This is a genomic window from Rariglobus hedericola (assembly GCF_007559335.1).
GTDB lineage: Bacteria > Verrucomicrobiota > Verrucomicrobiia > Opitutales > Opitutaceae > Rariglobus > Rariglobus hedericola.
In genome coordinates, this window is record NZ_VMBG01000001.1 from 1,024,886 (window position 1) to 1,082,556 (window position 57,671).

Consider the following 57,671-nt stretch of genomic DNA (forward strand, 5'->3'; position numbering starts at 1 on the left):
TAGTGCCTCCAGAGATACAACAGGCCCTCGTCATTCTAGTTCCTGCCGACGACTCCAACGCGCCTTACCGCAAGGTCCTCCCCAACAGCCAGGGCCTGGTGAGCAAGGAGGCGGCGCTGCTCTACGACTGCGTTGTCCTCGACAACTCTCCGGCCGCCCACCCCGTTGGCACTATCGAGTTCCGCAATTTTTCAAGACTCCCCATTGCCATCAATATCGCCGACCGACAATTGACCCTGCCGCCGCGGGACAAGACCCAGGTTCCGATCACCGAGGGAGCCAAACGAATGGCCTTCCGTGCGGCCGCCCAGCTCGAAAACGGAGACTGGAAACTGCTTTCCAGCAGTCCGCTTCCTATAAGCGGTGCCGGTCGCGTCCTGGTGATTCTCCGGGACCGTCCTGAAAAATCGAGCCGCCCCGACGAGCCGAACATCGCCATCGTTCCGCTGTTCGACTGGACGCCTCCGCCTTCTCCGGAACCCGTCGCCCCGCAACAAGTATCGTATCGGCGCTAGGCGGCGATCTTCAGGATTTTTAACCGCGACCGCCGGCGGCCGAAATCGTGCCCTCCCGATCCGCCTTCAGACTGGTTTCTTTTTCATTCGCCTCGTAGGGCAAATAACCACCTTCGGCGCGAAGGCGCGCACGCAACGCATCTGTGTCCACGGCGTGCACGTCACCCGCGTTGTCCGCCGCGGCCAGCGCGGCGGCGATGCCTGCCGCCTCGCCCATCGCGAGACACACCGGCATCACCCGAATGCTGCCTTGCACGATACGTTCGCACGAGATTGAGCGCCCGGCCACGAGCACATTTCTCAAACCGCGCGGCGTAAGACAGCGATACGGCACGCCGTGCGACTCGCCTTTGCCGTAGTGGACGAACTTCGAGACCCAGTCCTCGCCCTTGGCCGCCAGCTCCTTCTTGGTTTCGTGAAGATCGATGAAATACGAATTGCGGCAGATCTCGTCGGCGAACGTCCGACGCTCCAGGTAATCCTGCAACGTGAGCACGTAGTCGCCAGTCACCCGGCGTGTCTCGCGAATGCCAACAACCGATCCCGTCGCCGCCAAAAACGCGTTGCCGAACGCCGACGGAAAAAATTCCGCCAGCGCGTCGCGATAGGCCGCCGCCATGCGCCGGCCTGCGACCAACGCGCGGGACATCCCCTGCGGATCGGTGTTGTCCACCTGGAAAAGGTGCCCCGCGTTGAAGCCCACCGCACCGGGGCCCACAGGATTGTTGCAAATGTGGTGGTCGGGAATTTCCGGATATTTGCCCGAGGCGAGGATCGCGTGAATCGGGCTCTCGGTGTTCGTAAAATAGAGCGGCTGCCCGTGACGATACGCATAGTCATCCACGTTCGTGAGGATGAAACAATGCGTCCCCGGCTGCATCTGGCCCTTGTCGTCGCCTTTCAACGTGTCGGCGCCCGCCCACGTCGCGAGATCCGCGTCACCCGTGCAATCCACATAAACTTTCGCACGCAACGCGGTCAGTCCCGCCTTGTTGCTCACCAGAATCGCCGTGACGCCGCCTTCGTCGTCTTTTTCGACGGACGAAAGCACAGTATGAAAAAGAATGGACGCGCCCGCCTCGGTAACCAAGCGGTCATATACCCGCTTGAGCCGCTCCGCGTCGATCGGCACCCAGTCGAGGTCCTTCTCTTTGACATGGCTGACACCGTCCTTCGCCGCGGCGAAAACTTTTTCGGCCAGGCCGCGATAAATGATCTTCTCCTTGTCCGAAAACGGACACCACGCGGGCACGAGCGCGGAGGTTCCCGAGCCGCCCAGGCAACCCGAGGACTCGATGAGCAGCGTCCGTGCGCCCTCGCGTGCCGCCGCGGCCGCCGCCGTGCAACCCGACGGACCGCCTCCTGCGACAATCACATCCCAAGAGTCGTCGAGCGGGAGCGCGCGGGCAGGCAGGGAGAAGAACTTCATAAATTAACTCGCTCAGCGATTCCCGCGGCGACGAAGCGTGGCCAAACCCAAAACCGCGATTCCCGCCAGAGCGGCATACGTCGAAGGTTCGGGGACGGCACTGGTTGCAATGTTGAGATTGTCCATGCCCACAATGCCGGAGGCCGTGCTCGACATGCGGAAACCGACTTCGACGTCAGTGAACGCGGTGCCGGAAAGTGTGATCGAACTCGTTTGTGAACCGGCCGTCATCGTCAGCACGGGGGCGTTCGATCCGTTGATGCTGTAAGTCAGGGAAATATTGTTGAATGCGCCGAGGAGACCAATGCCGGTATCGGCGTTGTTGGCAAAGCTTCCGTTGTTAAGAGGACTGCCGGCTCCTGCAGTCGTCGGCACGGCGTTGTTCGAAAAACGAATCTGGTCGCTGGTGCTGCTGAAGTTGACATTGAAGATCGCTAGATATCCCTGCGATTCGTCCGCGGCATTGATGATGTAGATTCCGAACGAATTGTTCGACACGGTGAAACTGACGTCAGCCGAAATCGTGAGCGACGTCGATTGGCTGACCGTAAAAGACGAGATGCCCGCGGAGGCACCATTGGCGTCGTAAACATACGATGATCCGCTGCCATTGGCGGATTGCATATAATCATTGGCGCCACCGTTGGACGTCTGAGTGAGTGTCGCACCACCGGCGCTCAGCACGCGAAAGCTGTTCGTGAACTGGTTGGCGGTTTCAAAATCGAGGGGAACGGAATCCGCGTGCAGAGCGGACGCTCCAAACAGGAGGCCCGCGCAAATGGGGAGTAGGATTTTCATAGGATGTGGAAGGTGGGTAACGCCGGCATACTTCCCCTCCGCGGCGGACGTCTCAATTATTTCGTTGATTAACTGTTATTCTTGCCGTGAACCTCCGCCGCATGGGATCCACTATCCGTGAGCTTGCCACCGCCACGGGCCTGAGTGTCGCCACCGTTTCGATGGCCCTGCGCGGCACCGGCCGCATGTCCGCCGAGACCCGCGCCCGCGTCCAGGCGGCCGCCAAAAAAGCCGGCTACCAGCCGTCCCTGCTTCTCTCCAAGGCGCTCTCCATGGTGCGGCAGCCCGAAGGCAAGCGGCACTATCGAGAGACTCTCGGTTTCATCGCCGAATTCGCCGTGAAAGGCGGCCCCTCCTTCCAGCGCAATATTTACGAGGGCGCCGTCGAACGCGCCCACAAGGTGGGATTCAACATCGAGCCTTTTGTCCTCGCTGAAAAACCCGCCGAGCACCGCCAGCTTGGCCGCATGCTGCGCGCGCGCGGCATCCGCGGGCTCGTCATCATGCCGCGTCTCCTGCACCGCATGCCCCGCATGTTTATGCCGTGGGAGCATTTCGCCGCGGTGGAAATCGGCAAAACCATCTGGACGCCGCGCAACCTCCACCGCGTGGAGCGCCCTCTTTATTATGAACTCATCGAGGCCTTCCACGTGTTGAAGCGCGTAGGCTACAAACGCATCGGCCTGGCCGTGGAACCGATGGAGGACAAGAACCGCCGTGGCGTTTACACTGCGGCTTATTTGCTCTGGCAGCGACGTATTCGGCAGCCGCTCGCGCCTTTTTCGACCGAGGCCTGGACAATCGAAAAATTCCGCGTGTGGTTCGAGGAACAACGTCCCGATGTCATCGTCGTGCATGACACCCGCAGCATCCCCGTCTGGTTGAAAACCATGGGGGTAAAAGTCCCGGACGAGGTGTCCGTCTTCAGCTCCAATGTCGGCGAGACGAACATCTCCGGCCTGCGAGCGGATCTACCCGGATTGGGAAGCGGTGCGGTCGAAATGCTTTCACTCCTGCTCGATCACAACGAACTCGGCCTCTCCCCGCGGCCTCGCTGCTGGGAGGTCGAAGACTACTGGCAGCCGGGCGACACGCTGAGCCGGCCCATCGCCGATTACATCTCGGCCGACGGCACCGTCGTGCTCGGCCGCTTCGCAGGCAGTCCGTCCATCAGCGGCTGAATACGCGGTATTTCCCTCGTATTTCCCACGGGAGGGACCGCAGGCGCTGGTTAACAATTAATCGCGCGCTTTATTGAGATTTTATTGCAGGCGCGGCTAACGCTGAAGGTGCAGTCGTTTGTCTCAACCCCCAACCCCTCCCCTGCATGAACCGCCCCCATATGGCGTGCGCTTCCGGAATTCCCGGCAAGCTCGCGCAATTCGCCCGCCCCAGCAATCCCTCCGGGAAATCGCTTTTTTTCCTGCTTCGCAAATCACTTCTCCCCGCCGCCCTGTTCACCGCGTTTTTCGCCGCCGACGCTTCGGCGACCAACTACTACGTGGACTCCCAATCAGGCAACAACGCCAATAATGGCACCAGCACGAGCACGCCGTGGCAGACGCTGACCAATGTCAACGCCACCATGTTCGCCGCCGGCGACAACGTCTACTTCAAGCGCGGCGGCGTCTGGAACGGCACGCTCTACCCGAAGATTGATGTCACCAATATCAACGCCGGCATCGGCACCAGCCCCACCAACCGCATCACCTTCGATGCCTACGGCCCCCTCACCGACCCCAAACCGCAGATCAACGGCAACGGTGCCAAGTGGGCGGTGCAGATCGTCAACAAGCAATACTTCACCTTCCAGAATTTCCACATCACCAACACGGCGGCCGCCGATGGGGTCCGCATGGGCATCCGCGTCGCCTTCGGAGGCGATGGCACTCCGCTCGGCTCCGTTTACCAGTTCAACGACGTGAAGATACTGAACAACGATATCTCCGACGTGCGGGGCATCACCGTGCGCGCCCAAGGCATCTACGATCAGTCCGGCGGCATCTACGTCGAGCTGATGGACTACAAGGGGTCCCAGACCCGAGTGGACAGTCTCCTCATTGAGGGAAACTACTTTTATAACAACCGCTGCATCGGCCTGCATGTGAAAGCGCCGGGCAACTACAACGGCCGCGAGGATCTCTGGGCCACCAACCTCAAGATCCGCTGCAACATCTTCGATGGCACGGGGGCCGATCACATCGTGCTCAACGGCGCCACCGGCGCGTTCGTCGAGTATAACGCCGGTTATGACGCCGGCATCAGCACGCTCGCGACTCCCGATCCCGACTGCTGGATCGCCGGCATGTGGTCCGCATATCACACCCGTGACATCACGTTTCAATACAACGAGGTGGCCCGCACCCGTAACAACATCCTCAACGGTATCAAGGGCGACTCCCAAGCCTTCGACGCGGATCTCGGAACTCGGGGGAATCAGGTATTCCAATACAACTACACGCACGAAAACGAGGGTGGCGTGTTTCTTCTCATGCCCGATGACGGCGTCTCGAAGGTCGCCTTCTACCGCTACAACCTGAGCGTCAACGACGGCCGCAAGACCTTCACCGGCTGCCAATTCGCGATGAACCCCAATCCGGGGGAAAGCGCCGCCTACGTTTACAACAACGTCTTCTACTCCACCCGGCCAGAGGGCTTCCGGATGCGCGACTACGCGGGTGCCTACTACTACAACAATGTCTTCCACGTGACCTCGGCGATCTATCCGACCGCCCCGGTTTTCTCGAACAACGCCTACTACGGCCACATGCCCGACGTGAACGACCCCTACAAAGTCGTCGCTGATCCCAAGTTTGCCGGCCCGCTCCCCGGCGCCACCGCCAACGACGGCTACACGTCCGCCAACACGCAGCTCTTCAAAATCCAATCCAACTCGCCCCTCATCAACGCCGGCATGGCGATCCCGTCTCTCGGCATCGGCACGCTGCTCGACAACGGCAGCCGTGACTTCTGGGGCAACCCGCTCTACGCCGGCGGCCACGCCGACATCGGCGCGCACGAGTATGTCGGTGGTTCCGCCGCCGCCCCCGCAGCCGTCGCCCGCGTGGACAACACTGCAGGCGCCTCCGTGGCCTACACCGGGCCGTGGACCCACGTGACAAACGACGAAAACGCCTACCTCACGACCAAGTCGACCGCGGGCGTGGGCGCCTACGTCCAGCACACCTTCACAGGCACCAACGTCGGCGTTTACGGAGCCAAGGGCCCCAACATGGGCAAGGTCTCCCTCAACGTGGACAACGGCACCTCCGTGCTCGTCGATTGCTACTGGCCCGTGCCGCTCCACCGCGTGCTGCTCCATCACTTCACCGGCCTCGCCAACACCGCGCACACGCTCCGCGGCACAGTCATGGCCAAGAACCCCGCCTCCTCCAGCAATCTGGTCGTGATCGATTACTTCCAACAAAACCCCGTCGCCCCGCCGACCGCGCCCGTCGTCACCACGATCGACGCCGCCCCCGGCGCCGGCGTGGTTTACAACGGCTCATGGACCCACTTCACAGCTGACGCCGCGCCCGACCAAGCCTACTACGGCAAGACCCGCTCCGTCTCTTCGACCGTCGGCGCCTACGTGGACTTCACCTTCACCGGCACCGGCGTCCGCCTGATCGGCACCAAGGGAGGCGATTTCGGCAAGATCAACGTCTCGGTCAACGGCGGCGCTGCCACCTCGGTCAACTGTTACCAAGGCCTGATCACCGAATTCCAGCGGCACCTCTTCGAGGTCAACAACCTCACGCCGGGCACCCATACCCTGCGCGTCACCGTCGCCGCCAAGGATCCGGCCTCCACCGCCAACACCATCGCGCTCGATCTCATCCAGGCCATCGGCACTGCCACCGTCGGCGGGGCGGACATCATCAAGGACAATACCGACGCCGGCGGCATCACCATCTCCGGCGCGTGGTCGTCGTCCGTCTCCGTGCCCGGCTTCCTGGGCACCGATTACGTCAGCAGCCCCGCCGGTTCCTCCAACACCCTGCGCTACACCCCGACGATTCCCACCACCGGCACCTATGAGGTATTCGCCCGCTGGACCCAGCTCGCCAACCGCGCCTCCGCCGTTCCCTACGAAATCACCTCCGCCTCTGGCACCGTGACCGTGTCCAAGGACCAGCGCGCCCAAGGCAGCCAATGGGTTTCACTCGGCCTGTATCCGTTCAACGCCGGCACCACCGGCAACGTGCTGATCCGCTCCACCGCGACCGATGGCTACACCATCGCCGACGGCGTGCGCTTTACCCAGCAATCCCAGGGCGTCGAGATCGTCGTGGACGCCTCCGACCCCACCGGCGTCACCAAAGTCGGCGCGTGGACCGGCTCCACCACGACCGCCGGCTACCATGGCGCCGACGCCCTCAACGACGGCAACACCAAGAGCGGCACCCAGTCCGTGCAGTTCACGCCAACCCTCCCCTCCGCCGGAACCTACGAGGTGTTCGCCTGGTGGCCCGCTGCGACCAACCGCTCCCCGAGCGTGCCGTTCAAGGTCACCCACGCCGGCGGCAACCAGACGGTCAACGTGGATCAACGGATCAACGGCAGCCAGTGGTATTCACTCGGCACCTACACGTTCAACGCCGGCACCACCGGCAATGTTCTTGTCACCAACGCCTATACCGGGCCGCTGCCGGTTCCGTCGCAATGTTACGTCATAACCGACGCCGTGCGCTTCGTCCGCCAGTAAGCGCGTCCGCATAACCCCGACCCAAGACGCCCCCTCTCATCCAGGGGGCGTCTTGCTTCCCTCACTCCCATGACTTCTTCGCCCTGCTTTTTTCTGACCCTGCTTTTCGCGCAGGCCGTCGCCCTTTTCGGACAACCCGTCATTCCCGCAGACGATACGGCCGTCGCCGTCATCAACGGCGAAACGGTATCCGCGGCCGAATACACGTTGGTCATGCACCGGCAAACCGCGCCCGTTTACAGCCACTTCAAGCAGACCCGCGACCTCGACGATCACCGCGGCTACTGGAGCCCCGCCTCCGGCCCCGACGGCCCGCTCGCCAAGTTGCGCGAACTCACCCTTGCCGAACTCGTCCGCATCAAAGTTTACCAATCCGAAGCCCGGACACGCGGGCTGATGAAGAATATCGACTTCGCGTCCTTCCGCACCGCCCACGAAAAGGAAAACGCCCGGCGCCTCGCCGCCAAGGCCCGCAACGAGGTCATCTACGGCCCGCCCCAATACCGGCTGGACGTTTACTACTATATTTTGTTCGGCGACATCGCCTACAAGGTCGAGCAAGCCATGGCCAAGGAACTCGAACCCGCCGTGACCGGCGCCGAAATCGACGCCTTCCTCGCCGCGCACAAAGAGGACTTCAATCCACTCTCAACCGAAGACGCCCGCCGACGTGCCACCGAAGTCCTGGGCCTGCGCGCCGCGCACAAAAAACTGGCCGATCTCCGCGCCGCCGCCGTCACCGAGGTGCGCACCGAATCTCTCGCGCGCATTTCACCGCGCAACGACAACACCACTCCGTAATACCTTTCATGACCCTTCGCCCGCTCTCCACCGTTCTCCTCGCACTTTCTCTGGTCGCGTTGTCGTCCGCCTCCGTCCGGCTTTCGACCGACGGCAACAACACCTCCGCGCAATACCGCACCGCCACCGGCTGGGCTTTGCCCGAGGGCGACTGGACCGTCGGCATCTGGGACAACAATTTCCAAGGCAACGGCGGCTGGCTCGTCGGTCACTCCGCACCGGGCACAGGCGGTTCACTCAATTTGTTCTACGATCATGTCGCCGGCCGCTACTTCGTTGGCGGACAAGACGCTGCGGGCAATCTCTTCGGCGGCGCCAAGTTCAACGGCATCGCCGGCTCGCTCTCCGCCGGTTACCCGGGCCGTCCCTCCGGCCTGTTCATGCCGCGCCTGCACATCATCCGCCGCCGCGCCGGTTACAGCGAATACCTGGTCGCCGAGGCCGGCCACGCCCCCGTGCTCGTCGCCAGCGAGCAACGCCCGTTCGGCGCCACCACGCCGGGCAACTGGTGTCTCGGCTCTAAACAAGGCGCCGGTCCGTTTTACGACGCCGATCTCGAAGGATTTTTCTTTGCGACATCCGCCATCACCGACGCCGATCTCTGCCGCCTGTCCGCCGGTTTCAAACCCGCCGATGTGGCCAGCATCCACCCCACTCTCGCCGTTTACTTCCCGCTCGAATCCGCCGCTGGCGATGAAACCGTGTTCAAACGCTTCGGTCCGCCCGACGCCTCCGCCGACGGCCCGATGCTGCGCGGCGCGCTTTCGCCCAACCAACGTCCCGCCGACGTCGCCGTTCCCTCCCAAGTGGTCAGCCTCGCGAGCTTCCAGCCCTTTCAAATCATCCGTCATCACAAGGGCTCCGCCGACATCGCCTTCAACGGCTTCGATCACGGCACCGCTCCCGCCGACATCGAACTGCGCTTCATCGACGAGGAACACCAGCTCACCTCCGACTGGCAGACGTTGCTGCAAAACTCTCCCGGTGGCGGCGCTGTCGTGCAGGCGACGTTGTCCGTGCCCAAGGGTTATTGGAAAACCATGGAGGTCCGCCGCGTCCGTTCCGCCGGCGGCAAGGCCGACAGCAACCGCCCTGTGCGCACGTGGGCCCGCTGGGCCGTAGGCGAAGTCGTCGTCGTCTGGGGCGACAGCATTCAAGGCCAGGTGGACGGCCCCTCGCGCGTGAACAAAGTCCCTCTCAACGGCTTCACCGCCAAATACCCGACCGCCAGCACGCCCACGCTTCCCGGCGACACCAACCCGCTCGTCAAAGGCACCTGGAATCTCCTGCACGGCCCCGGCATGGGCGGCGGTTCCCAAGGTGAAAACCTCATCGCCAACAACCTCTCCGAAGCCTCCGGCTGCTGCGTGGGTATCTCCGTGTTTTGGCGGGGCGCCAGCCAGCTCGACCACTGGAACGGCCGCACCAGTTCAAACGCCTACAACCTCGCCAAGGTCACGCTGCTCGCCAACGACGGCCTCAACAAACCCAACGTCATCACGTGGGTCGGCAACTGCGCCAACGCCCGACTCGATGCGAACGCCTCCGCCTACTACTCCGACTTCGATCTCTTCAAAACCGTCCTCGATGCCGATCTCGGCGCGGACACCTGGCAGTTGCTCATCATGCCGTTTCCGATCACCTACGCGCCCGACACCACACCCGCCCTCGGCGCGCACAAAGTCCGCGACGCTTGCTGGCGCTGGGCGCGCGATCACGGTGCCTACGCCGGCGTCTCCCTCGATCACACCACGAAGGACGGCGTGCACCCCACCGACGCCGCGTGGGATCTGATGGGCCCGCGCTGGGGCAATGCCGCGGGCTTTCTCCGCGACCCCAAGAAATTCGCCGATCCCCGCGCCGGTGAGATCGTCGGTTTTCAACGCTCCGGCTCGGACCTCATCGTGCAACTGCGCCTCTTCGCCGGGACCAAACTCACGTTAAAAAATCCGGCCGATTCCATCAGCGGCTTCACGCTCTCCGCCGACAACTTCACGACCACCATTCCGATCACGTCGGCCACACTGCTGGGCGACAACCAGGTTCGCATCACGCCCGCCACGATGCCCGCTAGCCCGCTGAAACTGCGTTATCTCTACGGCAGTCCCGGCGCAGGCGTGGACCGCAAGTGCCCCGTCGATCCAAAGGCGGCGGGCGTGGACAACCTACTTTACGTCAACGCCGGCCCCGCCCACACGCTCGCCATCCAGCCCATCTGGAGCGACGCGGCCAACGATTGGTCACTCAAAGAAAGCGGCCGGCCCTGAAGGTAACTCGGCTTTGGGAATTACGCCGCTTATCGAAAGCGGCAGAGCCCGCGTCAATCTGTATCCAAAAATATGTTACACTTTTATTATTTTGGTGAACAGTTAGCCGGCAAGGGGTTTGCATCCAGCGAATTCCTTTCCGGCAGTTATCCTCATCTTTTAAATCCTGCGATCCGCTTCCATAAACTTCGTGAAAACCAATTCCTTCCCAGCAATCCGGATCGGTGTGCTCCTGTCCCTCCTTTGCGGAGCGACAAATTCCCAAGCGGCGACATTTCCCATCGCGGAAAATTTCAACAGCGGCACCGCCCCTGGCTTTGTCACAGCGGGAACGGCTGCCGCAGCCTATACGTTTAATGGCTCCAGCGGCGCCTATTCGCCGGCAGCTATATCGCTGGCGGAACACCACGTTTATCCATCCCGGTCAACTCCTCGAAAAATATCTTGCTGGGTCAGCGTATTTACAAAGTCAGCTATGATAACGACGGAAGGGCTAACAGCATTCTTACTTACACGGTCGTGGAATTAAAGGTCTTCCCTGACGGGAAGCGCACGGTGGCGCTTGCTCGTGAAGACTGCGTTGCTCAAGTGGAATACATGGATAATCCTCGTTGGGTCATAGACAATTACTGGCCGAAAATAGGCGATCCCGAAACTCTACACAGGGAGGCTCTGCGAGATGCTATGTGGCTCCAATAAATCGAATGAACAACTACTTCCCTAAATTTCAAGAGTCGATCAAGACTCAACGAGTGCTCAAGGCGTCTAATTATGCGAGGTTCGTAAGGCAAGCACCCCAAGGAATTATGCGGGACCAATCCTATAATTTACCGGTTATTTTATATGAAGATGAAGGCACCACCATCTTCCGCACGTCTAGTTATGCACGCAGCCCTGGTGGAGATACTGTGGCCCAAATAGAGGCTCTCCTCCAGAATCGTTTACCCGATGACTTCCGTGCTTTTTATGCCAGCTACGCGGAGGCGTTGGCTGTCACTAGGAGTTATCCCATACATTTTTGGGACATAGAAAAAATTAAAGAATGGTTTGCAGACATGCGTTATAGTAAACCCTACCCATTGCGCTTCATAAGATTTGGTGAGTATTGGGATTTGGGCTCCACGCAATTCGCTCTATGGCAAAAAAACCCAGATAAGCCCGATTGGATGGTGGTAACTACTTCTGTCGGGCAGCATGATGATCAATATGACGACCCAAACTTCACCGATTATTATAAATTGGGCGACTCCTTTAGTGGTTGGCTGGAAGATTGGATCGCGCGCGACGGACTTCCCGATCCCTTCATGAAGCTTGGGCCGGAGGGTGGATTTCTTGATCCTGTGGATGCATCGAGGAAACCCTAGCCTCTCATGCCGAAACGAATATCAAGCCTCAAGAGGAGCTATGTGGCTTCAGTAATTTAATGAACAGCTGCTTCCCGAAATTTCGTCGATCCGATGGGGTCAGCAACGGTCTTTCAGGCGAGCGTAAATTCAGGTTTTTTGAGGAGTTGATTGAGGAGGACGACGAGCTTCCGCATGACGGCGGTGAGCGCGACCTTCTTGGGTTTTCCGGCGGCGACGCGGCGTTGGTAAAACGCCTTTAATATAGGATTAAACCGCGCCGCGACCGTGGCGGCCACGTAGAGCACCCGGCGGACTTTGATCCGTCCGCCGCGGATCGTTCCGATGCATCCCGCTATCTCGGTTATTGTTTGTAGAACTCCACCGAATCGATGCGGAGTGCCGCGCCGCTCACAGGGGAGGTTGAGCGAAACCCGATCGTGCAGCTGCCATTCGTGACGTTGATGTTGGTGAGCGTTATCTGCGTCCATGTCGTGTTGCCGACCGGGATGGCGATCGCCTGCGTCGCTCCTCCACCCGGCGTGGCTTCCATTTGGGCGACATATCCGGCTGTGCTGCGCTGCGTCCAGGCCTTCAGGGTATAAAGGCCGTTGGGCAGGCTGGACATGGTTTGGGAGGTGAACGAACTCGGAGTGCCTTCCCAGACACCCAGGTATTTCGAGCCGTTTTGCGCGGACACGCTGGATGACACGCTGCTCGCGGTCACCGCCCCAGACTCCGTCCAACCGTTGATCGTTTGCGAGCCGGACGCGTCGGTTTCGAAGCTGGGGTTGACCAGCGGCGGAGCGATGAGGGTGAACTTGATCGCGTCCACGATTACGCTGCCATCGGCGCCGGTGTTGCTGATGAGGACGCTGCCCGAGGTTCCGGCGTTGAAGTGATACACGCCGAGCGACTGCCACGGACTCCCCGGTAGGGTTTGGTTGAGGCTCACATATTCGGGCGCTCCGCTGGTGATGATGTCGATGGGCACATTGGTAGCTCGGCCGCCGGACGTGCCGCCCGAGGTCCACCAGGCGAATACTTCGTAGTTGCCCGTTGCCGGCAGGGTCGGGGTGAACCGGACGCTCTTCCCGCCGCCCGTGTTTCCATCATGGATGTAGTTAGTCCCGTAGTAACCCGCGACGGTCGTCGAGGCTGGCCAGCCCCCTGCGGGCAGGATGGTCACACCCGTCGGCGACGTGTTGTCGAGGATCACCTCTTGGGTGGCGGCGGCGCCCGTGCCCTGCACGGAGAAGTTGTAGGGGTTCTCATCGGCGTCGTTGTTGCCAAAACTCACGGTGGCCGTCCGGGTTCCCGCCACGCTGGGGTCGAACCGCACGCTAAAGGTCGTCGATCCTCCCGCCGCAACCGAGGCCGCGGGTTGGGTGATGATCGCAAAGTCCGCCGCATGCGTTCCGCCGAGGGTGACGGAGTTGATGGTCAACGCCGCGGTGCCCTGATTCTGAATCGTGTAGGTGGTGGTCACGGAACCGCTCGCCACATTTACGGACCCGAAATCGGTTTTATCCGCGATGCTCGGAGTCGTGTCGCCATCCGCTATGCCCACCGCATTTCCCGTCACAGTGACTTCAGGGCTCGGGGTAGAGGCGCCGTCTATCGCCAGCGCCCCATCCGTTCCGTAGATGGGCTGAACCGCCAGGGTGTTGGTCGGGCCGGCGTTCACATAGAGGATGTTGTCCGTGCCCATTTGGGCCAGCGTGGTGGCGTTGGTCGCGGTGCCGGGCCGGCCATAGAGGTAACGCAGTTTAAGCGTGCCCGCCGGCAACGTCGTCCCCGCGGGCGGAGTGATGCGGAACGTCGTGGCATTCACCATCGTCGTCGAGGCGATGGGGATGAGGGAGGTGAAATTGTCCGCCGAGAGGGACAACCCGGAAATCTTGGCCGCGGGATTTTTCAGGCTCAGCGCGGTGCCGGCGTAGAGTTGCACCTCGACCAACAGCGTGTTGCCGTCGCGGGAGAACTTCTTGATTTCGCCGGCGCGCGGGTCGGCATAGTTCACCTGATCGCGGAGGTAGCCGGCCGCATTGCCCCAGCGGGGCCCCATGATGTTCCAAGCGTCGGGGGTGGGATGCACATAGTCGGGAGGCGTGGAGCCAGTCTGGGTCAGGTGATCTACGGAGATACCCGCGTAGGCACCGACGTCGGCGTTGTCGCGCACCCAGCGGTAGCAGTCGTTCCGCAAGGACTGCATGCCGGGGATCGAGGTCCCATCAAACATGATCGGCACCGGGGCCAGGATCAGCCGCCACGTATTCTCGCCGAGATCGACATTCAGCTTGTCCCTGAAGGCATTCAGGTCGGCGTAAAAATCATCTACACCGCAGCTGGCCTTGTTCCCGACCCACGTGATGACGCTGGGCTTGTTCAAGCCTCCGTTGGCCAGCCAAAAGGACTTGGCGTTGTCGTAAGGCGCCGAGCTCAGGCGACCGTTCCACAGGGCGAGTCGCGTGGCCCCGGCCCAATTCACCATCACGCCGACACAGCACTGGGAAGCAGCGGACAAATTATTGGCCAATTCGTTTTCGCCTTGGGTGCCCCCGCCCATGCCGGAGCCTTTCAGGAGATTCCACATGCCTTTCGAGAGGGGATTCGTGTCGCTGGGAATCGTGTTCGGGTAATCGCTCAGATACTTTGTGGTGAAGCCATTCGGCACAACACGGTTGGCCGTCGCGGTCGATTGCACCTGACCTTGGATGCTATCGCCCATCGCCACGATGATTTCGCCCACCGCCCACCGCGACCAGGTCCGGTTGGGACGACTGCTGTCTCCTGTGCCGCCCGCCGAATTGGTCCGCCGGACTTCGATGGTTTGCCAATAACCCTTCGCCACGGGAATGGTCGCCTGGATCGCGGCTCCTCCGCCGGGGGAACTGGCGACGAGGGTTTGCCACGCGGTCGATGTGGAGTGCTCCACATCCAGGAAGCGGATTTCGATCTTCGCCGAACCCGTGCCGTAGTCGAAGCCGGTAAACTGAACATTGGCCGACCCGTTCAAGTGGCGGATGATCTGGAAGGGCTCAAAGCTGCTAAGCGCCACCACATTGGTGGGCTCCGTGACTTCCCCGGGCGCGGTGTTCTCACCGACGGAACCGCGCAACAGGGGGCCGTCTTGAAACCGGGTGGATGTGCCCACGCGCCTGAGCACCACGGCGGAGTCGCTTCCCTGATTAACCAAGGGCAGCGGATCCTGTGTTTGGGCGGTCATCGCCGTTTCCAGCGGGAAATACACCTTCAAATTTCCCGAGAGGCTCGCGGCGCTGGAGGGCTTGTGGCCGGCCGCCATCAGGGCGATGTCCTTGTTGCTCACCGACGCCGTGGCGAAGAAAAACCCCTCGAGATCGGAGTCATACAGTTCGGCCCAGCCATCGATACATGCCAGGCTCCAGTTCGTGGTCGCGGTCGCGCCGAAAGCGCGTGTCTCGCTGCACACAAGGACGGGCCCATGCCCCGCTTCGGCCACCAGGTATTCGCTCTTACCCGCGTTGCGACGAATGATATGAAGGCGCGGGCTGAACTTGCCCGTGCTGCGCCCCGGATAACCCAGGGGCAGCGTTCCATCGATGGCGTTTTGCAGCGCCTTGCCGCCGCTGCCGAAAAGATTCCCGGCGGCATCCTGACCGCCGACCAGGAACCGCCCCTCCTTCTCAAGGTTTCGGCCCGGTGAGACATAGACCAGATCGATGGGGCCGCTGATGAGCGCGCCGCCATTCCCCTGAATATTATTGTCCCAGATACCGATCGTCCAATCCCCTGCGGGCAACGCCCAGCCCGAAGACGTGACATAGGTGGCGCGGTTTTCGGTTGTATTCAGATTGGACGACATCCGAACGGATGCGGACAGGGGCAAAGCGGCGGCCACGAGGAGCGACGCGACCAAGAGACAAAACGGTTTTCTTTTCATGTTGGGGTAAGGGCGGCGGGGTAGTTTGAACGGAACGGGGAGCGAGGGACGTCCCCGGCGGAAAGCGGTGCGTGACCGCGCGAATCGGGGGTCCGCCCCCCACGGCCGACGGCGCCCGAGGGGAACGTCCATTAAGCGAACGCCTCGTCGCCGGGCCATCGAATCCATGGTTATCTGTTAATCGCCCGGACAAATGAGTCGCGACGCCACCGCCAAAGGATTAACTGATAACTGACGCGGATCTCGCAAATCTCCCTATGGCGAGCGGAGTCCCCCCATGAAAGTTACCCTGCTTTGTTTTTCCCTCTTGGCTCTTGCTTCGCTTGCCCACTCCCAGCCGGCGTCCGCCACGTCGCTCAAATTTCAAGTCGATCGTTACGGACAAAGCGCGCGCAGCGATTATCCGGGCAAGGTAAAGAGCGACGACGAGCTCCGAGCCGACATCGAGCTCCAGCGCCAAGCGCTCCCCGTGCCCGGGGGACCGGAGAAGGACGCCTATGGCGGGGTTGCCGGCAGCGGGGCCGCCTACGGGCTGAAAAAAACGGGATTCTTCCACGTGGGAACCGCCGGTGACCGCCAGGTCTTGGTCACGCCCGAGGGGAACGTGTTTTTCCATATCGCGGTGTGCGGACTGCACAACATCGACGACTACACGGTCGTCCAGGGACGCGAGCACACCTACGAATGGCTCCCCGACGCGAAGGGCGAGTTCGCGACCGCCTGGAGGAGCGGCGGCTCCGGAGTGCTCTCCTTCCAAATCACCAACTGGATTCGCAAATTTAAAAAACCTTACGACCAGAACGAGTGGCTCGCTCAATCGATCACGCGTCTGCGCGCGTGGGGGTTCAACAGCACCGGCGCCTTTTCGATCGCCAACGCCACCACCCGTGGACTCCGAGTTCCCTACACCGCCGCCCTGCCGATCGAAAGCGCCCCGGGCGCGAAGCTCCTCCCCGATCAGATCGGCGCGGCCAAGCTCATCGATCCGTTCGCGCCCGAGACGGTGGCCGCGCTCGACAAGGCCTTCGCCTCCTCCCTGCCGGCCCAGGCAAAGGACCCGCTGCTCATCGGCTACTTCCTCGGCAACGAGCAGCATTTCGAACTCCTTCCCCGGCTCATCCCCGGCTACAAGGGGGACGTCGCCGCCAAGATCCGGCTCGTGGATATGCTTCGTGAAAAATACCGCGATATCGCGGCGTTTAACGACGCGTGGAAGCCCGCGCAGCCCTTCGCCGACTTCGAGTCCGCGAAAGACGCCGCCCTGTCCGTGCGCTCCGAGGCTGGCGCAGCCGACATGCACGCCTTCCTGAAGTTGTATCTGGCAACCTATTACGCGCTCGTCCGTGACACGTTCAAGAAATACGACGCCAACCACCTGCTCATCGGCAGCCGCTGGACTCCGGGCACTTCCGGCTACGAGGACATCGTGCGCATCGGCGGAAAATACGTCGATGTCGTCAGCATCAACTACTACACCCACGGCATCGACAAGGGCTTCCTCACCCGCGCCCATGAGTGGAGCGGCGGACGCCCGATCATTCTCAGCGAGTGGCACTACGGATCCACCGCCAGTGGGCTCGGAGGCGGCGCCATCGAGGTGAAGACCCTCGCCGATCGCGGACACGCCTACCGCAACTACCTCGAGCAGTCCGCGTCGCTGCCCTTCATCGTGGGCTCCGAGTGGTTCATCTACGCCGACCAGTCGATCACGGGTCGCTGGTTCTCCGGCTTCCACGGCGAAGGCGGCAACACCGGCCTCGTGGACGTGACCGACCGCCCCTACGCCGATCTGGTCGCCGCAGCGAAGCTCACGAACGACCGGATCTACGACGTGATGCTAGGCAAGAAGAAGCCTTACGCGTTTCAGGATCCGAAGTTCACGGGCGGGAAATCCGCCGCCGCCGCGAATCGCGTGGTGCGCGTGCATCGCGCACCGCCGGGCATCGCTCTCGACGGCACCACCAACAACTGGCCCGGCGTTCCCACCGAGCCAGTGGATGCCTTACGACTCGTCAACGGCCTTCCCAACCCCGCGCTGCGCGGCGACTTCCGCCTGTGCTGGGACGAGCGGTTCCTCTACCTTCACATCTTGGTCAAGGATCCGACGCCCCTTCAAAACAAGCGGGCGCATGGCGGTCTGTGGAGCGGAGACGGCGTCGAGTTGTTCGTCGGAGGAAAAGATCTCAAGACGACCACCGGCATCGTTTTCGACGACCGCCAGGTGATTTTCGGCGCTGCCGAAACCGCGCCGCTTTTCGTGGCCCATGCAGGCGGCGAGGCCGAAGGACGCCGCCTCGCCAAGGAGTGTCGCGCGATCGTGGTCAAAGATGTATCGGGATCCGGATACGTGATCGCGGCGGCGTTGCCCTGGTCGATGTTCGGCGTCACGCCGGAGAACGGAGTCGAGTTCCTCTTCGATGTGGCGGTCAACAACAGCGACGACGGCCACCTGCGCATCCAGCAGCTCATGTGGAACGGCAACCACGATAACTCCACGCACCGCGGCGCCTGGGGCCGCGCGCGTCTGGTTACGAATTAGGGTGCGTCAACGGGGAGGCCGGGTGCGAAACGCGAGCTCCATCGTGCCCCCGCCTCCGATTCCGGCTTAGCGTTGCAAGCACGCTCCGTTGCTGCGGATGACCTCCGTATACCATCGTGCGGAATCCTTCGGCGTGCGTTTCTGCGTCGGGTAGTCGACGTGGATCAACCCGAAGCGCTGCTTGTAGCCGTCGGCCCACTCGTAGTTGTCCATGATGCTCCAGTGAAAATAGCCGCGCACATCCACGCCTTCGGCCATGGCGCGATGCAGCTGCAGCAGATAACGGTGCAACAGATCGATGCGTTGCGGGTCGTGCACCTGTCCGTCCAAGCTCACCCAGTCGGCGTTGGACATGCCGTTTTCGGTCACGACGATCGGCAGCTTGTAGCGCTCGTGCAGAAGCTTCGGCCCCCAATAAAGACTCTCCGGGGTCACCTCCCAATAGGAGTGGGTCTGCGGAAACCCTTCATGATAGGTCTGCTCAACATAGCCGCCATCGGGCGTAGCCTTGATGAGCGGGCTACCGTAGATATTCGCCCCGTAAAAATCCAAGGGCTGCTTGATCGTGCGCATCTCCGCCTCGGTGAATTTCGGCACATCATTGCCAAAGGTGCGCAGGCCGATCTCCGGATAATGCCCGAGCACCACCGGGTCTCCCCACCATGCGTTGTTCCAGAGAAAACCTTTGCCCACCCGGAACACGTGCTGATGCAACGCGGCGAGATCTTCCGGGCTGTCGCTCGCGGGCACGCCCGCCATGCCGACCGGCGCCCACCCCACACGCGCCGGCCGCGACGCGTGTGCACGGATGACCTGCACGGAGAGACCGTGGGCCAACATTACATGGTGCGCCGCCAGCAGACTCTCCGCGCGGTTGAGTTTGAGTCCGGGCGCATGACACCCCTGGTCGTGACCGAGGCCGATGAAGCACTGGGGCTCGTTGAGTGTCATCCAGTTGGTTACCCGGTCGGAGAGTTTTTTCACGATGACCTCCGAGTAGTCGGCAAACCAACGCGGGCTCTCGGGATTCAGCCAGCCGCCGCGCAAGTAAAGGTCATGCGGATAATCCCAGTGAAACAACGTGACCCAAGGCTCGATGCCGGCGGCCAGCAATTCGTCGGTCAACCGGTCATAGAAATCCAAACCCTGCGCGCTGACCGCGCCGGTCCCGGCAGGCATCACGCGCGGCCAGGAGACGGAGAAACGATACGCCTGCAGGCCGATGCCCTTCATCAGCGTCACGTCCTCCTTGTAGCGGTGATAGTGATCACACGCGACCGCACCGGTCTCGCCCTGCCAGGTTTTTCCTGGTTCGCGACTGAAAGTGTCCCAGACGGAAAGCCCCTTGTCGCCCTCCTGCGCGGCGCCTTCGACCTGATAGGCGGCCGAGGCCGCTCCCCATACAAAGTCCTTTGGAAAATGCATGGCGCGGACAACAGCAAAGGTCCCCGCGACCGACAAATGAATTGGCCGCTCACACGCCCCTTCCGAGCATCAGTTTACAGAGGGAAAATGTGATTTAAAGTAACTGTTAATCATTCAGCCACCTTTCAACCCCCTGCACAATTTTACGGCAGGAACTCCACAACTAGGCCGCTCCGGAGGATGCCAAGGCTAGCACCTGCGATGGGACGGCCTTAAAAAGGTTTGTCCTAACATGGGCCGCGCGGCGCGATTCGCCGCTCCCCCGCGCCATCGTTGCGGCGCACGAAGCCCAAATCCCGTGCGTGACTTATCCCGTGATCCGGTTCCTCAACCCGGCGACGTTATCAACCAGCCCGGCCACTCGTTCGACGGATTCGTGGTCGTTTCCGTTTACCCCCGTGCGCAGGCCATCGCCGACGGCGTCATTTTTGACGCGACCGGCGGTGATCTAGCCGCAATCTCCGCCCAGCACTTCCCCGGCGTGCATGTCGCCATGACGGCGGCGATGTCGGCACTCATTCAAAAGTCCGTTGACCACCCCGACCACGGCAACGACTGGAAAGGCGTCTGGCACGACGTTCTGTGGATGTCCCGTGTTGCCCGGTGAAATCCTTTTCGGGCGGGCGCCTGTTCAAGGTGGTCATCACCGGCACCGGTCGGAAACGCCTGCACACGCTCAAACTCCAGATTCATCCCGGCGACAAAGGCGAACCTGCGCAACGATCATGCTACCGGAGGATGATTGACCCAACACGAGGTCCGGCGCATATCTTCATGCACTGGGCTTGTCGTGTTTTTCGGATACAGATTAGGTTGCCCAAAGGTTGTCCAAACCTCTGTTTTTTGCTTCACTTTTCTGCATTTTACTGCATCTTACTTCTTGTTCTAAATTATTAACCATAAACTAAGTCCGCGTTATTAGGCGACTTAGCTTTATCCATCAGAAGAGGTTCGAATCCCCCCCTCTCCGCCAGTTTTGAAACTGGTTTTAGGCTTAAATGGATAGGTCACAGTGAATGCGTTTCGCTGACTTATAAGGCCCATTATTTCGATTAGGTTTTCTCCACATGGGCTGATATTCACCCCACGATTTCCTACTGGGAAAATTATGCCTGCATCATCGCCGCCCATGCACAGATGTTTTAAATCTGATAACTATATTATTTTTAAAAATATGATAATAAAATAGTTACAAACCCAATAAACGTCGTGGCGCAATGCCTGCTTTTTGCAGGCAATGATCGCGCCATCCGCTACTTCCATCCTTGATTCAGCCCCTGCCCCGCAACTTGGCCGTCGCCCCGCGAACTCGGCCCGCGATCACGATACGCTCACTTGCGCAATCACGCGACTGACGTCTCTGCTGTCGGCGCCGGTAAATGTCGCTGACTGCGCTCAATTTACAGTCCTCCGCCAAGCCAGTCGCGACGTCGCTAGCGCGTTGGCCCAACTTAATCCCCCCCCGGTCCGCGGTCCTTTGACCGATAAGCTGCTCGTTGCGGCCGAAGCTCTCCTGACGCACCCCGTCGCCACGCTGGTTGCGGATGACGAACTCCCTGCGATCCATGCGAACGCTGCCGTTCCCGTCTGGCTGGGGAGTTTGATCCAGGTATTCACCGCGCCCGCCTGGCAACTGACTCAGTTGCGTCCACTCGCCGATCAGCCGACGTGGTTGTGGCCCGTTTATGCGCGCTATCTGTTCACATCGCCCGCCTTCCTGCACAACGCCCGACACGAAACCCAATGGGCGGGCCACGTCCTCAACCAACTGGAGCCGTTGGTGCGCATGCTGGAGAGCAACCGCGGTTCTTCCGGCGTCAAAGCGGTCGCCTCACTTGCCGCGACTGCCGCGAATAATTGGCCGGCGGTGGGTGGCGACGACCGTTTACGTCTCCGTCAACATCACCTCGGACGGCTGTTGACGGTCCTCGCTCCACGCCTGCCTGCGTTCGTGGCTTCGCTTGGGTCACCCGCGCAGAGTTCGTTACGCGTCGGCCTGATCTGCGATGGCGAGGTAAATACGGCCGTCGTGTATGCATCATCCCAACTCAAAACATTGCTCGATAACGATCGCTTCGAGCTCACCGTTTATCAGCAGGCCGATCTGCCCGAAGATATCGCCGAGCAAGTCGAAACGCTACGCTCCGCACAGCTCGATGCGGTGATTTTTGCCGGTGACCTCACTCGCACGACCAGTGCGCTCACAGCATTGGCCCTGCATCGCGTCGCTCCGCGGCAATTCGCCACCGCACTGTGCCCGCACACCACCGGACTGCCGGAGATCGACGTAGTCCTGACTGACAATCGCGTCCCGTCCTCCGCCTACACTGAGCGTGTCGCCGTGCTCCCCAGCGCCTTGGCCTTCTCGCCCACGCTGATCTCAACGGATAACTCGCCGACGCGCGCCGATCTTGGATTGCCTGAAAATGGCCACCTCACCGTCGCGATCGCCCACCCGCGCCTCATGTGTGCCGACACCCTCGCACAATGGCAGGCCGTGACCACGAAGGATCCGTCCGCCCGCCTGATTCTACTCCCCGGCACAGAAGGCATTGGCCTCGACCTGTTGCTAGCCGATATCGAACCGCAGTTTCGCGATCAGCTGATCATCGCTGGAAATACTCCGCTCGACTCCAGCGCCGTCGCCACGCTGCTCCACGTGAGCGATGCCTGCCTCCCCGGCAGCTCCGCCGCTGATCGGTCCACTAGCGACGCGGCCCAGAGCTTCGGCCTAGCCGTGCCCAATGTCCCGCCGCGTATCGATTGCCTCGCTTTTGCCGACGCCCTTTCAGGCATCTTGGAAACCGCGTGCCGCACCTTCGACGCCTCGCTGGTTGCGTCTCCGGTGCCGGATGACCTCGCCACCCGTCACGCCCAAGGCAAAGACCTGATGGCCGCCGGTCGTCCCGAACGCGCCGCACTCTACCTGCTCGCCGCCATCGAGGATCCGCAAGCCGGCGCTGAAGTCTGGCAGGATCTTGCACTCGCCCTTCACGGCAGCGGCCAGACCAACGAAGCGATCCAAGCCCTTGAAACCTGCGTGCGCCTGAATCCCGAACGGCTAGACTCCTGGCTGCAACTCGCCGAATGGGCCGGCGACTACGGGCACACCGAGCTCGTCGCCGAAATTTCCGGCGTCGTGCAAACACTCGCGCCTTCCGATCCACGCGTCAGTGCCTTGGCTGAACGTATCGCCGTCTGATTCCCCCACCTGTCGCGCGCATGTTTTCGCTCGTCACCACCTGCATGAATCGGGAGTCGCACCTCCGGCAATCCCTGCCGCACTGGCTTGCGTTGCCTGGGCTGGCCGAGGTCGTGATTGTCGATTGGTCCACACATGAATCCATCGCCGACTTGGTCGATCTGGATCCGCGCATTCGCATCTGTCGCGTCGAGGGCGAAGCCAAATGGCGCCAGCCCTATCCGACAAACTTCGGCATCTCGCAAACCACCCAGGAAATCATCCTCAAGTGCGACGCCGATTGCATCCCGTCGTCACGAATCGGCCAATACATTCCCACCGCCGATACTTTCTACGCAGGAAACTGGCGCAGCGGCCGCCCGCTCGGCAAAGCCTGCGTCAACGGCCAGTGTCTTTTCACCCGCACTGCATTCGAAAAGGTCAACGGATACTCCGAGCTTTTCCGCGTGTATGCGCGCGACGACGAAGATCTTTACGAGCGTCTCTCATCCGCCGGTATCGCCCGCCGCGACATCAATCCGGCTGATCTTAACTTTATCGAACACACGCAGGAAGCGCGCGTCGCAAACCAAGGTCTTCCCACCACCGAAGCCGATCCCATCGAGGCATTCCTGCACCGGCAGACCACGTTCCACGAGATGACCAACGTCGTCATCAGCCACTACCTTCCCTGGGGGCCGTGGTTTCCGCGCGCCGTCTATAATCCGATCTCCACGCAAGACCGCTTCGCATCGTTCAAACGCGATATCTCCCGCGAGATTCCGCTCTCCGCGCCATTGCTTCAACAGGCTCACTCCCACGCCTTGGTCGCCGTCGTCACACAACTCTTCTCGTTGTCACCAGCCGACGCCGCGCGCCTGGACCGCACTCGTTGCAACCAACTCATCCGCCAGCATCTCGCCAAAAAAACCGCCCCGCAGGCCCAAGCCGCCGTATGACCCCCCTCCCCGACGCCCCTCGTATTCTGCTCTACACTGACGACCCCGAACGCGGCGGTGTCGCCCAATACAACCACTCCGTGCTCATGGAGCTCGTTGCCCGCCGTCATATGGCGCTGTGCGTGCAAACCCTTTCTAAAAGTCCGCTCGTGATCGCTCAGCACGCCGCCGGCGTCATTCACGAATGGCTGCCTTACGACACCGCCGCCGAATTCGGCCGCACTGTCGTGGACATGGAAGCACCTCGCGCGATTTTCCAGCGACACCGTCCCGACTTGATCATCTTCAGCGACTGCTGCCCGGTCTCCAACATCGGCGCCCGCCAGGCCGCACTCGCGCTGCATATTCCCTTCGTGATCGTGGTCGGCTTCGCCGCCGCCTACCTTGCCCGCCAGTTCGCGCCCTGCCTGCCGATCCTCGCCCGCCACTACGCAGCCGCCCGCGAGGTCGTCGCCGTATCAGAAGAAAATCTACAACTCCTTCGCAGCCATTTCGGCCTCTCCACGGAGCGCGGCAGGGTCGTTCACTACGGGCGCCCGGATGTTTTTTTCACACCAACGGATGCCGTCCTGCGCAAAAAACTGCGCATGCAGCTCGCGGTCTCTGAAAAAACCGTGATCGCGCTTACGACCGCCCGCCTCGCGCGTCTCAAGGGACACCACCACCAGCTCGCCGCTCTTCATAAACTCCTGAAAACGGGCCGCGGCGAAAACTTGCATCTGCTTTGGGTAGGCGATGGCGATCAGCGCCACGCTCTCGAAGCCTCCATCCGCCAGCTGGGGCTTCATTCACGTGTCACGTTGCTTGGTCACCGCTGGGACACGGCCGACTGGTATGACACCGCAGATTTTTTTGTCCTGCCAACCGACTACGAAGGCATGCCCCTCGCCATCATGGAAGCCATGGCCAAGTCCCTCCCCGTCGCTGCCAGCGCCGTGAGCGGAATTCCCGAGGAGCTAGGCCCCACCGGCCGTCTGCTCCCTGATCCGGCCTTGGATGCCAACGCCACCGTGACTGCACTCGCCGCGATTTTTGCCGAGTGGAGCGAAGACTCCGCATTGCGCCAACACCTGGGCAAAGCCGCTCAGGAACGCGCCAATGAACTATTCCGCGAATCCCTCATGCTTGAGCGCACCCTCGCACTCGTCGAAGCCCACCTGCCCATCCCGACCCATCCATGAACTACCAAGCAGAATACACCGACTATTGGTCCCGGCAGGATCGCTGGGGCAGCCATTCATTCGACGACGCCGATGCCCTGTTCAAACGCGTCACCCTCATCAGCGGACGCGGCTCCGTGCTCGATGTCGGCTGCGGCATGGGGCTGCTCGTGCGCACTTTGCTCGAACACGATGTGCAGGCCCACGGCATAGATATCGCTCCACGTCCGATCGAGGCCAACAACGCGATCAATCCCGGTCATTTTCAACTGGGCTCCATTCTCGATCTGCCGTTTGCCGACAATTCATGGAATACGATCGTCAGCACCGATTGCCTTGAACACATCGCCGAGGCCGACGTGCCCAAGGCCTTGAGTGAGTTGTATCGCGTCGCTGAAAGCAGTGTTTTCATCTGCCTCGCCACCACGCGCGACCGCGACGGCCGCTGGCATTTGACGGTGCGCAACCGCGAATGGTGGGAGGCGCGTTTTTTCGCCGCCGGTTTTCGCCGTCATCCTCTCGACCAGTTGATCACGAGTTACGAGGCACGCGAATCCGACGAGTGGCAGATCACGTTGACCTTTGAAAAAATCCCGGTCGCCGCGCTTCAGCGTTATCCACTCGAAGCCCTCAAGGCCGAGCGCGACTTGCACATGGACATGACTCGTGAATCCGGGCGCCGCGCCGATGCGCACATCGCCCGCTACATCATGGCTCGTCGCTATCTACCATCCGAAGGCCTCGTCCTCGATGCCGCGTGCGGTCTCGGCTACGGGAGCGCCGTGCTGGGTTGCGATCATCGTGGTGTTCAGATCATCGGTCTCGACAACAGTGACTACGCCGTCGCTTACGGACGCGCCTGCTTTCAGCCGAGTCATCCCAATCTGCGTTTTGAAGCAGGGGATGTGTGCGACCTGAGCCGCTTTGCCGACGCCTCAGTCGATCTCGTGGTTTCATTCGAAACCGTGGAGCACCTGCGCGAGCCGGAACACTTTCTCGGTGAAATCAACCGCGTCCTGAAACCCGGCGGACGCTTCGTATGTTCCGTGCCGAACATGTGGGTGGACGAAGACGGCAAAGATCCGAATCCCTGGCATTTTCATGTCTTCGATTTTTCGAAGCTCGCGCAGCTGTGCACGAAATTCTTTCCGCTTGAGCACGTCTATCGACAGACCGCCGGCGGAGGCATGACGCTCACCCAATCCCAGCGTCGACTCCAACGCGTCAATCTCCCGGTCACCACATCGTCAGGCGAAGCCGAATGGTGGCTTGTCGCGGCCACCAAGCCCGGAGCGTTCCGACCGCTCACTGCATTGAGCACGCAGCGTATCGTCGTTCTCACCCACGCCGCGGAACATCCGCTGTTCACCAGCTGGCTCGCCGATTTTCCATTCCCGGTTTCGTATGTGACCGACGCCACAACGGATTTCGTTTTTCCCGACGACACCGCGCTGGTGGTGACCTTTGACTGCTACCGGGAACCCCTCGTCACCTTGCTGCGTCGCGCGATGGAGATCAACATTCCCACGCTGCTGCTCGCCGATGGCATTCTCGAATATCGGAACACGTGGGACCACCCGCAACTCGTCCCCGGTTCGCTCTACCAACCGGTCCTCGCACACAAACTCGCCTGCCTAGGCCGCTCGCAAGCGCGCACGGTGGAGTCCTGGGATAATCCGGGCCGCTGCGAGATAATCGGCTCACCCCGCTTCGACCTCTATGCCGCACGCCAGCGCCGTTCGCGTTTGCCCGGGGATCATTTTCGCGTGCTGGTCATGACGGCAATCACGCCCTACTTCACTGAAGAACAACACGCGCGCGTTCTCCAGTCGCTCATCGACCTAAAGACCACCTTCGAGTCCTCCGCCATCGACGTGTGCTGGCGCTTGACCAAAGGACTCGACGCCGAGATCGGCGTGGACTCAATCGTCACCGATCTCACCGGCCTTGAACTGGCCGAAGTCCTCCAAAGCGTCGACGCCGTCATTACCACGCCGTCGACCTCCATGCTCGAAGCCATGCTGCTCGGGCTACCGGTGGCGGTGCTCGATTACAACAACTGCCCGCATTACGTGCAGGCCGCGTGGCGGATCACTGCCGCCTCTCACATCGCCGAAACCCTCGTCGAACTCGCCAACCCGCCGGCGGCCAAACTGCTCTTTCAAAACGCCACGCTGCACGACGCATTGGAATGCGACACACCGGCCGCTCCGCGGCTGCGCCAGCTCGCCGAAAAAATGATCCTCGCAGGCGCCGAGGCGCGTGCGCACGGCCGGCCGCTCACCTTGCCCGCCCGCCTGATCGATGCCGGCCTAGGGGCACCCGCCGCGCTCGCCGAATCGATTTCGTCAGCAGATCTTTTTCCCGGGCACGCACCATTTCAGCAAAACGATCTGCGCGCACTCCAAGTCGAAGTCGGGCATTTGCGATCCCATGTCGCTCATCTGGAAAACAACCTCATCGCCCCTTCAGCGTCGGAGCCCGATCCTGCGCTGATCGCGCTGATCCAAGAGCGCGCACAACTCACGATTCTGTGGCGCTCCAAACTCGAAGCCGGCGTCGCCCTCGCTTCGCTCAAGCAAAACACCGCGGCCTCCCGGCTTATGATCGAGGCCGTCAAAGCAGTCGAAGCCTGCGCCGTTCCCGAGGTCATCATCGAAGCCTTGATCGAGGTCTCCGGACAACTCGCATCGCTCGACTTGGGTCGTGCCCGCTACCTGCTCGATCTCGGCCGCCAGCTGGCGACCGACATGGGTAACCAGCCCGCGTGCGATCGCGCCGCCGTCGTGCTCGCATCCTTCCCTCCGATTTCACCGGTTGCGAGCGCACGTCCCCCCGCCCCGCAACCCGTCAGCGTTTGACATCATGCCAACCGTTACGCCCAAAGTTCTCTTCGTTTCCCACGAGGCCACGCGCACGGGAGCACCGATGTTTCTGCTGCACCTCACGCGCTGGCTGCGACGCCACACTTCGCTGGACTTTGAGGTGCTCCTCGCGAAAGGCGGCCCGCTCGAAGAGGAATTCGCCAAAGTCGCAGCCGTGCGCACGCAGGAACACTTCAAAAAAAATCCCGAAGTCCTGGCCGCGTTCTCGCTCATTTATTCCAATACGATCTGCAACGGCCGGCTCGTCGATGAACTCCCGCGCGGCTTGATTCCCGTCGTCACCCACGTGCACGAGCTCGACTACGGTTACGATTCCATCGGTGCGCACAACATGGCTGCCGTCATTCGTCAGTCGTCCCGATTCATCGCCTGCGCCGATGCCGTCGCGATACGCTTTCGCGCGATTTTCAATGTGCCGGCGGACCGCATCAGCGTGCACCACGAGCTGATCGATGTCACCGAGGTCCACGTCAAGGCCGCCTCGATGGATGCCGCCGTCATTCGCGCCACCTACGATTTACCGGCCGACGCCGCGATCATCACCGGTTGCGGCACATTCGATCTGCGCAAGGCGCCCGATTTATTCGTGCAACTCGCCGCGCGTATCCGCGCCCTGTGGACGAGCGCGCGTCCGCTTCGCTTCGTCTGGATCGGGCGCATGACGGTGCCCGAATTGGGGAAGATTCTCCGTCACGACATCCGCCGTCTCGGCCTGCAAAACGAAATCAAACTCATCGGCGAACTGCCCGCGCCGCACGCGCTCCTCGCGCTCTCCGATGTCTTCTGCCTCACCTCGCGCGAAGACCCGTTTCCGCTCGCGATGCTGGAAGCGGCCGCACTCGGAAAACCGGTTGTCTGCTTCGATGGCGCCGGCGGTGGCCGCGAGTTCTGTGACGCGGGCGGCGGGGTCGCCGTGCCCTTGCTGGACATTGACGCGATGGCCCGCGCCTGTCTCGTCTGGTTGGAAGATCAGGACAAACAACACATCGACGGCGACCGTGCCGCCGCCGTCGTCAAGGAACGCTTCACAGTCGAGGCCGGCATGCCCGCGCTTTGGGTTACGTTGAACGGTTTCATACAGACGCCCGAGCTCGCGCCCTTGCTCGCACCGACGGCGACCTTGGTCGAAGTCTATGCCGGCTGGAATCTCTCCGAGGCTCCGCAGTCGGCCTCGATGTCCGCCCTGTTCGAACGCACAGAAACGCTCAAGCAGGCCGACCTGTTGGCGAGCACGGGGCGCCGGGCGGAAGCGATCAAATTAATGCTGCACGCCGTTAACGTGGACCTCGCCCGCAAGGATGCGCAGATCCTCCTGGATAGCCTCACCGAAGTGGCCGCCCGCCTCGCGCCACTGGAACCGCGCCAGGCCGCCTTCCTGCGCGAACAAGCCGAAGCGCTCATTCGCCAGTCCCGCCAACCCGCCGCCGCCTGATTTCTTCCCCGCCCGCAGGGCAACTCCAGAACCCCGCCCAAGCCAGTTTGTAACTTAATACGTTACAAACTGACTTGGGCGTTGTCTCCAAAAAAACGGCTAAGTGCGCACCGGAAATCCTTCGCTGGCTTACTTCTCGGATCGGCGCGGGTGCGCCCGCTAGGCCAGGGCTTCACGGTAACTGACCGCGAGGGTTGCGCTGGCACCGTCGCGTTTGCCTCCGGAAATATCCTGCGCTAGGCGCAGCAGTTTTACGCCGATGTCCTTGCGTCCGAGATCGGCCCAGTGATTCGCGAGGAAAAGCACGGCTTTAAATTTCAGCGGGGTGAGCGACTCGGGGGGTAGATAAGCAACATCGGGCGCGGAGAGCACCGACTCCTGCCATTTGACGGCGTCGATCGAACAGCCGTCGTGCACCGCGATTTCAGCCTTCAAGTGCGCAGCGAGCGGGTGCAAGCCGGGTTCGATATGGTCGGGTAGCAAGGCGCGAGCTTTGTCGTATTTTCCCGCGAAGAACCAGGCCTGCGCCGCCTTGAGCGTCGCCGCGCGTTCGAGACGTTTGCGGCTGGCGCGGGAGCGGCGGGCACATTCTTCATATTCGCGGGCGGCTTGGGAAAACTGCTGCGTATCGAAAAAAGTGGAGGCGTAAAAATAACGCAGGTTCGGATCGCCGTCCGGGTCACGGTGCAGTGCATCTTCGATGATGCGGCGGTTACGCTCGGTCTTGCCAGCCAGCACGGCGGACGACGCATAACCAGAATGATTAAACACAATATTCGTATCGATGATCGGGATACCGGCGCGCTCCAGGCTCGTGTTGACCTGTTCGTGAATGGGCCGCTCGAAACGCACGCGCGCATCGCGGGGAAACAGCCGCACGATGTGCACCGAGACATGCGCACCGGTGGCGGCAAGTTCGTTTTTTTGAACCAGGTTATAGGCGGAGCGCGCAGGGCTCGAAATCATTTCGTGGATGCGGATGCGGCTGGCCACGGGGAGAACTTCGTCGGCATCGAGCACCAGGATCCACTCCCCGCGCGCCTCGGCGAGGGCGAGGTTGCGGGCGGAGGAAAAATCTCCGGTCCATTCCGCATTGATGATGCGCGCGCCATGTTGGCGGGCGATTTCACAGGTGGAATCGGTCGAGCCGGTATCAACGACCACGATATCGGAGGCCAGGTCCCGGACGGAGTCGAGGCAGGCGGGCAAATTCGCGGCTTCGTTGCGCACGATCATGCAGAGGCTGAGACGGGGTGCGGAGTTCATGGAAAGACTGTCCCTCTTTTATCGGCACACCTTGGAAAAAAATAACCCCCGCACGCTCGAAACGTGCGGGGGCCACTTGGTCGATTGCCTGTTGGCGTTATCTATCCCGGCTACTCCTTACTGAAGGAGACGCAGGGCGGTCTGGGCGGACCCGTTGGCCTGTGCCAACATGGCGGTGCCGGCCTGGACGAGGGTGTTCCAGCGGGCGAGCTGCGTGGATTCCTCGGCCACATCCACATCGACGATGCGGCTGTTGGCGGCTTCGAGGTTGGCCTTGTTGGTGGTCAACACCTCCGCGGCGAACCCGAGGCGGCTTTGCTCGGCACCGTTGGTGGCGCGAAGCGTGGCGGTTGCATCGATGGCGGTGTTGATCTGGGTGATGCTCACGGCGGCGAGATTGGCCGCACCCGTGATACTGGTGGTGCCAGTGGCGAGAGCCTTGGACGAGAGAGCAACAGTCTGCGAACCGTCTTCGCTGACCTGCGCAGTGAGCGCATTGGCGAAGAGGTTGATACCGTTGAACTTTTCGGCCGCAAGGGACGTGAGCTGGAGCTTCAACTGCGAGAACTCCGTATCGTAGTTCGCCACGTCGGTGGAACTCTTGGTGGGATCTTGGGCGAGGACCTTGAGCTCGCTGACGCGCTCAAGAACTTTGCCGGCGACCTTCAAGGCGCCGTCCTGCGTCTGCAGGTAGGACACCGAGTTGGCGACGTTGGTGGAAGCTGCACCCGAACGGCGGGCGGCGGCGGAGAGGCGCATGGAGACGGCCAAACCACCGGCGTCGTCGGAGGGGTTTACGATTTTCGATCCGCTCGAGAGCCGGTTGAGGCTCTTTTGCAGCATGGTGGAGGAGCTGGCCAGGTTGTTGGAGGCAACGGAGGCCGCGTAGTTGCTGTTAATGACGACTGACATGGTAGTATCTTTCCTTGATGAGTGCGACTGTCCGTCGTCGCCACGAACCCGGATTAAAGCGGACCGGGTCAGGCCGAATCCGGACATGAGTCCGGAAAGTGTCACCCTGCGAGGGGTGTCAGCCTCAGTGGTAGGGCTGTAAACTCGTTGGAAAAACTAACGCGCATGGCGCGTCGTCCCGCTGCGAGGTCAGGGGCGTGCCGCGGCTGCACCGCAGGCATCCGTCATGTGAGGGACTCCGCCCGCGCCCCGTTAGAGGCGGCGCGGGCCGGAGCGATCAGCGGCTGCTTACTGCAGCAGCTTGAGCGCGGTCTGGGCGCTCTGGTTGGCCTGCGAGAGCATCGCGGTGCCGGCCTGGACGAGGGTGTTCCAGCGGGCGAGCTGCGTGGACTCCTCGGCCACGTCCACATCGACGATGCGGCTGTTGGCGGCCTCGAGGTTGGCCTTGTTGGTGGTCAACACTTCGGCGGCGAAACCGAGGCGGCTCTGTTCGGCGCCGTTGGTGGCGCGGAAGGTCGCGATGCCATCGGTGGCGGCGGAGATGTTGGTGATCGTCACGGCGGCGAGATTGGCCGCGCCGTTGATGGCGGTCACACCGGCGTTGCCGGCGAGGTTCTTCGCGGAGAGAGCGACCGTCTGCGAACCATCTTCGCTGACTTGGGCGGTGAGCGCGTTGTTAAAGAGATTGATTCCGTTGAACTTCTCGGCGGCCAGCGAGGTCAGCTGGAGCTTGAGTTGCGAGAACTCGGTATCGTAGTTGGCGATATCCGTGGCGCTCTTGGTCGGATCGGTGGCGAGGACTTTGAGTTCGCCGATACGCTCGATCACCTTGCCGGCGACTTTGAGCACACCGTCCTGCGTTTGCAGCAGCGAACCGGAGTTGGCGACATTGATTGCGGCGGCGCCGGAGCGGCGGGCGGCTGCAGAGAGGCGCATGGAGACGGCCAGACCACCGGCATCATCGGCCGGGCTGACAATCTTCGAACCGCTGGACAAACGGTTCAGGCTTTTCTGGAGGTTGGCGGACGAGCTGGCGAGGTTGTTCGAGGCAACGGTCGCTGCGTAGTTGCTATTGATAACGACAGACATGGTAATCTTCCTTGATTAAACTGCCCTTTCCGTAGGGCGACGTGGCCGGTGGTGAATCCGACCCGATTCATCAGCACATCCTTGCGCTGACATACCTGCTAACGGTCCGGTGTCGGGAAAACTTTAAACAAACTCAAAAGTTTTTTCGATCTCCTCTCATGCACGAGGGAAAAAGCCCTTAATACCACTCGGTAACGGCCGATAGACGATATAACTCAAGTTGTCTTTATACTGTCTCCACGCGCCATGGCCACCAACCAACTCTCCGGACTCGTCTCAGGCTTCGATTGGAAAACCTTCATCGATTCCACGATCGAATACTCCAGCGCGCCAATTACCCGCCTTCAGTCCGAACAATCCAAGAACAGTAGCAAGTCCAACGCCCTCAGCACGCTCGATGGCAAGATGACAGTGCTGCAAAGCTCCATCAACGCCCTCACTGACAGCACTTCGTTTTATTCGCGCACGGCTAAACTCTCTTCGGCAGCCACCACCTGGTCGGCGGCCGCCGGCACCGGCACCGCCATCGGTGATTACAAGATCGCCGTCACCCAGCTCGCCACCGCCAGCCGCCTGCGCGGCACGACCGATATCGCCACCGGCATCAGCGCCTCAAACGACGTTTCAGGCATCACTCTTTCGACCATGCCGCTGAGCGCTCCCGTCACCGCCGGCACTTTCACCATCAACGGCAATCAAATCACCATCGATCTGGCCGATTCGCTGCAGGACGTCTTCGACGCGATTTCGACCGCCACCGGCGGCACGGTCACGGGCGCCTACGATTCCACGACCGATAAAATCACGCTCACCGGCAGCGGCGGTCCCATCACACTCGGCGCGGCCAACGACACGTCTAATTTTCTTTCGGCCCTGCGCCTCGCCAACAACGGCACCGCCACCGTTGCCAGCAGTTCTTCACTCGGTGCACTTCCACAAACCACCCGCCTCGATGCCGCCGGCCTGCGCACGCCCATCACCGCCGTCGATGGCTCGGGCAATGGCAGCTTCACGATCAACGGCGTGGAGATCACCTACAACACCACGACCGATTCCTTGAAGACTGTGATGGCGCGCATCAACGCATCGAGCGCCGGTGTATCCGCTTCCTACGACGCCGCCACCGATCGCGTTTCACTCATTAATAAAACCACCGGCGACTCGGGTATATTCATCAGCGAAAGCAGCGGCGGCTTGCTCGGGGCCCTCGGCTTGACGGCCTCCACCGTCGAGCGCGGTAAAAACGCCCTCTACTCCATCAACGACGGCCCCGAGTTGATCAGCGCCACCAACACCGTGACTTCCGGAAGTCATGGCATCGACGGACTTTCGCTGACCGTCGGCGCCACCGGCACCGACACCGTTTCCGTGAGCGGTGACACCGCCGCGATGAAGAGCAAAATCAACGCGTTCATCTCAGCCTTTAACTCTGTGCAGAGTTTTATCGAGGAGCAGACGAAGATTACTTCCGTCAACGGCAAGGTCACCGCCGCAACCCTGTCCAACGAGCGCGAGGTTCAATCCTGGTCGCAGACACTTCGTCGCAATGCCTTCGCCGGAATCGACGGACTCGACAGCACCATCAGCCGCTTGGAAGGACTCGGTATCGACTTCACGTCGGGCACGAACGAACTCACCATTAAAAGCCAGTCCACACTTGATGCCGCACTCACCAACCGCCCGGATGACGTCGCCGCTTTTTTCAGCACGTCCTCGACCGGTTTCGCCGCGCGTATCAAAGCGTCCGTCGATCTCATCGCCGGCACCGACTTTGGAAAAGGCTACATCGACAACCAACTCACGAAGATCACCGCCAACAACAAAAGCATCGATGACCAGATTGCCGCCATCCAACGCCAGCTCGACCAGCAACGCGAATTACTGACCGCCAGTTTCATCGCCATGGAAAACGCCCAGCAGTCCTACAACAATATGCAGACCCAGCTGACCAAGGCCTTCTCGTCCACCTCATCCTCTTCTTAATAATGCCCCCGCTCACCCGCATTCTCCTCGCCGCTTCCGCACTGTTCACGCTCACAGCCTGCTCGTCCGTCATCAAAACCGACGGCGCCAAGTCCGGCCCGTTTTATACCCCGGCCAACGTCCAGGGAGTCGCCCGCCTGCCGGAATCTCTCCGTCGCATCGCCATTCTCCCGTGCGCCGGCACCGATCCGCAACTCACCGAGGACACCTTGCGCAACCTGGATCGCATCCTCGCCGCCACGCTCACACGTGCCGCGCGCGCCGAAGTGACTCCGTTCGATCGGGACGCCGTCGTCCACCTCACCGGCCGTCCGAATTTTGTATCCACCTCTGTGTTACCGGCTAATTTCCTCAAGAAGGTGGCCGCGGCCACCGGCGCCGAGGCGATTCTCTTTGTCGACGCGACCGCCTACTCGCCCTACCCGCCCTTGGTGCTCGGCCTGCGCGCACGCCTCGTTGATGCCGCGACCGGCGAAGCATTGTGGAACTTCGATAATATTTTCTCCACCTCTACACCCTCCGTCGCCAATTCCGCCCGCGCTCACAATTTCGGCCGCAGTTCCGCCACGGCCACCCCCGGCGATCTCAGCTATACAGTGCTGCAAAATCCGCCGGCCTTCGCCGACTACGTTGCCTCGGCAACTTGGGCCACGCTGCCGCCCCGTTGAAATTGAGCTAAAGATTATCCGTCTCCGTGCCGAAATCATCTATCGTAACCAACCTAACGGCGTTCCCTGTATTTCCAGTCGAGGGCTGACCGTTCCATATAGGAACCACATCATGATCCACTCTACGTCCAAATCTTCCCAACCGGGCGAGATTACGCCCGCCACCAGCCGCCCAGCCGCAAAGCCGGCGCCGGCCATCCAGGAAAACGACACGCTCGACACCAGCGCCAGCACTTCGCTGCGCGAAGCCCTCGCCGCGCTCCCCGAAGTGCGCCCCGAGGCCGTCGAAAACGCCAAGTCGCTCCTCGCCGATCCCAACTATCCGCCCCGCGCCATCATCGAAGATATCGCCCGCTTGTTCGTGCAGTCGCAAGACCTCTCCAACGAAGCCTGATCCATCCATCCATGAATCACGCCCACGAATTCGCCCGCATTTATCAGGCCCAGGCCGTCCTCACCACGAACCCGGGCAATCTGGTTCTCATGCTCTATGATGGAGCCACCCGCTTCATAAACCAGGCGATCGATGCTGACTCCGAATCCGATGAAACGGTGCGCATCCAGAGAATGCATACTTACATCGTCAAAGCTCAGAACATCCTGATCGAACTGCGCGCCAATCTCGATTTCAACGCCGGCGGTGATTACGCCCGCGATCTCGACCGGCTCTACGATTATTACATCCGCCGCCTCATGCAGGCCAATCTACAGAAATCCACTGAGCCGCTTAACGAGGTCATCGGCCTCCTCGGGCAGTTACGTTCGGGCTGGGCCGAGATGCTCCTGAAACAAAGCGCCAACGAGCCCGTCTGCAGCGTCGCCTGATGTTCGCACGATGAAGTCCCCCGCCGCCACGCTCCGCCGCCTTCTGCAATCCCTCGAAGAACTGGGAGTGCGTGAAGACGGCGCGTTGGCGGCCCGCGATGGCATCGCTTTTCTCGCACTCGAACGTTCCGCCGAGCCGCTGGTGCAACGCGTGGTCACGCTGACCGCCGAACCGGTCGACGATGTCCTCCGCACCCGCGGACAATCCTTGGTCGCCTCCCGCAGTGAACGTCGCGTGCGTCTCATGCATCTGCTCGAAACGATGCGTGATGAGCTCGGTGGCCTGGACGCCGCTCGCGACCGGGCCCGTGCACTGAGACCCGCCTACGTCGCATCGCGTGTTCACACCGACACCCGACCGGCGTTTGCCGCCTGCGGTTGATTCCGGTTCCGGCTTAAGCCGAAACCATCGCCGGCGCGTCAATTTGCGCGGCTCGATCCAGCCAGGTTTGCGCAATGCGCTTCGCTTCGGCCGACCAATCAAACGGTCCCGACTTGGGATAAATCGCGGTTTCAATCGTCTCCGCCGATCGCGCGGAGTCCGCGTGCCGCATCACCACGCGCACGCACAGCTGGCCGTCCGCCAGTTGATAGTTTTGCAGCACGATTCCGCCGGCACTTCCGGCAAATGTCATGCGAGCCACGCCGCTGCGATAATCCGCCGAGCGAATCACGGCTCCAGAAGGAACCCCATCGCCCAACGCCGTCTCGATCAATGAGAGGAGAGATAACAGCCGTGGAGACAGGGAATCATTCATGGGCAGGTCGTCCCCTGTATTCGGCACGTCTGAATAAAAATTAAATTCTTTCTCAAGTTTTCCGCCAATCGTCCGATCTGCGTGTGTTGGCAGCCTCATGCGATCGTGTCCTCGACTCCTCCATTTCCCAACGAAAGCCTCGCCACACTCGCGGGCGGAGTCGCCCACGAGTTCAACACCGTGCTTTCCATCGTGCTGGGCTACACGCAGCTGATTCCTGATCTCGTCGCCAATCCCGTGCGCCTGCACGAGGCCTTGAACCTCATCACGCAAGCCGCCTCCCGCGGTGCCGACGTTGTTTATCAACTACAACTTTTCGCGCGAACCCAGGAATGTCCGCGCAGTGCACAGGATCTGCACACGTTGATTCGCGACAGTGTCGCTCATTCCACCCGGCAGTGGCCGGTCACGATTCAGGTGCGCGTCGAGCTCTGCGACGAACGAGTGATTCTGCCCCTCAACGCAGCCCAATTCATCCTGGCGCTACAGCACTTGCTGCAAAACGCGCGCGTCGCCCTGCCCGCTGATCGCGGCACGATCACATTGCGCACGACCGTGCACGCCGAGGCCTCGCCCCCGCTGCTCTGCCTGAGCGTGGAAGACAACGGCTCCGGCATGGACACGGCGATGCGCACGCGAGGACCCGAGCCCTTTTTCACCGGACACCCCGCCACGGGCATGCGAGGCCTCGGTCTCTCGGTCGTGCATGGCATCGTGCAGGCCCACGCCGGCCGGCTCGAAATTGATTCCGCTCCGCAATGCGGCACGCGCATCAAAATCTGGCTGCCTTGGACGTGTAGCGATCCCGAGCACGCATCGTTTATGCCCGAAACAACCGAAGAACACACTAGACGCCAACTGGCGGACGCCCGGGCCTACACTGATGTCAATACGGCGTAAAAGCAGATTGAAAAAAATCCTCGCGACAAGATACTGCGTGAGTCCCCGCCCCTCGATTTGCTCCAGCGAATCACTGGGTCTGTCCGCTTCTCTTCAACTCCTCCGGCCATCCTCGCTCCATGTCCCTCGAACGTATTCTTGTCCTCGACGATGAACCCCTCCTTCAAAAAATCCTCGCGGAACTGTTCGGGCGCAAAAAATACATCGTAAGCATTGCAGGCACGCTTGCCGAGGCCGAGGCCCTGCTGGCCCGCGACACGTTCGACCTCATCATGCTCGACGTGCGTCTGCCCGATGGCGATGGACAACAGTTTCTTGAACGCGTGATGGGCCTGCCGGAAAAACCGCTCGTCGTCATGATGACGGGCCACGGCAGCATTGAGAGCGCAGTCGGCTGCATGCGCGCCGGCGCTTTCGATTATCTTATCAAGCCGTTCGCGCCCTCGCAGATTGATATTCTCCTCAAGAAGGCCGAGTCGTTCCGCCAGCTGATGAGCGTCAACCGCTACTTCAGCGAACAAAGCGGAGCCGAAGGCGACATGCTCGGACGTTCCACCGCGTTGCACCGCCTGCGTCAGCTCGTGCTGCGCGTTGCTCCGACCGATGCCACCGTGCTCATCACCGGAGAAAATGGCACCGGCAAAGAAATGGTTTCCCGCGCCCTCTGGCGTCATTCGCAACGCAAGGGCGAGCCCTACATCAAGGTCAACTGCGCTGCTCTCTCTGAGAACCTGATCGAAAGCGAACTCTTCGGTCACGAAAAAGGGTCATTCACGGGCGCCACGGAACGTCGCGAGGGTCGCTTCGAACTCGCCAATCGCGGCACGCTCCTCCTCGACGAGGTCTCCGAAATCCCCCCCAACCTTCAGGCGAAACTTCTCCGCGTCCTCCAGGAGCGCGAGTTCGAGCGCGTCGGCGGCACCAAGACGATCAAGGTCAACGTGCGCATCCTCGCCACGTCCAATCGCGACCTGCTCCATTTCGTCGAGCGCGGCTCTTTCCGCTCCGATCTTTATTACCGGTTGAACGTTTTCCCCGTGCACGTCCCCGCGCTCCGCGAGCGGCCCGATGACATCGTGGTGATCGCCGAGGCCTTCCTTCAGCGTTTCTCCCGCAAGCATGGCATCAAGCTCCCCGGTTTCTCCGATCAGGCGCGCGCCGCCCTCCAGTCCTACCCGTGGCCGGGCAACGTGCGTGAACTGCAAAATACGATCGAGCGCGCCGTGATTCTCTCCGAATCGGGCCGCCCCGTATCGACTACCAATCTCGGCCTGCCATCGCTGCCCCGCGCCGCCACTCTCGTTGGCGTGCCCATTCCGTTGTCCACCCCCAACTCGTCGGAAACCCCGTGGCCCGCCGCGCCCTTTAGCGCTTCGCCCGCGTCCGGCACTCCCTTCACGCCAAGCGAAGCCCAAGCTCCTGAATCCGAGGAAATGACGACGCCGGTATTGTCGGACCTGGAGCCGGCCTCCGCCCCGTCGCTCGATGCCGAGGTCATCCCCCTCGATCAGCTCGAAAAGCGCGCCATCCTCGCTGCGCTCGTATCGACCGGCGGCAACCGCACGCGCGCCGCCGAGTTGCTCAACATCTCGATCCGCACCATGCGTAATAAACTTCAGGAATACCGCGCCAGCGGTGATCTGCCTGAAAACGCACTGGTCGCCGACGATAGTTAAGTGGTCTTCTCAGGACATACAGTGACCGGAGCGTTGCCTTGATGGCGCGCCCGGGAAGGTCGTGCGTCGCTGGTTTTCCAGCATGTGGAAACGCGGGGGAATGCTCATGCCTGCGCAAGAAAATGCGCACACATCCAAGATTTCACTAAATCCGGCGTAATCCGGCCGATTAAATGAGGCACCATCCGCGCCCCATCTTTTTCACCCATACAACATGCCTACGAGCGATCACATCAGCGAATCGGTCTTTAAAGATACCATCACCCACGCGGTGCAGAACGTTTTTAAAACCATGTTCAATGCCACCGCATTGCTGGCGGAGGAGCCGCAAACCGCTGCGCACGACGCGACCGAGAACACCCGCGACATCCTGATCGAGGGCCAGCTGGTGGTCGGCACCGTCGGTTTCATCGGCGACATCTCCGGCCTCATCTATCTTTATATGAGCGCTCCATTCGCCAACCAACTCGCCGGCCACATACTCGGCATGACCGAGGAGGAACTCGAGGAATCCGGCGATGAGGTCGTCAACGATGCGGTGGGCGAGGTCACCAACATGACCGTCGGGGTGTTTAAAAACCAGCTCTGCGACCACGGCTACCCATGCAAGCTCACCATCCCGTCCATTCTCCGCGGCAGTAATTTCTCCATCGAACCGATCACATCCGCCTCACGTCGCATCTACCGTTTCAAGATCGGCACCAACATCCTGGTGGCCGACCTTCTCATGAAACAGGGCGACTGAACCTTTTAAGCTGTATCCAACATGCGCTACAAAATCCTCACTGTGGACGATTCCAAAACCGTCCGTATCATCGTCAAAAAGGCCTTTAAGTCCTACGATTGTGACATCATCGAAGCCGCCAACGGCGTCGAGGGTCTCGCCACTGCCGCCAAGGAATCTCCCGATGTGATCCTGCTCGATGTGACCATGCCGGTCATGGATGGCGTCGAGATGCTCACCAAGCTCAAGTCCGACCCCGCGCTCAAGGGCATTCCCGTCATCATGCTCACTGCGGAAGGCGGTCGCGACAACGTGCTCAAAATCGCCAAGATCGGCGTGCGCGATTACATCGTAAAGCCGTTCAAGGAGGAGCTCCTCGTTGAGAAGGTCGGTCGCATCATCGATCTCAAGCCCATCGGCGATGGTGCCCAGGCCAAGGCCAAAAGCATCTTCGATCCCGCCAGCATCCTCGTCGTCGAGGACAAACCCGCGATCGTCCAGCAGATCCAGGATGGCATTAAACACACCCCGTGGAAAATCATCGGCGTCAACACCACTGGCGAGGCCATCGATCACTGCAGCAAGACACCGCCGGATGTCGTCATCATCTCGCTGTCGTTGCCCGATGAAGCCGCCTTCACCTTGTTCCGCCTTCTGCGCACCAACGTGAAGACCAAATACACGCCCATTTTCGGTCTCGTTGTGAAGACCGACACCACCGTGCTCCAGCAGGCCCAGCAGGTCGGCTTCAGTTCCATCGTCACCAAGCCCATCGAGGCCCAGGATCTTGAGGCCAAGATCGCCAAGGCCATGAATCTCGACACGTCCGAGCGTTATTTCGCGACCGAGGACAACATCCTGCTCATGCGCCTGCCGGAAAACACCACCCCGGGGGTCGTCGCCGAGGTCACCCAATACCTCAAGCCCAAGACCGCCGACGCCGTTGACAGCGGCATCTGCCGGGTCGTCGTCGATCTTCATGCTCTCAAGCACTTCGACATGACGGTAATCAAACTGCTGTTCACCACCATGCAGACGTTCCGCGAGCTTGCCCTCCAATACGTCCTGGTTGGCAACAGCCAGATCGTCACCGAGTGCAAGGGCTTCGAGGACACGAAGGGTTGGCAATTCGTCGATTCGGTCGAGGACGCCAAGGCCCAGCTCAACAAAGGTGCCCCCGTGCTGGCGACCGCCGGTTGATTTTAACCCACATCCCTTTCGGGCGATATCCGACTGGTATCCGCCCGACCCTGCGACCCCGCGCTCTCTTTTTGAGGGCGCGGGTTTTTTGTTATCCACGTCCGCGGCCCGATGACGTCGAAAGGCAGTTACCTTAAATGGATTTCGTCCTTCAGAAACCGCCACTGCGGGCCGATTACGAGCGCAGGTCGATTGTCGTCTCCTAACCGGAAACGTCATCATGTATATTTTTGAACACCACACGCCCATTCTGCAGAGTCAGTTGGTCCGTTTGCTGGTTTGCGCGCTCCTGCCCGCGTGCATCCAGGAAGCGAGCGCCGGCAGTCTCACGACGCGACCGCGCGTCCGCAGTGATGCCGGCGCTGCCCGCTCGTCTCCCGCGCCGCTCTCCTCTCCTTATCTGCTCGTCTGCCTGCCACCCCCGCTCCGGTTTGCCGAGCCGGTGGAAATCGGCGATGTCGCCCACCGCACCGCCCACATCGTGGGACCACCGCATCCCGCCGGCATCACCGAGGAAATCGCCGCCAGCAACCACGACGCCGCACTCACCACCGCACCCGCGGCTCCGGCAACGGTTAATCCCGCTGAAACCAGCCCGGATGTTATTCCACCCGTGGTCGCACCGCTCGGCGTGCCCGGAGTCACCATCCTGCCGGACGACACACCCCGCGATATCCGCGCCGAGGATGTCTTGATGTATTTTCAATACGCACGACCGGCACCGCCCAACACCCTGCCCCCGCCCAGTTCAGCCACCTATCAGCAAAAATGAAATCGTTCCTCCTCATTCTCGGTGGTCTCGTTTCCGTGCCGGCCATTTATGCCAGCACGGAAACGCACGCGGCTGCTCCGGTGCCTCACGCCGAGGTTGAGTCAGCGCCGACGCACGCCGCGCCCGAGCATGGACCGGAGAAATCTGCGCCCAGTGAAGCTCACGCCACCACGCCCGCCGCCACCTCCGAGGAGATCGCGAGTTTGCTTCGTATCGGTGAGGCCAAGAGTCAGCAGCAGGACTGGGCGTCCGCCGAACTCGCCTACGGTCAGGTGCTCGCCGCCGGCCGGTTGGCGACCAATGCCCAAGTCCGGGCCGGGCTTCTCGGTCTCGCTCGAGTGTATCGTGGTGATCGCCGGCTCACCAAAGCCACCGCCGTTTACGAGCGTTACATCAAAGAATATCCCGATGATGAACAACTCCCCGTGGTTTATCTGGAACTCGGTCGCTGCTTGCGCGCACTCGGCGCACATCGACTGGCCATCGCCCGGTTTTACAGCGTGTTGAACTCCACGTTGAAACTTCCCGAGGAGGGCTCCGATAATTACCGCCAGCTCGCCCGCACCGCTCAGTTCGAAATTGCCGAGACTTATTTCCAATCCGGCGATTACGAGCAGTCCTATCGTTTTTTCTCCCGTCTGCGCCTGCTCGATCTGGCTCCTGCCGATCGTGCACGCGCCGCTTTCAAATCCGCATATTCGCTTAACTTGAAGGGCGACTTCGAAAAAACCGTCACTCAACTCCGCGCCTACCTGTCGCTTTATCCGGAAGGCGAAGACGCGCCCGAGTCCCGTTATCTGCTTTCCGTTTCATTGCGCCGGCTCGGCCGAAATCAGGAGTCACTCGCCGCCACGATGGATCTGTTAAAAATCGAAAAATCCCGCACCGACGCCAATCCCAAGACGTGGAGCTACTGGCAGCGCAAGACCGGCAACCAGCTAGCCAACGAATTCTACGAACAGGGCGAAATCACCACCGCACTCGCCATTTATCAATGCCTGCGTGAACTCGGCGGCCCGCCCGACTGGCTTCTTCCCGTGCAATACCAGATCGGTCTCTGTCAGGAGCGTCTGCACCAACCTGAACTCGCGCGCGCGACGTATCAGAGCATCCTTGACTCCCTGCGTCTCCCGTCGGCTGATAGCACCAGAAACTCCGCCGTCTCCACCGATATAACCACCATGGTTACTTGGCGGATACAGCACCTTGACTGGCTCGAACCCACGGAAAAACGACTGATGCTTTTCAGCACGCCCTCCACGTCTTCGCCTCCCGCCGTCGCTTCCACCACCCCCTGATTATTTATCCCTACGCCCCATGTCGGACCTCCTTCGCGACCACCTGCAGATTTGTGACGAACTTCATCAACTCGCCTTGGAGGAAAACCGTTTCCTGAAGCAGCACCAGCGCGTGCCCGACCTCGCGTTGCTGCAGCGTCATCAAGCCCTCGTCGACCGTCTTGAAGCCAGTCTCGCGGGCTTGCGCACCGGTGCCGCCTCCGCGATTCCCGCCGATCCCGAGGCCCGCGCCAGCCGCGCCGCCGTCGTTGAACAGGCCCGCGGACGCCTGCTCCAAATTCTCCACCTGCAACGCGAAAACGAACAGCTCGTCCTTCGCCACAGCCTGGGCCCCGCGCGCACCGTCGCGCCGGTCACGCCACCGCCCGCGAGCCGCCTGCAAAAACTCTATGAGCAACACTCAGGTTGACTCTCTGCCCAGCCCTCACCGGATCGCGCTGCTCACCACGGACAACGCGCTGATCGGCCGTCTGCAGGCGAGCGGTCTCGTGCCCAACCTGATCGTCGTCAGCTCGGTGGCTGCGATGGACACAGCCATCCAAACGCTAAAGCCCGACGCGATTTTTCTCACCGCGTTGAGCGACAGCGAATCACTCACCTACCTCATTCGCACGTTGCATCCGCGGTTGTCGCGACGTCGCATCGTCGCGCTGAGCCACTCGGATGACAGCGAGGATGTCGTCGCCTGCCTTCGCTGCGGCGCCGATGATTTTTTCTCACTGCGCGATCCTTCACAGTTTCTCCTGCGGCTCGAACGCATCCTCAACAATCTGCGCAGCGGCACACCGCGCCGGTCGATGGACACGCGCTTCAAAACCCTCGCCGACTCCGCACCCGCCCTGGTGTGGATCACCGACGAAACCGGCAGCTTCATCCACTTCAACCGCCCGTGGCTCGAGTTCACCGGCCGTTCTTTCGATACCGAAATCAATCATGGCTGGTTTCAGGGATTGCCCGCCGAGGATCGCGACCGTTTTCGCAAGGCCTTCGGTGACTGTTTCCAAAAACGGGATCCGTTCCGTCTCGATTTTCGTCTCCGGCGTCACGACGGACTTTATCGATGGATCACCTGCCAGGGCATCCCGCATTACGAGGAGGACGGCGTGTTCACCGGCTACATCGGCTCCGGTCTCGACGTGAGCGATCAACACGAGGCCGAGACCCTCCTCGCCTACCGCGCCATCACGCAGGCCGCGCTCGCCGGCTTCGGTCGCTACGCCCTCAGCCAGCACACCATTCAGGAAATCAAGCAGGAGGCCACCCGCCTGCTCTGCGATACACTCCAGCTCGATTACAGCGAAGTCCTCCTGTTCGATCCGATGGACTCCGACCAACTGGTGCCCATGTTCACCAGCGGCCTGCCCAACGGTTTTCAGCACGGGCCCATGACCGCCGGTGAAGCGCGCATTTCCGGCGATAATCATTTAAGGCTCGATGACGATGCCGGCATTTTCCCCGGTCGTGAAAATCACGCCGCCCTTAATGTGCGCAGCGCCCTCGCCGCTCCGATCAACAACGGCGTGCGCATCGTCGGCTTCCTGACCGGTCTGAGCACCGAGCAGCGTTCCTTCGGTCGCGAAGCGTTCGACGTGCTCCAGGCGCTCGTGACGACCATCAGCACCGTTCATCAGCGCAACCTCGCCGAACTGGCCCTGCAGGAAAGCGAAACGAAGCTCCTTCAATCCCAAAAAATGGAGGCCGTCGGCCAGCTCGCCGGCGGCGTCGCCCACGACTTCAACAATCTGCTCACCGCCGTGCGTTGTTACGGCGACATGTTGCACGACGAGCTCACCGAGATCGCTCCGCAACTGAAGGCACGCACCTCCGAGATTCTGAAAGCCACCGCCCGTGCCAGTTCGCTCACTCGGCAACTCCTCGCCTTCAGCCGCAAACAGGTTCTGCAACCCGAGGTGCTCGACATGAACGGCGTCATCGCCGATCTCCGCGATCTCGTGCGTTCCCTGCTCAGCGAAAACGTCACGCTCGATGTCACCTTCCTGCCCGAAGACTCCTGCTTCGAAGCTGATCGCAACCAGATAGACCAGGTCGTCCTCAACCTCTGCCTCAACGCCCGCGATGCCATGCCGCAGAACGGCGTGCTTTCATTGATCATCCAGGGCTTGGAGGTCACCGGCGCGAACACGCACCAGCTGGCGCCCGGCAACTACGTGCAGCTCACCGTGCGCGACACCGGCATCGGCATGGACGCGACGGTTAAATCCCAGCTCTTCCAGCCATTCTTCACCACCAAGCCCGTCGGTCGCGGCACCGGTCTCGGCCTCGCCACGTGCGCCGTCATCGTAAAAAACTGCAACGGCTTCATCACTTTCGAAAGCGCTCCCGGCAAAGGCACCAGCTTCCACTTGTTCCTCCCGCGCATCGATTCTGCCCGCGCCCAGTTCTTTCTGGAATCCGAACAATACACGCTCACCGGCAAGGAACGCCTCCTCATCGTGGAGGACGACGAAGCCATCCGGCACATCACCCAAGCGATTCTTGAATCGCTTGGCTATAAAGTGACGGTGCTTAATGGCAGCGTCGAGGCGTTGAAGTTCTATCAGGACAATCCCGACAGCGTCTTCGACTTGTTACTCAGCGACGTGATCATGCCCGAAATGAACGGCTTGGAACTCGCCCGCCACATCCAGGCCCATTTCCAGCCGGGGCTTCGGCCGATGTTTATGTCCGGCTATCTGGGCGACACCGCGACCGTGCAGGCCGTGGCCGACTACAACCTGCCTTTTCTCGAAAAGCCGTTCACCATGGACAGCCTCGCCCGCAAAGTCCGCGAGACGCTGGACTCGCCACCGGTTTCCCTGCCTTTGGAGGGTTAACTTCATTCGCCAGGATTTTTTCTGAGGGGAAATGCACATTTCCCCTCAAGTTCGCGTTTGCTGGTCCGATCATAGGTATTTAAACCTTCCTGTTCGCGCCTGCCCGCATGGCCAACCGCCGTGATGACCGGATCCCTCAGGTTTCGTGCGATATGAACCCAAGCCAGCCGGCTTTTCGCAAGGAGCACGTTCTCGTCGCCGACGATGACGAAGCCGTTGGCACGCCCGTGAGCGACTTAATCAAGCCCGCCCGGCTTCGTCTGACCGGCACCGAAAGCCATGAAGTCTGACTTCCCTGACGACGCTTCCCTCGCTCGCTGGCGCGAGCGTATTTTAACGGCCACCGGCTTTGCCGCCGAACGCATTCTCAACAGTAACCTCGAGGCAGATGCATTCACCGACGCCCTCCGTATTCTTGGCGAAAGCGTCGAGGTGGACCGCGCCTACGTCTTCCGCTTTCACCCCGGGGAAATTGAAGGCGAAACCCTTTGTTCCCAACTCCACGAATGGTGCCGCCCCGGCGTCATCTCACAGATCGACAACCCCGAACTGCAGAATTTCTGCTTCGCCGACGTCGGCTGCCGACGTTGGTTTGAAGAACTCGCCGCCAACCACGCCATCAGCGGCAACGTCTGCGATTTCCCGTTCGAGGAACAGCCACTTCTGCTGGCGCAGACCATCTGCTCGCTCGCCGTCATGCCCATATTCACGCACGGCGCGGTGTGGGGATTCATCGGCTTCGATCACTGCGAACGCAAAAACGTCTGGACCGAGGACACTCTCGGTTGCCTGCGGGTCGCCGCCCGGGTTTTCGGCGCCGCCTTCGAACGGTGTAACTACAAACGTCAAAGTGACGAGCTCGCCGCTGAATACCGCCTGCTGCTCGAAGATGTAAGCGAGGTGGTTTTCCGCGTGGATGCCTCGGGATACATCACGCGACTGAGTCCGGCCTGGGCGGGTTTCACCGGCCACGACCCCGCAGCCTGTCTGGCCCGCCCGATGACCGACTTCCTTCATCCTGACCTGAAATGCAGATGGGTAAAAAACGCGGATGAACTCATCCGGGGCGTGAAAACAGTGTGTCAGGACGAGCTTTGTTTCCTGCACGCCGACGGCACGTCACGCTGGGCGCTGGGGCGCGCGGGCATACGACGCGACAACACGGGAGCCACACTCGGCTTCGCAGGCACCTTCGTCGACATCACCGCCATGAAAGCCACCGAGGCCGCGCTGATCGAGGCGCACGCCGCGGCCGAATCCGCCAACCAGGCCAAGAGCGATTTCATCGCCACCATGAGCCATGAGTTGCGCACCCCGCTCAACGCCGTGCTCGGTCTCAGCGAGTCTCTGCTGGAGTCGGGTCCTTCCTTCGATCCGGAAAAAATCCGTCGCTACATGGAGCTGATCAATCGCGGCGGGCGACAGCTCCTCGCGCTCATCAACGACATCCTTGACCTAGCCAGTCTGGACTCGGGCCGCAGCCTGCCCGTCATGACGGCGATTCACGCCGATTCCCTGTGTGACGCCGTGGTCGTGGCGCTGGCCTTGTCGGCTCGTGAAAACAAACTGGATCTGCGAATCGAGGCCCCCGCGGACCTTATCTTTTACGGAGATCGCGGTCTGCTGATGCAGGCCCTTCACAACCTCATTCACAATGCCATCAAGTTCACCCTGCCCGGCGGTCGCATCGTGGTCGCCGCCTGCGTCCGTCCCGGTGGCATCATGATCTCCGTGAAGGATACCGGAGCAGGTATTCCCGCCGATAAATTCGACCGGCTCTTCAAACCGTTTTCCCAAGTCGGCGCCTCCCTCTCCCGCCGGTTTTCAGGAACCGGCCTCGGTCTCGTGCTCGTCGAACGCATCGCCCGGCTCCACCGCGGGCACGTCAGTGTAGAAAGCACCGTGGGGAAAGGCAGCACGTTCACCCTCGATCTCCCGTCCGCTTCACCCCCGCAGCCCGCCCCTCCGTTCCAGCCATGACCAAGATACGCATACTTATCGTTGACGACGAGGAGGCCAATCGCGTCACGCTCGAAGCCGTTCTTTCCCGAGAACCCAACTACCATCTCCACTTCGCGACCAACGGTGCCGAGGCACTGCTGCTTGCTGAAAAAATCGTGCCCGATCTGGTGCTGCTGGATGTGATGATGCCCGACATGGACGGCTTTGCCGTCTGCCGTCACATCCGAGCCCATCCGCGTCTCAGTCCCGTCCCCATCATCATGCTCACGGCGCTGAACGACCAGGCATCGCGCCTCGTCGGCATCAACGCCGGAGCCGATGACTTCATTTCAAAACCTTACGCCTTCGCGGAACTCCGCGCGCGTGTGCGCACAATCACCCGGCTCAATCGTTTCCGGGTTATCGCCGAACAACGCGCCCGCTTTGAGCGCCTCTTTGCCATCACACCGTCGGCCATCGTCATCGTCTCCCCCGACGGAGTTATCTCCGCAGTCAACGATCTCGCCGCCGCGTTGCTCGCGCCCCTTGATGTCTCTCCGGTGGAAAACCGTCCACTCTTCACTGGCATGCCTGCCGATGCCGCCGCCCGACTCGCGGAAATCATCGCCATCACCTGCCGCGACGATACCCCGGGCCCCGCTTCCGAGTTCTCCGTCTCCTTCTCAGAATGCGCCCGCGTCTTTTCCGTCAAGTCAACGCGCCTCAAGGAAAACGGCCACGTCTTTGCATTGCTTGTCCTTCACGACATCACCGCCGAGGTGCGCGCACGTGAAGAACTCGTCACGTTGAACACCCGGCTCGATGCCCTCGTGCGAGACCGCACCGCGCAACTCGAAACCGCCAACGAGCTACTGCTCTCCTACACCGCGTTTGTATCCCACGATTTGCGCTCTCCTCTGTCTGTAATCCGCGCCTACCTGTCGATGCTCGCGGACGGCGCCATACCCGTTTCCGCAGAGGCTCGCTCCATGATCAAGGAAGCCTTCGTAGCCAGCGGCATGATGGAAGACATGATCGCCAACATCCTCACGATGGCATCCGACGACCACCACGCGCGCCTGCCCGACAAAGCCATCGATCCACGTCCCATTCTTGAAAAACTAGCGTGGAAACTCGCCTCCTTTGTGCCCAAACCGCGCCCTACGATCACCGTGGGCCCGCTCCCCCTGATCTTCGCCTCCGCACCGTTGGTTGAACGCGTGTTCTACAATCTGATTTCCAACGCCATCAAATACGCCGCCAAGGATCGGGCGATCGTCATCGAGATCGGCTCCACGACCACCGCGACCGGCACCGCCATCCACGTGCGCGACAACGGCGTCGGCTTCGATTCCGCTCATGCTGAAAAACTATTCCGCTCCTTTTCACGTCTTCCCGGCTCGGAGGTATGCGACGGCATGGGACTCGGCCTTTCCCTTATCTCCCGTCTGATCGGCGCACATCACGGTCGTATCTGGGCCGATGGTCGCCCCGGCGAGGGCGCCACGTTCTTCGTGGAATTTAAAGAAAATGCCACCGTCGTCGCCGCATGATACGCCTTCACTTCCGTTCACTCCTCCCGGCCGCCGGCATTATGCTCGGTCTCTCCTGCCTGCTGGTAGCATGCAATCCCGCCCATAAAACAAGCGACGTTTCCCACGAAGTTTCCTTCGTCGCCGAGAAGCTCGACACGGACTTTCTCCACGTTCGCACCGAAGTTGAAAAACTCGCCGCCCAAGTCGCCGCACTTTATCCGCGCCGCAAGGAACTCGCCGCCCTGGCCGATGCGTCTCTCTACGCGTTTTCGCCCGACGGTTCTTTCTATAAAAAGACGCACACCGGTGGCGCATCCTTGTGGATCTCCGCCGTGGTTCCCATCACGCCCGAGGTTCGCGAAGTGGCGTATTTCACCGAGGCGATCGATCCCGAACTCGTGCGCCTGTGCCGTGACAATGCCGCGATCTGCCAGGCCTACTACAACGACCGTCACTCGCTCAACCGCATGTATCCCTGGCTCGACGTGGTCGCCCAGTTTCCGGCGCGCATGAACATACCTGAGTTCAACTTTTATTACCTCGCCGATGCCGTGCACAACCCGGGTAAAACGGGCGTCTGGGTCGACGAACCCTACGTCGATCCCGCCGGCGGTGGCTGGATGGTCAGCGCCATCGCTCCGGTATATGTCGACGGCGTGCTGGAGGGCGTGGCCGGACTCGACGTGAGCATCTCCGCCTTGGTCGACCTCTACTTCAGTAAATCCGACGATTCCGTCGTGATCATATCCCGTTCAGGCGTGATCGTCGCCGCCACCGAGGCCGCCATCCAGGATTTGGAGATGCCACCTCTGCGGAACCATAAATACCTCGAGACCGTGAAGCTGGATACGTTCAGACCGGACGAATACAACATCCGCAAGAGCACCCTGCGCCCGATTCGCGAACTCGCGAGGCGCCTGCTCGACGGACACGAAACCCACATCGAACTCGAGCTGAATGGCCGCCCGCACATCGCCTGCGCCGCCCCGGTCACCGCGATAGGCTGGATCGTAATCGAATTATCGTCACCTCACCACGCACGGTGAACTCCACCGCCTCACCCAAATCCGTATTATGGCCGGCCGCCTTGCTTGCCGCCGTGGCACTGGGTGTGGTCATCGCGGGCGCGTTCATCATCAATCGCCAGTTGCGTGATCACGAACGCCAGCGCGCGTCCCACGAAGCCCGCCAGCTTGCCTTTGGTATTTCGCGACAAGTCTCCGATCAATTGTGGCGCGTGCACGAGGATTTCGTTTTCTCCCTCACCAATCTGCCTTACGAGCGCCTGCTCGACCATGGAGAGGTTTCGTCCGCGACGTTGGTGCCGCTGCGCCGGTTTCTTTCCCTCAATCCCAATCTGCTTCGCACGCTCATCGTCACCGGTCCCGACGGACAAAGCCGCTCACTGACATTAACCGGGAAAAACGAATTCCATCTCTCCCCTCTGGCGGAAACCGGCCTCCCCACGGCGACGCCAGAAAAAATCATCATCGGCGGCGTCATCCAGGAGGGAACCGGATCCATCCGCGCCTACGTTTCCGCCGTGGTCGACCCGCGCCTTTTCTGGACCGAGGCGCTCACCACGTTTTCACTCAGTCATCCGGGTTTCTGGGCCGGACTGCTCGACACCGATGGACGTGTGGTGGCCACTCGTAATAACGGCCGGGCGGCCGCTGCCCCCGTGTTCACCCCGTCCGATACCCTCGCATTGCAGAACGACGCGAGCGAAGGCTTCGAGGGCCGCGGATTCTATGAAGTCATGCTGGATGGAGAATCTCATCACTTCATATCCGCCTACGCACCTGCGAGCCTCGAGACGTGGCGCGGCTTGGTGATGATTTCCATCGATGAGCAAACCGTGCTCGGTCCCGCGGGCGACGCCCTCAACTTGCTCGCCATCATGGCCGGCGTGCTCGTTCTGGTGTTCCTTGCGGTTTTTTATCTCTTCACCCGGCACTCTCTGCGCAACCAGATCCAGCTCGAAGACAGCCGGCGGCGCATCGCGACCGTGCTGAACACGGTCCAAAGCGGCATCCTGCTCATTCATTCCCACACCGGCCGCATCACTGAGGTAAACGCCTCCGCCATCGCCCTGCTCGGTATATCCGCAGATGAGGTCCTCGGGCAGCCGATCGACACCATCCTCCCGCCCGCTTCCACCGCCGCGTTCTTCAGGGCGGGCGCCGGCGCCGGCTTTGAAGTGAAGATCAGCCTTCGCTCTGGGAGCGTCCGGCATGTGCTCGCGACGAGCGGCGAGTTGAATGTATCCGGAAGCCACTACCGGCTCTGTTCCTTCGTCGACATCACCCCGCTTAAGGAAACCGAGTCGCGGCTCCAGGAAACCCTGCGGCGCGCCGAGCAATCCGCCCGCGACGCCGAGGCAGCCAATACGGCCAAAAGCGCCTTCCTAGCGATGATGAGCCATGAATTGCGCACACCGCTCAACTCCATACTCGGTCTCTCCGAATCCCTGATCGAACGCCTGCACGGACCGCTCAGCGACAAGCAGGATCGTTACCTGCATCTCGTGCTCACCAGTGGTCGCCACCTGCTTTCGCTCATCAATGACATCCTCGACCTCGCCAAAATCGAGTCCGGCCGCGAAGACCTGCAACTTGTCCCCTGCCAGATCGGCGCGTTCTGCAACAGCGCCTTGGAAGTCATCCAGCCCATGGTAACGAAACGGGGGCAATCCATCTCGGTCGAGCTGCCTTCCAGCCCGCTTTATGTTAGTGCCGATGGTCGCCGACTTCAGCAGATCTTGGTGAACCTGCTTGGTAACGCCGTCAAGTTCACCCCCGTTGGCGGCCGTCTAGGTCTGCGCGTCGAAGCCACCTCCAGCCACGTTACCCTGTGCGTGTGGGATGAGGGCATCGGTATTGGCAGCACGGATCTCGCGCGTATTTTCAAGCCGTTCGTGCAACTCGATGCCCGTCTCGCGCGCGAATACGGCGGCACCGGCCTCGGTCTCGCTTTGGTCAAACAACTGGTCGCCCTCCACCACGGGAACATCGATGTCACCAGCACCGCCGGCGAGGGTTCCTGCTTCACCGTCACTCTGCCGCTATGCGCGCCACCCGCGCCGCCGCTGTCGAACCCACCGTTCGCTGATCCAGAAGAGTCTTCACTGGTTGTTCCTGACCCAGCTGCCGGCAAAATCCTCGTCCTGCTCGCCGAGGATACCGAGTTCAACATCATCCCCATCCGCGACTACTTGCAGATCATGGGTTGCCGCGTGGAGATCGCCGAAAACGGAGCGGTCGCCGTTCAAAAAACCGTCAGCCTGCGACCCGACATCGTGCTCATGGATGTGCAAATGCCCGTGATGGACGGTATCGAGGCGATCAAGAACATCCGCTCGTTGCCCGATGCCGTCCTCGCCGCCATTCCGATCATTGCGGTGACCGCGTTGGCCATGCCCAGCGACCGCGAACTCTGCCTGAACGCCGGTGCCACGGACTACATCGCCAAGCCCATAAGCCTGAGGATGCTTTACACCCGCATCATGGAGATCCTGACCGATGAGCGATCATCTCCATAAACCCCGCTTCCGATAAATCGCTCTTCGGAATATGTCTCTTCGCTTTACACACGCCCCCCGGCCTCCTCATTCCAGCGGGAACGATGAAAAGCAAAACGGCCCGGCATAAGCCGGGCCGTTTGATCCGTATCTTTTCGTAGATGAACTAGACTCCGCCCCGCACCACCCGATCGAGCGAATCCGCCACGTCGCGCATGGCATCTGTGCGTCGAGTCAGCTCGTTGGCCGAAGCCGATGTCTGTTCAGCCATGGCCGCGTTTTGCTGGGTAAGTTTGTCCAGATCCGAAACCGAGCGCGCCACTTGGCCAAGCCCGGTGCGCTGCTCTACGGAAGCAGCCGCGATCTCGGTGATGATATCCGCCACCTCACGCACGCGGGCGACAATTTCACCCAAATTAACACCCACTTTTCCGGTCAGTTCCGCACCCGTGGCGCTGCGCTTCTGAGCGTCTTCGATCTTGATAGCGGTCTCTCTTGCGGCAGCAGCGCTGCGTTGCGCCAGCGCCCGCACCTCGTCGGCCACCACCGCGAATCCCGCACCCGCCTCCCCTGCACGGGCCGCCTCGACCGCCGCGTTCAACGCAAGAATGTTCGTCTGAAACGCGATCTCGTCGATCGTCTTGAGGATCGCCGCGATGTTATCCGATGCCGTGCGGATGGCCGCCATGGCACCGCTGAGCTCGGCCATCCCGGTGGTGCCCGCTTCAGCGGCATCGCGCGCACGGCTGGAAAGACCTCGTGCCTGCTCGGCGCGATCGGCATTGGCCGAGGTGACGCTGGAGATTTCCTCCAACGCGGCGGAACTGGTCTCCAACGCGGCCGCGCTAGATGAAGCCCCGGTCGCCAGCGAGATGCTGGCCTGTGCAAATTGTGCGGAGGCACTGCGCACACCCTCGGTCTCCTGGCCCAACGAGGCCGAGAGACGCAGAACCGGCCGCACCACTTGATAGCGGGCGATCAGAAAGGCGGCACCTCCACCCACCAGCAGCGATGCGCCAAACACGATGAAATTGAGCCGGCGTTGACGGCCTGATTCGTCCTTCATCGACTTGAGATCGTTGGTCAGTTCCTGCACGGTCGCCTGCTCGAGAGCAGCCAGCGCCTTGACCGTCTTTCCCACGACACTGTTGAAATCGGCAATGCGTTTTTGCACCTCGGCATCAGCGGCGCCTTTCGCCGCCACGGCGGCAAAAACAGGCTGTGCCTGCTCCGTAAACAACTGCAGCGCGTCGGTTGCGGTTTTCACCTCTTCGGTCCCCGAATCCAACGCGATGTGATGGCGTTCCGCCAGTTTCAACAAATCGGCCGTGTGCGCGGCTGCGGTTTTCACCGACACGAGCATATCGGCATCGCCCGTGAGCATCGCGTTCTGGTGATTCTGCACAGCCGCGTCGAAAACGAAACGGGCTTCCCGGATCTCAAGCGCACCAGGCACGGCCTCGTTGGCCAGCAGGATGAGCTCTCCTTCCTTGTGAAGGTCCCCGATGGTGCCGAGGGTGACGGTCAGCGTATAACCGAGCGCAAACACCGAAACGGCGGCGGCGATTTTAAGACCAATACTAAAGGAACGGGACATGATGGGTGAGTTACGGACGGATTAAAAAATTAAACCCGTCGCACGGCCCTGCCTGCATGCCCCCAAGGGGGGCACGCCTACCGGAATGCAGCGCGACGGGATGAGGGGTTATTTGATGGAAAGCACCTTCACGCGGTCGGTGACTGCGGAGGCGGATACATAGCCCAGTGCACCCGGTGTCTTGGCGACATACTCGATCATGGCTGCCTCGTCGGCGGCCTGCATCGGCATGAAGCCCTTGCCGGTGAAAACCAGTTTCTTCCAATATTTTTCAAACTGGTCGGCGGAACGCTGCGCATAGGTCTGCATGACCGAATCATGCGCTGGTCCGGCGGTGAGCACGGCCAGCTTGATGAGGCCGCCGCCGTCCCACTTGGTTTTGTTACCCAGCAGCACAGCTTTGAGATCGTCTGCTGAAAGCGACGCATCGGCACCTTGGGGATTGACGATAAAGGCCACGTCGTCAGCGCGTGCCGCGGCGGTCATGCCGAGCAGAAGAGCGAGGAATAAAAAATAACGGGACATGGAATGGTTGGGTTGAGGTGAAGGTCGCAACTCACGCTTAGAAGCTGAGGGTCGTTTTCAGCACCAAGTAGTTCCACGTCTTGTCTGACGCACCGGGATTAAGGTCGCCGGAAGAACCGAGATTATTAATGCCGTCCATGAAGTGGACTTCGGCTTTCACTAACCACCAAGGTTGGATCGCATACGAAGCGGCGAAGGCGGCATCTTTGTCGACCCCCGATGTCTCATAGTCGCTGTAGCAATAGTAGACGCCGAAACCAAGCTTGTCCGTGGCCTGATAGGTAAGCTGCGCATAAGCGTGATCCTCGGTCGAAGAAGAGCTCGGCACAGGAAAATTGGTCACATCAACCGTTACGTCGGAATGTTTGTATTCGACGGTGGCGATCCATTTTCCCCGGGTGTATTCAATCGATAAAACCTGCGCCTGGTAATCTATCTCGGTAATCGCAGGACCGGTTTGACTGTCGATCTTCGGAGCTTTCTGAAACGTATAACCGAAGCGAAGTCCGTCGACCGGAGCATTCCAGACCAGCGAGGCACCATAGACCTGCTGGATGTCCAGCTTGCTGGAACCCAAACCCTTCATGAAGGGCATGTCTTTATCCAACGGCTGCATCATGCCGGCATAGGCTTGGTAATCAAAGCTGCCGGCTTTCCCGCCGGGAATGTTTCCATAAACCGAAGCACCATCGTAGTTGGCACCGAACGAACGGCCCGCGCGCGGATAAAAATTAAGCGGAAGGGAGGCAAAAACACGAACCTGATCGAGGTCCTGCACTTCGTTATAAAAACCGCTGGGGAGTTTGTTGCGCCCCACACGCACACCGACTTCTTGCCGGAAGGAGTAGTCGATATTGGCGAAATCCACTGTCAGATCCGAGTAGCCCGCGAGTTCGTAGGCGTAAAGCTGGGCGGCCAGTTTGAGGCCGTTGTCGAAACGTTTCGTTCCGTTGACCGTCAGTTCGGTCTGATTCAGATCAAGCGAGTCCTTGGTATCGCCGATGTAGTTATAATCAGGCGAGTAGGAAGCCGTGGAACTCAGGGAGCCGTGAATGGCGACACCACCCATGTCAACGGCGTGCGAGGAAAGTGCGGAGCACGCCGTGACAAGAAGGGCGATATGACGACGAGAGTTGCGATGAATAAGGGTTTTGTAGGGATGCATGGATAGTTGGGTCGCACTCCATAACGACCCACCTCCCGCGTTCTTTAACTTAACCCAATGATGCAAAGTTATCTCTAAATCGAAATCGATACGGACCGATATGCTTCCAATTCAAATCTCATGAAACTCGGAACCAAAATCGTGCTCATCGCCATCCTTGCCATCGTCACCAGCGTCGGTGCGGGGCTGTATGTTCAAAGTCACATCATCCATCGGCAAGGCATCGAGCTCACCCGCGAAACCATGCGGACTGCGGTGATCGAGGCCGAAAATGTTCGGCAGACTATTTCCAAGCTCGGCAACAGTGGCGCCTTCGACCGGCCAAAACTACTTGCCGATTACAAGAAGTCCGGCGACCTCGAAGGGTCGGCACTTTATCGGACGATTCCGGTCATCGCGGCCATCCACGCCATCGAAAAAATCGCCGCTGAAAACCAGTGGGAATTCCGCGTGCCGAAGCACCAGGCGCGCAACTCCCGCAACCTGCCCACTGCCGAGGAAGAACCCATCCTCACCTTGCTCGAGAGCGGCTCCACCGCTGAATACTTCACGGTCGACAAAGCGAAAAACCAGATGATTTTCGCCCGTCCGATCAAGCTCACCGCCGACTGCCTCGCGTGCCACGGTGACCCAAAAAACAGTCCCACCGGCGACGGCAAAGACATCCTTGGTTACGCGATGGAGAATTGGAAAGAGGGCGAGGTCCACGGTGCGTTCCTCCTCAAATCCAGTCTCAATCGCGTGGATCACGTCGCCCGGGCCGGCATGATGCAGACGCTCCTCTGGGTCCTTCCGATCGCCGTGGTGATCTCTGCCTGCACCACACTCTACACACGGCGCCGTATCATCGGTCCGCTGGAATCTTCCATCGAGGTCGTCAACTCAGCCAGCGCCCAGACGTCATCCGCCGCCCGCGAAATTTCCTCCGCCTCGCAACAACTCGCCGCCGGTGCCAGCCAGCAGGCCGCCTCCCTTGAGGAAACCCACGCCGCCATTGAGCAGATCTCGGGCATGACCGCGCAAAACGTCACCCACGCACAAAACACCCGCTCGCTCGCCGGCGAGACCCGCGCCGCCGCTGATAACGGCACCGCCGACATGCAGGCCATGAACCGT

At 61.0% G+C, this 57,671-nt stretch carries 43 protein-coding genes and 1 pseudogene (2 of these 44 running past the window's edge); 32 read left to right on the forward strand and 12 right to left on the reverse strand.

Translation table 11 applies throughout. From position 1 onward, the window contains the following. Positions 1 to 515 carry the 3' portion of a hypothetical protein gene (locus FPL22_RS04475; protein WP_144228902.1) on the forward strand. Its footprint begins 271 nt before the window's first position, so the window shows 515 of its 786 coding nt (coding positions 272-786); the start codon falls outside the window, past its left edge; its stop codon occupies positions 513 to 515. Positions 516 to 534: 19 nt separating this feature from the next. On the opposite strand, the gene FPL22_RS04480 is transcribed toward FPL22_RS04475, so the two are convergent. Then, on the reverse strand, positions 535 to 1,944 hold the full coding sequence (locus FPL22_RS04480; protein WP_144228903.1) for an FAD-dependent oxidoreductase: 1,410 nt from the start codon (positions 1,942 to 1,944) through the stop codon (positions 535 to 537). 12 nt (positions 1,945 to 1,956) lie between these two features. Continuing rightward, entirely contained in the window at positions 1,957 to 2,742 is a 786-nt protein-coding gene (locus tag FPL22_RS04485) for a PEP-CTERM sorting domain-containing protein (RefSeq protein WP_144228904.1), read from the reverse strand. An 86-nt stretch (positions 2,743 to 2,828) separates the two neighbouring features. On the opposite strand from FPL22_RS04485, the gene FPL22_RS04490 reads away from it, so the two are divergent. The 5 genes from FPL22_RS04490 (at position 2,829) to FPL22_RS04510 (ending at position 11,882) form a co-directional block, all read left to right on the forward strand. Continuing rightward, positions 2,829 to 3,923: a LacI family DNA-binding transcriptional regulator gene (locus FPL22_RS04490; RefSeq protein WP_144228905.1), complete on the forward strand. Its 1,095-nt coding sequence runs from the start codon at positions 2,829 to 2,831 to the stop codon at positions 3,921 to 3,923. 146 nt (positions 3,924 to 4,069) lie between these two features. Further along, on the forward strand, positions 4,070 to 7,450 hold the full coding sequence (locus FPL22_RS04495) for a golvesin C-terminal-like domain-containing protein (protein ID WP_144228906.1): 3,381 nt from the start codon (positions 4,070 to 4,072) through the stop codon (positions 7,448 to 7,450). A gap of 69 nt (positions 7,451 to 7,519) precedes the next feature. Continuing rightward, entirely contained in the window at positions 7,520 to 8,251 is a 732-nt protein-coding gene (locus FPL22_RS04500; RefSeq protein WP_144228907.1) for a hypothetical protein, read from the forward strand. 8 nt (positions 8,252 to 8,259) lie between these two features. Next, entirely contained in the window at positions 8,260 to 10,518 is a 2,259-nt protein-coding gene (locus FPL22_RS04505) for a hypothetical protein (protein WP_144228908.1), read from the forward strand. Positions 10,519 to 11,222: 704 nt separating this feature from the next. After that, complete coding sequence (locus FPL22_RS04510; RefSeq protein ID WP_144228909.1) at positions 11,223 to 11,882, forward strand: SMI1/KNR4 family protein; 660 nt, start codon at positions 11,223 to 11,225, stop codon at positions 11,880 to 11,882. Positions 11,883 to 11,995: 113 nt separating this feature from the next. Here the strand turns inward: FPL22_RS04510 and FPL22_RS17655 are convergent. Next, positions 11,996 to 12,199: pseudogene (locus FPL22_RS17655) on the reverse strand (IS110 family transposase); the annotation flags it as partial. Between the two features lie 26 nt (positions 12,200 to 12,225). Continuing rightward, positions 12,226 to 15,786: a golvesin C-terminal-like domain-containing protein gene (locus FPL22_RS18135; RefSeq protein ID WP_162525192.1), complete on the reverse strand. Its 3,561-nt coding sequence runs from the start codon at positions 15,784 to 15,786 to the stop codon at positions 12,226 to 12,228. 277 nt (positions 15,787 to 16,063) lie between these two features. Here FPL22_RS18135 and FPL22_RS04520 point away from each other — a divergent pair, with 277 nt between their 5' ends. After that, positions 16,064 to 18,325: a sugar-binding protein gene (locus FPL22_RS04520; protein WP_144228911.1), complete on the forward strand. Its 2,262-nt coding sequence runs from the start codon at positions 16,064 to 16,066 to the stop codon at positions 18,323 to 18,325. A 66-nt stretch (positions 18,326 to 18,391) separates the two neighbouring features. On the opposite strand, the gene FPL22_RS04525 is transcribed toward FPL22_RS04520, so the two are convergent. Further along, positions 18,392 to 19,750, reverse strand: coding sequence for a GH1 family beta-glucosidase (locus FPL22_RS04525; RefSeq protein ID WP_144228912.1), 1,359 nt, complete (start codon positions 19,748 to 19,750; stop codon positions 18,392 to 18,394). A 298-nt stretch (positions 19,751 to 20,048) separates the two neighbouring features. Between FPL22_RS04525 and FPL22_RS04530 the strand changes: the two genes are divergently transcribed. The 6 genes from FPL22_RS04530 to FPL22_RS04555 all read left to right on the forward strand — a co-directional run bounded on the left by FPL22_RS04530 (position 20,049) and on the right by FPL22_RS04555 (position 29,367). Then, a complete protein-coding gene (locus FPL22_RS04530; RefSeq protein WP_144228913.1) occupies positions 20,049 to 20,357 on the forward strand; it encodes a hypothetical protein in 309 nt (102 codons plus the stop codon). 870 nt (positions 20,358 to 21,227) lie between these two features. Continuing rightward, entirely contained in the window at positions 21,228 to 22,952 is a 1,725-nt protein-coding gene (locus FPL22_RS04535; RefSeq protein WP_144228914.1) for a tetratricopeptide repeat protein, read from the forward strand. Positions 22,953 to 22,972: 20 nt separating this feature from the next. Next, entirely contained in the window at positions 22,973 to 23,890 is a 918-nt protein-coding gene (locus tag FPL22_RS04540; RefSeq protein ID WP_144228915.1) for a glycosyltransferase family 2 protein, read from the forward strand. Then, positions 23,887 to 25,071: a glycosyltransferase family 4 protein gene (locus FPL22_RS04545; protein WP_144228916.1), complete on the forward strand. Its 1,185-nt coding sequence runs from the start codon at positions 23,887 to 23,889 to the stop codon at positions 25,069 to 25,071. The genes FPL22_RS04540 and FPL22_RS04545 overlap by 4 nt, the downstream gene beginning before the upstream one ends. Beyond that, positions 25,068 to 27,911, forward strand: coding sequence for a class I SAM-dependent methyltransferase (locus FPL22_RS04550; RefSeq protein WP_144228917.1), 2,844 nt, complete (start codon positions 25,068 to 25,070; stop codon positions 27,909 to 27,911). Before FPL22_RS04545 ends, FPL22_RS04550 begins: the two co-directional genes overlap by 4 nt. A gap of 4 nt (positions 27,912 to 27,915) precedes the next feature. Beyond that, positions 27,916 to 29,367 (forward strand): glycosyltransferase family 4 protein, encoded by a 1,452-nt coding sequence (locus tag FPL22_RS04555; RefSeq protein WP_144228918.1) that lies wholly within the window; start codon positions 27,916 to 27,918, stop codon positions 29,365 to 29,367. Between the two features lie 159 nt (positions 29,368 to 29,526). Here FPL22_RS04555 and FPL22_RS04560 read toward each other — a convergent pair whose 3' ends face one another. From FPL22_RS04560 to FPL22_RS04570, 3 genes are all read right to left on the reverse strand, one after another. Beyond that, positions 29,527 to 30,633 carry a glycosyltransferase family 2 protein gene (locus FPL22_RS04560; RefSeq protein WP_144228919.1) on the reverse strand — a complete coding sequence of 369 codons (1,107 nt, stop codon included), beginning with the start codon at positions 30,631 to 30,633 and terminating at the stop codon, positions 29,527 to 29,529. A 117-nt stretch (positions 30,634 to 30,750) separates the two neighbouring features. Continuing rightward, positions 30,751 to 31,545, reverse strand: coding sequence for a flagellin (locus FPL22_RS04565; RefSeq protein WP_144228920.1), 795 nt, complete (start codon positions 31,543 to 31,545; stop codon positions 30,751 to 30,753). Positions 31,546 to 31,833: 288 nt separating this feature from the next. Beyond that, the gene (locus FPL22_RS04570) at positions 31,834 to 32,634 is read right to left on the reverse strand and encodes a flagellin (RefSeq protein ID WP_144228921.1); all 801 of its coding nucleotides are present in this window, start codon (positions 32,632 to 32,634) and stop codon (positions 31,834 to 31,836) included. A gap of 246 nt (positions 32,635 to 32,880) precedes the next feature. On the opposite strand from FPL22_RS04570, the gene fliD reads away from it, so the two are divergent. The 5 genes from fliD (at position 32,881) to FPL22_RS04595 (ending at position 36,492) form a co-directional block, all read left to right on the forward strand. Continuing rightward, complete coding sequence (gene fliD / locus FPL22_RS04575) at positions 32,881 to 34,617, forward strand: flagellar filament capping protein FliD (RefSeq protein WP_144228922.1); 1,737 nt, start codon at positions 32,881 to 32,883, stop codon at positions 34,615 to 34,617. A gap of 2 nt (positions 34,618 to 34,619) precedes the next feature. Then, positions 34,620 to 35,285 (forward strand): hypothetical protein, encoded by a 666-nt coding sequence (locus tag FPL22_RS04580; protein WP_144228923.1) that lies wholly within the window; start codon positions 34,620 to 34,622, stop codon positions 35,283 to 35,285. Between the two features lie 112 nt (positions 35,286 to 35,397). Then, positions 35,398 to 35,679 (forward strand): hypothetical protein, encoded by a 282-nt coding sequence (locus FPL22_RS04585; protein WP_144228924.1) that lies wholly within the window; start codon positions 35,398 to 35,400, stop codon positions 35,677 to 35,679. An 11-nt stretch (positions 35,680 to 35,690) separates the two neighbouring features. Continuing rightward, complete coding sequence (gene fliS / locus FPL22_RS04590; protein WP_144228925.1) at positions 35,691 to 36,110, forward strand: flagellar export chaperone FliS; 420 nt, start codon at positions 35,691 to 35,693, stop codon at positions 36,108 to 36,110. A 10-nt stretch (positions 36,111 to 36,120) separates the two neighbouring features. Beyond that, on the forward strand, positions 36,121 to 36,492 hold the full coding sequence (locus tag FPL22_RS04595) for a hypothetical protein (protein ID WP_144228926.1): 372 nt from the start codon (positions 36,121 to 36,123) through the stop codon (positions 36,490 to 36,492). A 13-nt stretch (positions 36,493 to 36,505) separates the two neighbouring features. Here the strand turns inward: FPL22_RS04595 and FPL22_RS04600 are convergent, their stop codons facing one another. Then, positions 36,506 to 36,868: a hypothetical protein gene (locus tag FPL22_RS04600; RefSeq protein WP_144228927.1), complete on the reverse strand. Its 363-nt coding sequence runs from the start codon at positions 36,866 to 36,868 to the stop codon at positions 36,506 to 36,508. Positions 36,869 to 36,973: 105 nt separating this feature from the next. Here FPL22_RS04600 and FPL22_RS04605 point away from each other — a divergent pair, with 105 nt between their 5' ends. The 13 genes from FPL22_RS04605 to FPL22_RS04665 all read left to right on the forward strand — a co-directional run bounded on the left by FPL22_RS04605 (position 36,974) and on the right by FPL22_RS04665 (position 53,289). Further along, positions 36,974 to 37,768 carry a two-component system sensor histidine kinase NtrB gene (locus tag FPL22_RS04605; protein WP_144228928.1) on the forward strand — a complete coding sequence of 265 codons (795 nt, stop codon included), beginning with the start codon at positions 36,974 to 36,976 and terminating at the stop codon, positions 37,766 to 37,768. A gap of 119 nt (positions 37,769 to 37,887) precedes the next feature. Then, complete coding sequence (locus FPL22_RS04610) at positions 37,888 to 39,444, forward strand: sigma-54-dependent transcriptional regulator (RefSeq protein ID WP_144228929.1); 1,557 nt, start codon at positions 37,888 to 37,890, stop codon at positions 39,442 to 39,444. 214 nt (positions 39,445 to 39,658) lie between these two features. Then, positions 39,659 to 40,189 (forward strand): chemotaxis protein CheX, encoded by a 531-nt coding sequence (locus tag FPL22_RS04615; RefSeq protein ID WP_144228930.1) that lies wholly within the window; start codon positions 39,659 to 39,661, stop codon positions 40,187 to 40,189. A gap of 21 nt (positions 40,190 to 40,210) precedes the next feature. Beyond that, positions 40,211 to 41,368 (forward strand): response regulator, encoded by a 1,158-nt coding sequence (locus tag FPL22_RS04620; RefSeq protein ID WP_144228931.1) that lies wholly within the window; start codon positions 40,211 to 40,213, stop codon positions 41,366 to 41,368. A gap of 220 nt (positions 41,369 to 41,588) precedes the next feature. Continuing rightward, a complete protein-coding gene (locus FPL22_RS04625; protein WP_144228932.1) occupies positions 41,589 to 42,140 on the forward strand; it encodes a hypothetical protein in 552 nt (183 codons plus the stop codon). Further along, positions 42,137 to 43,438 (forward strand): tetratricopeptide repeat protein, encoded by a 1,302-nt coding sequence (locus tag FPL22_RS04630; RefSeq protein WP_144228933.1) that lies wholly within the window; start codon positions 42,137 to 42,139, stop codon positions 43,436 to 43,438. Before FPL22_RS04625 ends, FPL22_RS04630 begins: the two co-directional genes overlap by 4 nt. Positions 43,439 to 43,457: 19 nt before the next feature. Beyond that, the gene (locus tag FPL22_RS04635) at positions 43,458 to 43,847 is read left to right on the forward strand and encodes a hypothetical protein (RefSeq protein ID WP_144228934.1); all 390 of its coding nucleotides are present in this window, start codon (positions 43,458 to 43,460) and stop codon (positions 43,845 to 43,847) included. Continuing rightward, entirely contained in the window at positions 43,828 to 46,272 is a 2,445-nt protein-coding gene (locus FPL22_RS04640) for an ATP-binding protein (protein WP_144228935.1), read from the forward strand. The genes FPL22_RS04635 and FPL22_RS04640 overlap by 20 nt, the downstream gene beginning before the upstream one ends. A 107-nt stretch (positions 46,273 to 46,379) precedes the next feature. Further along, positions 46,380 to 46,562, forward strand: a complete 183-nt coding sequence (locus FPL22_RS04645; RefSeq protein WP_144228936.1) for a hypothetical protein — start codon at positions 46,380 to 46,382, stop codon at positions 46,560 to 46,562. Further along, complete coding sequence (locus tag FPL22_RS04650; protein WP_144228937.1) at positions 46,552 to 48,252, forward strand: sensor histidine kinase; 1,701 nt, start codon at positions 46,552 to 46,554, stop codon at positions 48,250 to 48,252. The genes FPL22_RS04645 and FPL22_RS04650 overlap by 11 nt, the downstream gene beginning before the upstream one ends. Continuing rightward, entirely contained in the window at positions 48,249 to 49,766 is a 1,518-nt protein-coding gene (locus tag FPL22_RS04655; protein WP_144228938.1) for a sensor histidine kinase, read from the forward strand. Before FPL22_RS04650 ends, FPL22_RS04655 begins: the two co-directional genes overlap by 4 nt. Then, on the forward strand, positions 49,763 to 50,794 hold the full coding sequence (locus FPL22_RS04660) for a PDC sensor domain-containing protein (RefSeq protein ID WP_144228939.1): 1,032 nt from the start codon (positions 49,763 to 49,765) through the stop codon (positions 50,792 to 50,794). Before FPL22_RS04655 ends, FPL22_RS04660 begins: the two co-directional genes overlap by 4 nt. After that, positions 50,791 to 53,289 (forward strand): hybrid sensor histidine kinase/response regulator, encoded by a 2,499-nt coding sequence (locus FPL22_RS04665; RefSeq protein WP_144228940.1) that lies wholly within the window; start codon positions 50,791 to 50,793, stop codon positions 53,287 to 53,289. The genes FPL22_RS04660 and FPL22_RS04665 overlap by 4 nt, the downstream gene beginning before the upstream one ends. Before the next feature lie 145 nt (positions 53,290 to 53,434). On the opposite strand, the gene FPL22_RS04670 is transcribed toward FPL22_RS04665, so the two are convergent. The 3 genes from FPL22_RS04670 to FPL22_RS04680 form a co-directional block, all read right to left on the reverse strand. Continuing rightward, positions 53,435 to 54,865 carry a methyl-accepting chemotaxis protein gene (locus FPL22_RS04670; RefSeq protein WP_144228941.1) on the reverse strand — a complete coding sequence of 477 codons (1,431 nt, stop codon included), beginning with the start codon at positions 54,863 to 54,865 and terminating at the stop codon, positions 53,435 to 53,437. 108 nt (positions 54,866 to 54,973) lie between these two features. Then, a complete protein-coding gene (locus tag FPL22_RS04675) occupies positions 54,974 to 55,390 on the reverse strand; it encodes a substrate-binding domain-containing protein (RefSeq protein WP_144228942.1) in 417 nt (138 codons plus the stop codon). A gap of 37 nt (positions 55,391 to 55,427) precedes the next feature. Continuing rightward, a complete protein-coding gene (locus FPL22_RS04680) occupies positions 55,428 to 56,555 on the reverse strand; it encodes a hypothetical protein (protein WP_144228943.1) in 1,128 nt (375 codons plus the stop codon). Between the two features lie 120 nt (positions 56,556 to 56,675). Between FPL22_RS04680 and FPL22_RS04685 the strand changes: the two genes are divergently transcribed. Next, positions 56,676 to 57,671, forward strand: the 5' portion of a protein-coding gene (locus tag FPL22_RS04685; RefSeq protein WP_144228944.1) for a methyl-accepting chemotaxis protein. Its footprint extends 531 nt past the window's final position; 996 of the gene's 1,527 nt are visible here — the first part of the coding sequence; the start codon lies at positions 56,676 to 56,678; its stop codon lies beyond the right edge, outside the window.

Bases quoted from the DNA above. Each gene is read 5' to 3' on its own strand.
- FPL22_RS04655 (WP_144228938.1), top strand. From the start codon at position 48,249: ATGACCAAGATACGCATACTTATCGTTGACGACGAGGAGGCCAATCGC.
- FPL22_RS04680 (WP_144228943.1), bottom strand. From the start codon at position 56,555: ATGCATCCCTACAAAACCCTTATTCATCGCAACTCTCGTCGTCATATC.
- FPL22_RS04640 (WP_144228935.1), top strand. From the start codon at position 43,828: ATGAGCAACACTCAGGTTGACTCTCTGCCCAGCCCTCACCGGATCGCG.
- FPL22_RS04600 (WP_144228927.1), bottom strand. From the start codon at position 36,868: ATGAATGATTCCCTGTCTCCACGGCTGTTATCTCTCCTCTCATTGATC.
- FPL22_RS04670 (WP_144228941.1), bottom strand. From the start codon at position 54,865: ATGTCCCGTTCCTTTAGTATTGGTCTTAAAATCGCCGCCGCCGTTTCG.
- FPL22_RS04620 (WP_144228931.1), top strand. From the start codon at position 40,211: ATGCGCTACAAAATCCTCACTGTGGACGATTCCAAAACCGTCCGTATC.
- FPL22_RS04610 (WP_144228929.1), top strand. From the start codon at position 37,888: ATGTCCCTCGAACGTATTCTTGTCCTCGACGATGAACCCCTCCTTCAA.
- FPL22_RS04615 (WP_144228930.1), top strand. From the start codon at position 39,659: ATGCCTACGAGCGATCACATCAGCGAATCGGTCTTTAAAGATACCATC.
- FPL22_RS04495 (WP_144228906.1), top strand. From the start codon at position 4,070: ATGAACCGCCCCCATATGGCGTGCGCTTCCGGAATTCCCGGCAAGCTC.
- FPL22_RS04630 (WP_144228933.1), top strand. From the start codon at position 42,137: ATGAAATCGTTCCTCCTCATTCTCGGTGGTCTCGTTTCCGTGCCGGCC.
- FPL22_RS04585 (WP_144228924.1), top strand. From the start codon at position 35,398: ATGATCCACTCTACGTCCAAATCTTCCCAACCGGGCGAGATTACGCCC.
- FPL22_RS04580 (WP_144228923.1), top strand. From the start codon at position 34,620: ATGCCCCCGCTCACCCGCATTCTCCTCGCCGCTTCCGCACTGTTCACG.
- fliD (WP_144228922.1), top strand. From the start codon at position 32,881: ATGGCCACCAACCAACTCTCCGGACTCGTCTCAGGCTTCGATTGGAAA.
- FPL22_RS04505 (WP_144228908.1), top strand. From the start codon at position 8,260: ATGACCCTTCGCCCGCTCTCCACCGTTCTCCTCGCACTTTCTCTGGTC.
- FPL22_RS04520 (WP_144228911.1), top strand. From the start codon at position 16,064: ATGAAAGTTACCCTGCTTTGTTTTTCCCTCTTGGCTCTTGCTTCGCTT.
- FPL22_RS04555 (WP_144228918.1), top strand. From the start codon at position 27,916: ATGCCAACCGTTACGCCCAAAGTTCTCTTCGTTTCCCACGAGGCCACG.
- FPL22_RS04675 (WP_144228942.1), bottom strand. From the start codon at position 55,390: ATGTCCCGTTATTTTTTATTCCTCGCTCTTCTGCTCGGCATGACCGCC.
- FPL22_RS04525 (WP_144228912.1), bottom strand. From the start codon at position 19,750: ATGCATTTTCCAAAGGACTTTGTATGGGGAGCGGCCTCGGCCGCCTAT.
- FPL22_RS04510 (WP_144228909.1), top strand. From the start codon at position 11,223: ATGAACAACTACTTCCCTAAATTTCAAGAGTCGATCAAGACTCAACGA.
- FPL22_RS04500 (WP_144228907.1), top strand. From the start codon at position 7,520: ATGACTTCTTCGCCCTGCTTTTTTCTGACCCTGCTTTTCGCGCAGGCC.
- FPL22_RS04485 (WP_144228904.1), bottom strand. From the start codon at position 2,742: ATGAAAATCCTACTCCCCATTTGCGCGGGCCTCCTGTTTGGAGCGTCC.
- FPL22_RS04550 (WP_144228917.1), top strand. From the start codon at position 25,068: ATGAACTACCAAGCAGAATACACCGACTATTGGTCCCGGCAGGATCGC.
- FPL22_RS18135 (WP_162525192.1), bottom strand. From the start codon at position 15,786: ATGAAAAGAAAACCGTTTTGTCTCTTGGTCGCGTCGCTCCTCGTGGCC.
- FPL22_RS04565 (WP_144228920.1), bottom strand. From the start codon at position 31,545: ATGTCAGTCGTCATTAACAGCAACTACGCGGCCTCCGTTGCCTCCAAC.
- FPL22_RS04480 (WP_144228903.1), bottom strand. From the start codon at position 1,944: ATGAAGTTCTTCTCCCTGCCTGCCCGCGCGCTCCCGCTCGACGACTCT.
- FPL22_RS04595 (WP_144228926.1), top strand. From the start codon at position 36,121: ATGAAGTCCCCCGCCGCCACGCTCCGCCGCCTTCTGCAATCCCTCGAA.
- FPL22_RS04650 (WP_144228937.1), top strand. From the start codon at position 46,552: ATGAAGTCTGACTTCCCTGACGACGCTTCCCTCGCTCGCTGGCGCGAG.
- FPL22_RS04570 (WP_144228921.1), bottom strand. From the start codon at position 32,634: ATGTCTGTCGTTATCAATAGCAACTACGCAGCGACCGTTGCCTCGAAC.
- FPL22_RS04545 (WP_144228916.1), top strand. From the start codon at position 23,887: ATGACCCCCCTCCCCGACGCCCCTCGTATTCTGCTCTACACTGACGAC.
- FPL22_RS04560 (WP_144228919.1), bottom strand. From the start codon at position 30,633: ATGAACTCCGCACCCCGTCTCAGCCTCTGCATGATCGTGCGCAACGAA.
- FPL22_RS04540 (WP_144228915.1), top strand. From the start codon at position 22,973: ATGTTTTCGCTCGTCACCACCTGCATGAATCGGGAGTCGCACCTCCGG.
- FPL22_RS04645 (WP_144228936.1), top strand. From the start codon at position 46,380: ATGGCCAACCGCCGTGATGACCGGATCCCTCAGGTTTCGTGCGATATG.
- FPL22_RS04660 (WP_144228939.1), top strand. From the start codon at position 49,763: ATGATACGCCTTCACTTCCGTTCACTCCTCCCGGCCGCCGGCATTATG.
- fliS (WP_144228925.1), top strand. From the start codon at position 35,691: ATGAATCACGCCCACGAATTCGCCCGCATTTATCAGGCCCAGGCCGTC.
- FPL22_RS04625 (WP_144228932.1), top strand. From the start codon at position 41,589: ATGTATATTTTTGAACACCACACGCCCATTCTGCAGAGTCAGTTGGTC.
- FPL22_RS04635 (WP_144228934.1), top strand. From the start codon at position 43,458: ATGTCGGACCTCCTTCGCGACCACCTGCAGATTTGTGACGAACTTCAT.